Genomic DNA, 57671 nt, shown 5'->3' with positions numbered 1-57671 from the left:
TGACCGTTTCGTATTCGGTTGACGTGTTCGGCTTGAATCGCCGCATGATCGAAACGACAGCCGCGCAAGCCGACAATCAGCGTTTCGAGCTGGAAGCGGCTTATCTGACCTTGAGCAGCAATCTCGCGCTTGCAGCGTTCAATGTTGCTTCGCTGCGCGGGCAGATCGCTGCGCAGCAGCAGGTGATCAAGGCCAATGTCGAACTTCTCGACATCCTTCGGCGTGAAAGCATGCTCGGTGAAATTGCCGGGGCGGACGTCGTGCAACAGCAAGCGGTGCTTGCGCAGTCGCAGGTCGCGATACCGCCGCTCGAGAAACAACTGGCGCTGCAGCGCGACGCGTTGCTCGCACTCATGGGCGGCTTTCCGAACGAGAATATCGCGGCCGATTTCGACCTGTCTTCCTTACACCTGCCTGATGATCTTCCCGTCAGCCTGCCATCGACGCTCGTGGAGCGCCGGCCCGACATTCTTGCCGCGTCGGCGGCATTGCATGCGGCTAGCGCGCAGGTGGGTGTGGCAATCGCCAATCGGCTGCCGCAAATATCGTTGACAGCCGCGTTGGGAACTTCGCCCAGTGCCATTGCGAATGCATTTACGCCGTACAACCAGTTCTTCACCATTGTCGGGAAGATCGCCCAGCCGATCTTCCAGGGTGGAGCGCTGCTACATCGCCAGCGCGCGGCGCAGGCGGCATTCGATCAGGCCAGCGCCCAGTACCGCTCGACGGTGATCAACGCATTTCAGAACGTTGCGGATGTATTGCAGAGCGTGCAGGCGGACGCGAAGACGTTGCAGGCGGCCGTCAATGCGGAGCAGGCTGCCTCGCGCAGCGTGGCTATCGAACGTGAAAAACTGCGCTCCGGCGAAGCGTCTTATCTCTCTGTGCTGACCGCGCAGCAAACATGGCAAATGGCACGCATTGCGTCGATACAGGCAAGGGCCGCCAGACTGGCGGATACGGCAGCCTTGTTCCAGGCCGTAGGCGGCGGTTGGTGGAATCGGTCCGATTCAATGGTCGCGACGTTCGCGTCAAACCAACCGCGATGAGACAGGTCATGAAACGACTTCCTGCAATTCTTGCGCTTGTGATTGCGCTAACCGGTTGCGCGACACAGGCGCAATCGGGCGATCCCACCCGAAACCGACAGACATCGAGTGGCACAGTAGTCGACTACGCTGGCGTGCCGTGCGGCAACCAGAATATGCATGTGAAATCGCCCATCTGCATTTTTCCGCGGACTCTGGCGGCGTCACACGGAGCCCCATAAGGCTTTGCGGCTGGAACGTAGGCTCGTGCCCGTTTTCCGACCGGTTGTTCTGTACCTTGTGCTGGCGATGTTCGACGTCGGTCCGCAGATCGCTCCCGGATCTCACGCCCTTGTCGGCAAACAGGCCGGCTTCGCCGGTTTCAGTTGGTCGAGCAAAGGCGGCGCTGCCGGGCTGTTACCAGACTGGCCACCCCCCGCTTCAGGTAATTGTAAAGCGCAATTAATTCGATATACGGAACAATTAAAAATTGCTTTCCAGAACCTTTATAAATGAATAGATTCCTCATAAGTAGATACGCGAAAATACTCAATGAAACCGTAATGTTTTGATCTGCGTGTGAGGCGTACAGCACCGGCCCCACGTGCAGCATTTATGCTGCCTACATGACTGCATTGCTCAATCGCTCTGCAGAGCATGTTCACTGCTCCTTCCCCTTCTCTAATGCCTTTCATCTTCCGAATTAATGCGGTCGCTATTGTAATGATAGGAAAAAGAGATTGGATAATAGAACGACTGAGTCATACGATTCCTCGGCCCCCCCTTGAATCAGGAATACAAAGTGAAAGTACAGAAGACACAGATTGCTGCAAGCATTTTCTCGATCGTCTCAGCAATTGCGCTCGCTCAAACGGCGCATGCGGCGGATATGACCCAGGATAGCGGGTCGCCGGTCGGCGACAACCAGAACTCCCAAACCGCGGGCCCTGAAGGTCCGGTCCTGTTGCAGGACTCTCATCTCATCGAGAAACTGCAGCGCTTCGACCGGGAGCGCATACCCGAGCGCGTCGTGCATGCGCGTGGCACAGGTATCTTTGGCGAGTTCGTGCCGACTACGGACATCAGTTCCCTGACCTCTGCGCAGGTGTTCACGCCAGGATCGAAGATCCCCGTCTTCGTTCGGTTCTCGACGGTGATGGGCTATCGCGGCTCGCCCGAGCAGGCGCGAGACCCGCGCGGTTTCGCTATCAAGTTCTATACGCGGCAAGGGAACTGGGACATGGTCGGCATCAACTGGCCGGTCTTTTTCATCCGGGACGCCATCAAGTTTCCTGACTTCGTGCACGCGAACAAACCATCGGCAGTGACCGGCGTTCAAGATCCGAATCTGGCATTCGACTTTTTCGCCCATTCGCCCGAAGCAACCAACATGCTCACGCATCTTTACACGGACGAGGGCATGCCGGATTCGTATCGCCACATGGACGGCTACGGTGTGCACGCCTTCAAGTTCGTCAATGCGAAAGGCGAAGTTCACTACGTGAAGTTTCACTGGAAGAGCCGCCAGGGTATCCAAGGCATTCGCCCGCAGGATATCCCGCATTCGATCGGCGCGGACTGGAATCTGATGACCAATGACTTGTATAACTCGGTCAAGGCGCATGCGTATCCGCAGTGGGACCTTTACATCCAGGTGCTCTCGCCTAAGGATCTGGACAAGTTCGATTTCGATCCGCTGGATGACACTAAGGTATGGCCGTCCTCCATCCCCGAGCAGAAGGTTGGCACGATGACGCTCAACCGCATTCCGGATAATTATTTCGAGTCCACGGAAGAATCGGCATTCGCACCCTCGCGCCTCGTGCCGGGGATTGAACCTTCAGAGGACCGGATGTTGCAGGGCCGCCTGTTCGCCTATGCCGACACGCAGATGTATCGCCTTGGCCCGAACTACAACCAGTTGCCGATCAACCGTCCGGTCGTCCCGGTTTACAACAACAACCAGGACGGGCTCATGAATGAGGAAGATCGAAAGGGCGAAGTGAACTACGAGCCATCCGGCACCGGAGAAATCGCGCAACAGGACAAGTACAAGTCCGTGCAGACGCCGCTGAATGGGACGACCCAGCAAAGAGCGATTCACAAAACACTCGACTTCCGTCAGGCCGGCGAGTACTACCGGACGCTGTCCGATACCGACAAGACAGACCTCATCACAGCGTTGTCGGGCGACCTGGGCCGCGTAACCAACGACGCCAACAAGTACTCGATGCTCTCGTACTTCTATAAGGCTGATGCCGACTACGGTACCCGCCTTGCGCGCGCCACCCATGCGGATCTCACGCGCGTGAAAGATGCGGCGGCACACCTGAGCGACAACTAAATTCAATGGGGGAGCCTGTGCAAGCAGGTTTCCCCACTGAATAGATATGCTTTCTCACGGAGGACAGGATGCGATGCTCTCTTGCTGCCCGGCGCCTTGTTCGGACCGCGGCGGCCATCACCCTAACCGCACTGTTGACAGCGAGTTGCGCGCAGCATGTGTATCAGTCGGGAACGTACTCGGCTGTGACCGACACGCCGCGTTACACCGAAGACTGGTTTGCAGCCGCGCGTGCGGGACGCACGGATATTGTCCAGGCGTTGATCGCGGCCCATTTCCCGCTCGAGACAACGACGCCCGAAGGCTATACCGCGCTGATCCTCAGCGCGTACGACAATCATCCCGAGACCTTGACGGCCCTCATGGCTGCGGGCGCCAACGCTTGCGCGGCCGACCGGCACGGTAATACTGCCCTGATGGGAGCGCTCTTCAAAGGCGAGACGAACATTGCCACGATGCTGCTCGACAAGCATTGCGACATCGATCAAACCAACAACGCGGGGGAAACGGCATTGTCGTTTGCGGCGCTATTCGGCCGGCTCGATATGATTCCGGTGCTCGTCGCACACGGCGCCAACGTGAATCATGTCGACGCGCGTGGCGGCACCGCATTGCAAATGGCGATCGCTCAACGCAATCCGGCCGTAGAGGATGCGCTACGCCACGTCGGCGCGACACAATGAGACGTCGCCGATGAGCCGCGTTTCATGCAGCGTCGACCATCGGCAGGTCAAGTGTTCGGGATGCCTGCACAGCGTGGCCGTTACCCCTGTGCGGCTCACGCCCGCTTCAACAGCGCGTTATCTACCGGCAAGGCCCGAATCCGCGTACCTGTTGCATTGAAGATCGCGTTGCAGATCGCCGCCGTTGTCGGCGGCACACCCGGTTCGCCAACCCCGCCGGGCGGCGCAGCGCTCGGCAGGATGTAGACATGGGTTTCCGGCACCGAGTCGATGCGGGCGACCCGATAGTCGGTGAAGTTCGACTGCTCGGCCGCCCCCTCACTAAACGTCAGTTCGCTGTATAGCGTATTGCCGAGAGCCATGACCACCGCGCCCTCGAACTGCGCGATCACGCGGTCGGGATTGACGATACGTCCGCAGTCGACCGCCAGATCGACACGCGTCACCCGCACCGAGCCATCCTCGGCCACCTGCACCTGCGCGACCGCGGCAACGTACGTCAAAAAGCTGCGATGGACAGCGATCCCGCGCCCGTGCCGAGCGGGCAACGCCGCAGCCCAGTTCGAACGCACCGCCGCCGCGCGGACCACTGCGGCGTAGCGCGCGGTATCGATCGGATACTCGTCGATCGACGCGCCGTAATTCGGATAGTCGACGCCCAGCGCATGCAGATCGACATGGCGCGGAGTGCCCAGCAGCGCGAGCAGATGCTGCACCGGATCCTGTCGCGCTGCAACGGCGAGTTCGTCGACGAACGAGCCCAGTGCGAAGCCGTGCGGAATGTTGTACACCGACCGATACCAGCCGATACGCGTATGCGCCGGCGCCGCTCCGTTCTCGCACTGCACATTGGCGACTTCATATGGCATATCGGTCACGCCCTGACCGAGTTCTCCCGCCGAGCCATAAATCACGTTCGGCGTGAACGTCGAACCGATGGACGGAAACACGCTCCGGTGCAACCACGCAATCGTCTTGCCATGCGCATCGAGGGCACCTTCCATGTGCTGCGCGCACACGGCGTGAAAATAGTCGTTACGTATGTCGTCTTCGCGGGTCCACGTGAGCTTGACAGGTGCGCCGACCTCGCGCGCCAGGTATGCGGCTTCGGCCACGTAGTCCGGCTTCGACTTGCGGCCGAAGCCGCCGCCGAGCAACGTGACATTGATTGTCACGGCCTGTTCCTGCACACCGAGTACTTGCGCGACAGTCGTGCGGGCTTGCTGCGGATTTTGCGTGGCGGTCCAGACCTCGACTGCGCCGTTCGCAAACGATGCAGTCGCAGCCAACGGCTCCATCGCCGCGTGCGCCAGATGCGGCACGTAATAGTCCGCCGATACGTGCTGTGCGGCGTTCTTCAACGCTGCCGCGGTATCGCCGTTGTTGCGCACGACCTTGCCAGGTTGACGCGCAGTGTCTTCAAGCGCTTTGCGATACGCCTGGCTATCGTACGAGCCGTTGGGTCCCAGGTCCCATTCGAGCTTGAGTTTCCGGCGCCCTTGCAGCGCGGCCCAGGTGCTGGTCGCGACCACCGCGACGCCGCCCAGTGGCCGGAAGCCGGCGGGCAGCGGCGCAGAAGCAATGCGCACCACGTGCAGCACGCCGGGCACCTTCATCGCTTCCGTCGAGTCGACGCTTTTGAGCGTTGCGCCGTATACGGGCGAACGTTCGACTGACGCGTACCTCATGCCGGGCAACACGACATCGATGCCGTACGTCGCGCGGCCATGAACGATGTCGTCGAGATCGACGATCGGCAGCGACTTGCCGATGTAGCGCCACGTGTCCTCGTTTTTCAGCTGCAGCGTGTCGCGGCGAGGCACCGGCTGGCGTGCCGCAGCCTGCGCCACCGCGCCGTATGAAATACGCCGCCCGCTCGCCGCATGCACCACGTGGCCCGGTTCCGTCCGGCAGCTGGCCGGGCTCACGCGCCACTGCGCAGCGGCCGCCGCGATCAGCATTTGCCGCGCGGAGCCGCCTGCCTCGCGCAAGGGCTGGAAGAACTGACGGATGCTACGCGAGCCATCGGTATTCTGGTCGCCGTACTTTGCATCGCCTTGCGCCTGGACAACCTTGACCGTGTTCCAGTCGGCATCGAGTTCATCCGCGAGAATCATCGCGAGGCTGGTACGGATGCCGGTGCCCATCTCGGAGCGATGCACGACCAGCACGATCTCCCCAGACGGGGCGACCGACACATAGACGTTCGGCTCAAACACTGTTTTGATTTCGTTTGCCGAGGCGAGCGGGGCCGCCGCAAATGCCAGGCGCGCGCCGCCGACCTGTAGACCCAGCACTACGCCACCCGCCAGAGTGCCCGTGAGCACCCGGCGTCGGCTCAAATTGACGATATCGCTCATGACGCGTCCTCCGCCGCAGCCTTGATAGCAATCTTGATGCGTTGATAGGTGCCGCAGCGGCAGACATTCCCGGACATCGCTTCGACGATCTGCTCGTCGCTCGGCTTCGGCGTCTGTTTGAGCAGCGACGCGGCCTGCATCATCTGGCCTGGCTGACAGTAGCCGCACTGCGGCACATTTGCGGCTTTCCACGCTCGCTGCACGGGATGTTCGCCGCCTCTGCCCAGACCTTCGATCGTCGTCACGGACTTGCCCTGTACATCCGCAAGCGACGTGACGCACGAGCGCACTGCCACGCCATCCACATGGACGGTGCACGCGCCGCACGCGCCCACGCCGCAACCGAACTTGGTGCCATGCAGTCCCAACAGGTCCCGCACCGCCCACAGCAGCGGCATGTTCGCGTCGGCTTCGAGCTTGCGATGCACGCCATTCACGATCAGTTCCATCCGTTCACTCCTTGTTGTCGACGCACGCCACGGCTGCCCGCGCTGCCTGGTGATCGCCTCACCTGCGCACGCCGTCTATGCTCTTGCCTGATAGGCCTTGCACCATCCGGCGCCGCTCACCTGCTTTGCGCCGAACAGCGCACAGAGCGCGTTGGCGTCGGCAGGCTTACCTTGGTAGAACTGGCAGTTCGCGCAGCGCTGGTTGTTGCTGAAATGCGGATATTTCGTATGGTCGACCTGGGTTGCATCGGCCTTGTACCCGAGCGCCTGCGCAGCGGGATCGCTTTCCTGAAGCTGCGGGGCTGCCGCCCAGACGGAGCGTCCGGTGATCGCAAGCGCAGCGGCGCCGATGGAATGGATCATGAAGGTGCGTCGAAGGGTTCTCATATTCAATGCTTCCTCTCACGCTACGAGCACGCGTTGCGGCGGCGCCATGAACTCCGGCCCCACGGGATCCGTGACGAAGTTCGCGACAATCGTGTCGATCTGTTTGAACGCCTTCTCGTCGAGGCGCCAGCCGAACACCTCTTCGATCCCGTCCAGTTGCGCCGGACGACGTGCGCCCCACAGCGCGATCGTCGGGCCGCGATCGAGCACCCAGCGCACCGCCAGCGCGAGCACCGACTTGTCGAAGTTATCGCGCGCGAACACGTTCAGCGCTTTCACGGCCGCCACATATTGCTCGCGGCGCGGCTCGCGAAACTTCGGATCGCGCTGGCGCAGATCGTCGCCCTCGAAGCGCGTCTCGACGCCGATTCGCCCCGCCAGCAGTCCGCGGCACAGCGCCCCATAGGCAAGCGCGACGAGCCCGTGCTGTTTTGCGTACGGCAGCACGTCACGGTCGATATCGCGCTCGAACAGGTTATACGGCGGCTGAGTGGTGGACAGCGGCGCCACGCGCCGGAATGCATCCATTTGCGCGGGCGAAAAGTTGCTGACGCCGAGCGCCCGCACCTTGCCTTCTTTGCGCAGGTCGTCGAGCACCGCAGCGGTCTCTTCGATCGGCACCAGCGGGTCGGGCCAGTGGACCTGATACAGGTCGATGTAATCTGTTCGCAAGCGCCTCAGGGTGTCCTCTACTTCTTGACGAATGCGCTCCGGTGACGAATTGCGAAACACCGCGCCGTCGTGCCATTCCAGTGCGACCTTGGTTGCGATGACCGCCTTGTGCCGATACCCGTCGGCGAGCGCCTTGCCGACGATCTCCTCCGAAGCGCCGAAACCGTACACCGGCGCTGTATCGATCAGGTTGACACCGCTGTCGAGCGCCCGGCGGATCACCGCAATCGACTCTTTCTCGTCGGTGCCACCCCACATCCATCCGCCAATGGCCCAGGTGCCGAGACCGACGCGTGAGACGGGGGTCGTTAAGCCTTCAATTGCGATTGTTTCAATAGTCATGTGAAGCTCTCAAATCAAAGCACTACATCAAGCAGCGCGTCCGGGTGGAATGCGATCTGACAAATGGCAATGTGCCCATCGGACAGGCAGGCGAGCCAATTATTTCAGCGGCATCCGCCGATCACAAGAAGGCACCTGAAGGTTTCATACTTTCCCCATGGAAACTAATTGCTACCACGGCGCTTACGCGCACGGCAACTTTGCAAAGGAGAACCGAAGATATGGCGCGTGCGACCATCCGCTCGCACCACAGGGGCGTCGCGCATCGCCTGGGGTAGCCGCCGTCACGTTCGGCAGACGCTGACCGCTATCGTCGGGCGCTCAGCAAAGCCGTGAGAAATTGCCCATAATTGCGAGCAGTCTTCGAGCAACCGTTGGGACATTTATGAAAGCAGTTTCTGGCGCACCGCAATCCCCGCTCGCATTTCTGGCTGTCGCGTTGGCGTTCGCGATCAACATGATCGGTACAACGCTGCCGACGGCAATCTATCGGTACTACCAGCAGCAGTATGGCTTTACACCGACCGTCATCACCGTGATCTACGCCTCCTATGCAATCGGGGTGCTGGGTGCGCTGCTGCTGGTCGGCAACTGGTCCGATCAGCTAGGCCGTCGTCGGATGCTGCTGGCGGGCTTGTTTGCGTCGGCCGCATCGGCGGTCACGTTCCTGTTCAGTGACGGGTTGGCGCTTCTGATGCTCGGCCGCCTGCTGTCGGGAGTCTCAGCCGGCATCTTCACCGGAACCGCCACCGTGGCCGTGATCGAACTCGCGCCGCCCGCGTGGCGCGGCAAAGCCATGCTCGCGGCTACCGCCAGCAATATGCTCGGACTGGGTTGCGGTCCTTTGCTAAGCGGCATCCTCGTCGAACTATTTCCCTGGCCGATGCAGTTGCCTTATATGGTGCATCTGGCGCTCGTCGGCATCGCCGCACTCGCCGTGCTCGGTGTCCCGGAGACCGCCGCGATTCCCGCGCGGGTGAAGCTCGGCATCCAGAGAATTTCGCTTCCTATCGAGGTGCGCGGTGCGTTCATTCCTGCCGCCCTCGCGGGGTTTGCCGGTTTCGTCGTAGTGGGCTTCTTTGCGGCGGTCGCCCCGCAACTGATTCGGGTCGTGCTCGGCTTTCACAGTGGCATCGTGACCGGCTCGATTGTGTTCCTGCTGTTCGCGTCCTCCGCTCTCGGGCAGAGCGTGCAGACAATCATTGCTGCCCGCTGGCGGCAAGCGGCCGGGTGCATTGGACTCGTCGTGGGACTGGTGTGTGTCGGCCTGTGCGTGCCCGAACGCTCGCTGGGCGCGCTTTTGCTCGGCACTGCTCTGGCAGGCATCGGGCAAGGCATCAGCTTCCGCGCCGGATTGGGCGAGATCGCGTCGGCGGCGCCCGCGCACCGCCGAGCGGAAGTCACGTCGAGCTTTTTCGTTGTACTTTATGTGGCAATCTCACTACCTGTGATTGGTTTGGGCATCGCCGTGCAGCTCGCCGGCATCGAACGCGCGACGCTGCTCTTTGTCGGCTTGACGATAGTCCTTGTGCTTATCGCACTGCTACTGCTGATGCGCGGGCAAGCGAACCAGCGGCCAGACGCCCATGCAATCGGTGACTGAAGACGAAACCCCTTGCAGTTCGAGCGGAGCACCCGCTTGAAGAAGCGTCGGCGACGACCGCATGGAACGCAGCTTGTGGATTGCGGGCGACTCACGTCGATTCGCAGCGTGCGGGGAAGCGGTCGGGGACGCGCGCGTTCGCGCGTCGCTTGTTGACTATTTTCCGCGCTGGGCGACGCGGCCAGCGCGTCACCCTCAGGAACCTTCCCGCGCCGGAAGCAGCGCTGGCACGCTCGTGAGGAAGGCGCGCACGTGCATCGCAATCACCGCGTCGCTCGGCGTGGTGTTGTCGTTCGAATAAATGCGGCGGCGAATCGCAAGGTGGGATACCGCGCCATGCAGCAGCCAGCCCACCTCGGTCAGATGCGCCGGATCGGCCGGTACGCCGCATCCCAATTCGTGCGCCGTCTCAGTGACAATGATCTCGAGCGCATGCGTGACGACGGCATTCGTGTACGTCGGCGCCATTTGCAAATCTTCAAGCGAAGAGTAGAGAAACAGCCGAAGCCACTGCCGCGTCAGCAGGGTATCGTAGTAGTCGCGATAAAAAGTATTGAGCCTGCTTTCAATGGGCACACTGCGGTCTTTCAGTTGAACAAACCACATCGCCTTGAAGGTTCCGACAATTTCGCGCTTGTAGACTTCGTCGATCAATGCAGCCTTGCTAGGAAACAGGCTATACAGCAAACGTTGCGACACCCCGCAGGCGTCGGCAATCGCGCGAGTCTGCGCGTTCAAACCGTGCTCGGCGAAATATTCGGCGGCCTTTTCCAGCACGCGTGCCTGACGTTCGGCGCGCGGCAAACGCTGCGGTGCTTTCTTCATCGGCCGCTTGACCGGCGCGCGAGCCGCTCTGGTCTTGCTGCCAGGCTCTGCAACATCCTTGGGTTTGGCCTTCATGACGCTCCTGTGTCCATCGTTTTTGAAAAATAAGTCTTCACCTGACGACTTATGATTTGGTAGAGTATATCGTCCGGATACGAGGAAGAGTCTCGCCAGGCACCCGGCGCGGCCATGCATTATCTCAGGCTGCCGCGCAGACAGTCCCATCGTTGAGTGCCATCAATGCAAAGGCTCCAACCTGATGCGTTTGAGGGCCTGCCGCACAACCTGAATTCCGTTCTCCGTCCATGTCTTTGTCAAGCCGCCAGTCAGTCACCATTGCGCTGATCGTCGCGAGTGCCTATTTCATGGAGAATCCGGACGCGCCGGTGATCGCGACCGCCCTGCCCCACATGGGCGCCACGTTCGGCGTCACGTCCGTGAACCTGAGTCTCGGCATGACTGCCTATCTGCTCGCGGTCTTCATTCCCATCAGCGGATGGGTGGCCGACCGCTTTGGGCAACGTTCGGTGTTCGGTGGTCAGTGGCCATACGCAGACCGCATCGCGATAGAGCCGAATTGACGAGCGAATTCGCATGTCCTGATGCGCTTAATGGTAGAAGTTGAACAGAGAGATAGCCAGTGCAGGAAACAAGCGGTACCCCGTCCGCAGCACGACCGGCCGGCCCGGCCGGTGCCGCACCAGCAGTGGACGTAGCAGCCCCCCGCAGCGCGTCGCAACAGATGTTGATCCTCGTAGGCATTTGCATCGCAGTGCTCGTACTGCCGCTGAATTTCGGCGGTGCGGCCGTGTCCGCGCCGGCCATGGGCATCGCTTTGGGCGGCAGCCCAGTGGCGGTCAACTGGATTCTCAACGCTTTTATGCTGAGCTTCGGAAGCACCCTGATGGCCTCGGGAGCGCTTGCCGATCTATTCGGACGAAAGCGTGTATTCGCCATAGGCGTGGTGCTCTTCGCGTTGACCTCACTCGGAATCGCCGCGTCGCCGACTCTGTTGTGGGTCGATTTTATGCGCGCGCTACAGGGCATTGCCGCCGCATTGGTACTGGCGGGCGCGTCGGCAGCGCTCGCCCAGGAGTTCGACGGACAGGCGCGCGCCCGCGCGTTCAGCATGCTCGGTACCACCTTTGGCCTGGGCTTGGCACTTGGCCCGCTACTCGCCGGGTTTCTCACGCAGACGTTCGGATGGCGCTCATTCTTCCTGGCGGACGCCGCAATCGGCTTGACCGGATTTGCACTCGGAGTTCCGAAGCTCAGAGAATCGTACGACCCCAATGCCATGGATCTCGATTGGCCCGGCGCCGCAAGCTTTACCGCCGCGCTGACACTCTTCACATTCGGGCTGTTGCAAGCGCCGGAAAGCGGCTGGAGCAGCCCACTCATCATTGGACTATTCTCGGGTGCCGTGGCGATGTTCATCGTGTTCGTCTCGATCGAAAAGCGTGCTGCCCGGCCAATGCTCGACCTGTCGCTGTTTCGCTACCCGCGCTTCGTGGGTGTGCAGATTCTCCCGCTAGCGACGGCATTTTGTTACGTCACCCTGCTTCTCGTGTTGCCGACGCGGCTCATCGGAATTGAAGGACATTCTGCGATCGGCGCCGGCGTGATGATGGTCTCGCTATCGGCGCCGATGCTCTTTGTGCCCATCACGGCTGCATTTCTCACGCGATGGATGTCGGCCGGTGTCATTTCAGCGGTCGGCCTCGTCATAGCGGCAGTCGGTATGCTTTGGTTCAGCGACATCTCGCCTGACGCGCCATCCGATGCCTTGACGCTTCCACTGTTCATCATCGGAGTCGGAGCCGGCCTGCCGTGGGGCCTGATGGATGGCTTGTCGGTCAGCGTCGTTCCAAAGGAACGCGCGGGCATGGCAACCGGCATTTTCAGCACGACACGTGTAGCGGGAGAGGGCATGACGCTCGCCATCGCCGGCGCGATATTGGCGGTCCTCACCCGTCTAAGACTATCCGATGCACTCGCAGCGTTGCCGCCCGTTTCGCGCGATGCCGCCGCGCAAGCCGCCCAACGCGTGGCAACCGGCGATCTGCCCCATGCCGCCGCTCTTCTGCCCGCGCTGGGGCAACCTGTTCTCGCGCAGGCGTACGATGGCGCGTTCCGCATCCTGCTCCATATTCTCGTGGCAATCACGCTGGCCTCCGCGTTCGTCGTATTGGGATTTCTCGGTCGCACACCATCCACTGCTAACCCGACGGATACGGGCCGCGCACTTTTGAGAGACGAAGGCGTGGCTGACTGAGAGCGCGTTCGGGGCGAACGGGTTATCGTTAAGGCGCCCCGCTCGACCTATGAAGATGGCTCATAAAGTCAGTATTTTCGTGCATTGCCGCGCCCTCGGTAAGGCAACCTGATCATCCTCGAGAGCATTCAGCGACGCGCAAATCGGGAGCAAGCTTTGGGTTTCTGGCCGCGCAAACTTTCCGGCATCGTCCGTTTGCTCCATTTCCTGCCGCCAGTCACCAAAACGTTTGAAAGCACTTTAAAAATTCAATCGCAAGTGTCTCAATACTCATGCGATACTTGTCGTTTGACAAACCGCATGCGTGTCGGATGCTGTCCGAGGAATTGAGGCATGCTGGCTAAGCCAACACGCTTACGATCATGTCAGCCACATCAGCCGACCACACTACACCTCGCAGCCCCATAACTTCCCCATGGACACACATTGCGACGATGCGCTTTGCGCCGACGACAAGGCGCAAAAGAAGACCGATGATCTTGCGCGCGACATCATTGAGCAGATCGCCGATAAGTGGAGCATTCTGGTGATCGATGCACTTGGGACTCATGGCGAGATGCGTTTTTCGCGCCTGCGCGAACACATCGGTGGCGTCAGTCAGAAGATGCTCACGAAGACGTTGCGCCAACTCGAGCGCGACGGCCTGGTTTCGCGCCACGTGCATCCAGTAATACCGCCGCGCGTCGACTATCGGCTGACACCGCTCGGAAACAGCCTTCTGTGCAAGATCTGCGGGATCTGGGATTGGGCCGAAAGCCACATGACCGAAATGGAAGCGGCGCGGCTGCAGTTCGATCGTAGAGAAAAGCGCACCGACACTTCGCGCTCACCCGACGGGGCGACCCTTTAGGCTGCGCGGTGAGCGCTTGCGAGTTGCAAATGCAGGCGGCAGTTCGATGCCTGCAACGGTGACGAGACTTTACACGAGCGGTTCAATGACGCTCGGTTGGCAACGAACCGCGTATCCGGAAAGCGCCGACCGCGCTGCGCAACGCAAGCGCCTGCTCTTCCAGTGATCGCGTAGCCGCCGACGCTTCTTCCACCAGCGCGGCATTTTGTTGCGTCGCTTCGTCCATTTGCACGATTGTCTGTCCGACCTGCTCGATGCCGATGCTCTGCTCTTCCGACGCCGCGGCGATCTCGGCCATGATCTCGTTGACCTGCCGTACCGATTGCAAAATCTCGGCCATCGTCGCACCGGCGTCGCGCACCCTGAACGACCCCGCCTGGACACGCTGGACCGATTCATCAATCAGCGCCTTGATTTCCTTTGCCGCCGTCGCCGCGCGCTGCGCGAGCGAGCGGACCTCGCTCGCGACAACCGCGAAGCCGCGCCCTTGCTCGCCCGCGCGAGCCGCTTCCACAGCCGCATTGAGCGCGAGGATATTAGTCTGGAACGCTATAGCCTCGATGACCGAAATGATCTGTGCCATCCGCTCCGACGATGCCGAAATTCCGTCCATCGTTTCAACGACGCTTTGCACGGTTTGACTGCCGCGCGTGGCTATCTCTTCGGCCGCCGTGGCTACCGCGCTGGCTTGCCTGGCGCTGTCCGAATTCTGTTTGACAGTGCCGGTGAGTTGATCCATCGACGCTGAAGTCTGCTGCAGCGACGCAGCTTGCGATTCCGTGCGCGTCGACAAATCCGCATTGCCCTGGCTGATTTGAATACTTGTCGTCGAGACACCGTCGGCATGCTGCCGCACCCTTTCGACCACCTCGTGCAGTGCGTTGCGCATCCGCTCCATGGTCGCAAGTATGCTGTCGCTGTCGCCTGGTCGCACCCGCACCGCCTGCAGCAGGTCGCCGCTGCGGATCGCGTCAGCCAGATGCTTCACCTGACCCGGTTCGCCGCCAAGCGCGCGCGTGATGTCATGCGTGATCCAATAGGCAATCGCACCGCCTATCGAGATTGCCAGCGCGGTGAGCACGAGCATCAGCACCTGAAATGTGCGCCCGACTTCCCGCGCCGCGTTGCCCTGTGCGCCGTTCAATTGTTCTTCGAGATCAATGAAACGATCGATGGCATTCAGCCAGTCGACGAATGCCGGCCGCGCCTGTTCAAGCAGCACGCGCTGCGCACCGGCGTCGTCCCCCGCCTGCTGCCTTGCAATCACGTCGGCCATCAAGGGCAGTGTGCGAGCCTCGTCGGCCTTGATGGCCGTCAGCGCGGGCTGCTCCTCGTTAGACGCCGCACTGGGAGTAGCGACCATTTTGTCCAGCGGACCGGCTGCTTGCTGGTACGCTTCGTTCAATTCCCTGATACGCGAGAGCACCGAAGGAAGTTCTGCCGGCGGCACGAGCACCGCGTCGCGCAACGCGATTGCGCGGTTGTGCACACTTCCGCGAAATGCAATCGCGTAGGTTTCCTTGACACTGTTAATGTCGTTGATCGTGGTGAGGCTCGCATTGATCTTGTCGACTCGCGTGATCCCTACAATCGTTAGCGCGATGAGCGCAAACAGAATCAACCCAAAACCCGCAGCGACGCGCGTCCCCGTGCGAATATCCTGAAGTTTCAACCCCGCTCCCTTTGCGATCACTCGCAATAACCTATGTACCTGCGTGCTGATATCCGATGTGGCTGGGCTTTGCGATCAGCCGACTCACGGCTTTATCGCCCGCCAAAGAAGTCGCGCACGACGGTGAGGGCAGCCTTGACGGCGTCGGCGGGGACGTCGAGATGCGTCACCCAGCGCTGCTGCGTCGTGCCATACACAGACGTGACGCCAATCCCGTGTGCAGCCAGGTGAGCGGAAAACGCCCCCGCTATCTCTTCGGCGACATTTACGAAAACGATATTCGTGTCGGGTGCTGACACCGTCAAGCCAGCAAACGCTGACAACCCGTGCGCAAGGATCCTGGCATTGGCGTGATCAACCTCTAACCGATCGACGTTGTGCTCGAGCGCATACAGTCCGGCTGCCGCGATGATGCCCGCCTGCCGCATGCCTCCGCCCAGCATCTTGCGCAGCCGCCGGGCCCGTGAGATAAAAGCGGACGACCCGACGAGCACGGACCCGATCGGCGCTCCCAATCCCTTTGACAGACAAACGGATGCGGAGTCGAAAGGTGCGACCAGCGTCGCCACCGGGACGCCCAGCATGACGGCCGCATTGAACACACGCGCACCATCGAGATGGCATGAAAGCCCATGCCGGCGTGCAAGCGAAGTGGCGGCGTCGACGTAAGCCAAGGACAGGGCCTTCCCGCCGATTGTGTTCTCGAGCGCGAGCAGACGCGTGCGAGCGAAGTGTGGATCGTCAGGTTTAACGGCCAGCTCGATATCGGCGAGCGACAGTGTCCCATCGGGCTGATTCGTCAACGGTTGTGGCTGAATACTCCCGAGCACTGCGGCCCCACCGGCTTCCCAGCGATAGCAATGAGCTTTTTGACCGACGATATACTCGTCGCCGCGCTCGCAATGCGACATGAGTGCGATAAGATTGGCCTGCGTGCCCGACGACACAAACAGCGCAGATTCCTTCCCGAGCATGTCGCAGAGAGTTGCTTCCAGCCGATTTACGGTCGGATCGTCTCCGTAAACGTCGTCGCCTACTTCGGCGGCTGCCATGGCGGCACGCATTGCGGGGCCGGGTCGGGTAACAGTGTCGCTGCGAAAGTCGTACTGGAGTGCAGGGCTCATCGGATTTCCCCCAAAGAGCGGCGATCTTGGCATTCGGATCGTGTCAAGCCAATACACAGCAAAGGTGAATCTGTTAGATAACAGATTCACAGCGTTGAATTGAACCCCATGCAGGCAGCTGAATCCGTTTTGCCACGATACAAACGTCTCGCTCAGCAATTGTGGGAGGGAATCGTCCACGCGGGACTGTGCGAAGGCAGTCGCATACCATCCGTGCGTATGCTGGCAGTCCAACATGACGTGAGCCTCACTACCGCAATGCAGGCCCTGCGCTGGCTGGAAACACAGGGGCGCGTCGAGGCTCGCCCCAGATCCGGCTATTTCGTCGCCAGGCGACCGGAGCACGCCAGCCGCGCGCGAGCAACAGCGTGGCCCAACCCGCTGCCAGAACTCGATGCCCAGGCCCGTGATCATCTTGCGATGGTAGGTGCGCCATGCGCGGTTCGTTTAGACCTCGCTGTCGCGGAGCCGTCGCTGTATCCCGTCGACAGGCTGAACGTCCTGCTACGCCGCCGCGCGTACCAGCAGCCGGACCTGGTCGGTGCGCATGCGCGGGGGGCGGGACACCCGGACCTGCTGCGAGAGATCGCTCGTCAGGCGATGCAGTATCGTTGCGAACTTGCCCCGGACGAACTGGTTGTTACGAACGGCTGCATAGAAGCGCTGAATCTTGCACTCAGGGCCGTAACGCGCCCAGGCGATGTCGTGGCAGTCGAGTCGCCGACTTATTTCGTGTTGCTGCAAATGTTGGGCGCGCTCGCACTTCGGGTCCTGCCGATCCCGTGCCGAACCGGCACCGGTATGGATCTCGGCGCGCTAAAAGATGCGCTCGATGGAACGCGTATCAATGCGGTCGTCACGATCGCAAACGCCAATAACCCGGTCGGCAGCATTGCGTCAGACGCGGATAAGGCAGCACTCGTGAAGCTGCTACAAGCGCGCAACATCCCTTTGATCGAGGACGACATTTTCGGAGACGTCTGCTATGACGAGCTGCGGCCGCGTCCCGCACGGGCCTTCGATACGTCCGGCAACGTGCTTCTGTGCGGCGGCTTCTCGAAGAGTCTGTGTCCCGGCTTGCGCCTTGGATGGGTTGCGGCGGGAAAATTCGGCGATAAAGTTCGGGCATTGAAGTACACCACCAGCATGGCCACGGCCGAATTGCAGCAGACCGTGGTTGCCGGGATGCTCTCCAGTGGTGGTTTCGCTTTGCACCTAAGACGGCTCAAAGGTGCGCTGCGGGATCAGCAGCGCGCACTGCGCGATGCTGTCCTCCGTCACTTTCCCGAAGGCACCGAAATAAGCGACCCACGCGGCGGATTCGTTCTCTGGCTGAAGTTGCCCGCCACCGGCCCGCTTCGCGTCAGCACGCGCGGTATGTTCGAGCAGGCACGCGCCGAGGATATCGGTTTTGCCCCAGGACATCTGTTCGGCCAAGGCGGCGCTTACGACGATTGCCTGCGATTGAACGCCGGTTACCGGTGGACGGACAACGTGGAAAAGGCCGTCGAGCGTCTTGGCGCGCTGGCACGCAATGCCGTCGCCGCGTCGCAATAGCAATGGGCGACAGACAACTCTGGCAGCCGGCTCTAGATCCGCACAGCAGACTGTGTCACAGTAGCGTTTTGAATGCTACCGACGCGGGATAGCCATGCTGCCGATTGCCGACCGATGGTTCGACTCAAAACAGATCAGCGACGATATCACCCTGCTATGGGAGCCTCATGTCGTGCCGCTGATGCGCTGCAATATCTGGCACGTACGCGGTCGCGACCGCGACCTGATGATAGACACCGGGATGGGCATCGCCAGCCTGCGTGAGGCGGCCCGGCATCTTTTGCAGAACAACGTGACAGCCGTTGCGACGCATACGCACTCGGATCATGTCGGCGGACATCATGAGTTTGGGCATACGCTGGTGCACGAGTTGGAGGCCGATAACCTGCGTTCGCCGCGCGAGCGCGGCACGCTGCTCGCATCGGTATTGGGCGAGAACGCGATACGCCGGTACCGTGAAGCGGGCTATCCGTTCGACGGCGATTTGATCACGGCCCTTCCCAGCGCGGAGTACGTGATGTCCGACTACAAGGTACGTGCGGCGACAGTCACGGAAATCGTCAAAGAAGGCAATATCGTCGACCTCGGCAACCGGCACTTCGAGGTACTGCATCTGCCTGGCCATTCACCGGGCAGCATCGGCCTATGGGAAGCGGCATCCGGCACCCTGTTCTCCGGCGATGCGATCTACGATGGCCCGCTTCTCGATGAAATCGGTGGCGCCGATATCGCAACCTATGTGCGCACGATGAAGCGCTTGCGCGAATTGCCCGTGCAGGTCGTGCACGCGGGACACGACGGCAGCTTCGGGCGAGAGCGGCTCGTCGCGTTGGCCGATGCCTATTTGGCCAAACGCGCATGAGCGTCGTTTGGCGCGTGGAACGACTGCGGCGTGGTCGCAATAGATAACAAAATTGATTCAGGCTGTGCGCTTGCGTCGTGCTGGCGGGACCGTCCATTCACCGCCCTCCTCGACGTGTTCCGTCAGCTTGTCCACGCAGCGAAAAAACACTCGCTTTTCCTCCGCTGACAGAACGGACATGAGTTGCTCGTCGAAAAGCTTGCCGATCCGATCGCACTTACGGACAATTGTCTTACCCTTGCTAGTCAAGTTCAGGTTGATGACACGTGCGTCAGTCGTGCCGGTAGAGCGCGTCAGCAAGCCGCGATTGGCTAGCGTGGTGACCAGCTTTGAAACCAGCGTCTTTTCAAGGTATGTCAGCTCGATGAGCGGACCGAGGGAGATACCCGGCTGCATACCGACAAAACGCAGCACCCGCAGGTCGCGCAGGGTGACATCGCATTCGGCTTCGTAGAGACCAGACGCCACGCCCTTGGCCAACTCGCTGAGGACGTCGAGACGGAAATTCAAATGCTCCAGTCTTGGATACGGCGCCTTCGACATGCTGTTCTCCCATTCAGCTATTCTCATTCAGTTGCACACTACAACATTTGAGTTTTACGCGTTTCGTGCACGAAACATACCATCGTATCGTAACTCCCATACCTAAGGATATGTTGGGTGCTTGCCACCCGGCAGCCGTCGCCGACACGGCGACTCATCCAACTGGCAAGGCGCCGTATTCAGCGCGCACACAAGCCGCAACGTAGACGTTTGGATGCCGTTGCGCTGGCACGGCACCTCAATTACGGCGGCGACCTGGGCACCGGTTCCGGTTCTGAATGTCTTGCAGTGGTCTTTCGCCGCCCAACGTCGGTGTTTAGCACAGAGGCGGTGCGTCGGCGATTTTGTTGTGTCCCATGCACCTTCCTTGCGCGGACGTGCACACTTCCAGATCCTGCAGACGGCTTCTTTTCCATCCGCAAGTACGCGATTCGCACTTATATAGGCGTTTCCGCGCGATGGCACGCTTCGTGCAAACAAAATAACTGCGGACATCTCAAATATTGCTTTTTGCACATATTTTTCGCCGACAGCCGACGAAACGCGCAACCTGGTGCCCCGACCACACGCGCTCCACAAGCGCCAACCAACCGTGTGACGAAGCTGCGTGGAGCGCACCCGTCAAGGCGCGGGGCGAAGCGATCCAAAGTTCAGCACGAGAACCAGCATGTCAGTACAACTAGCGTTGCGAAACATTCGAAAATCGTTTTCCGGGAAGCACGGCTCGGTCGATGTGCTGGGTGGGTTGTCGTTCGACATCAATGAACGCGATTTCGTCAGCATCATCGGCCCGTCGGGCTGTGGGAAAACGACCGTGTTCAACGTGATCGCCGGCCTGCTCGAACCCGACAGCGGCGAGATCTCCTATCGAGGTCAAACGGTTACCGGCTTGCGCGGCAAAGTGGGATACATGATGCAGCGCGACCTGCTGTTGCCGTGGCGCACCGTGTTGCAGAACGTCCTGATCGGGCCCGAGTTGTCACGCATGCCGGTGCCCCAAGCACGCGAAATGGCGATGGAATACCTGAATACCTACGGTCTTGCGGGTTTCGAAAACGCTTATCCCCGCATGCTGTCTGGTGGCATGCGCCAGCGTGTTGCGCTGATCCGCACGTTGATCAACGATCCCGACATCATCCTGCTCGACGAGCCGTTTTCAGCACTCGACTATCAGACCCGCCTGTATCTGGAGGGCGTGCTGATGGAAGCGGTCGACACATTCCACAAGACGGTGGTACTGGTCACGCACGACATCGACGAAGCAGTCGCGTTGTCCAAGCGTGTGGTGGTGCTAGGCGGCCGGCCTTCGCAAGTCAAAAAGGTCTATGACATCGAAATCGGCGCGCGTTCTCCAATCGGTGCGCGCAGCGATCCGAACTTTGCCGGGTACTTTCACGCGCTGTGTGCGGAACTCGACATCCAGACCGAGGTAAAAGCAGCATGAGCCGTTCAGCATCCATCAATAGCGTGAAAGTCTCTGCGATGCGCAGTCCGACGCGTGCAAGCCCCGTGCTGAACACCGGGTGGGGGCGCACGGTTCTGCAACTGATCGCAGTGATCGCATTCTTTGCGATATGGGAAGGCGCTGCGCGGCTTGGCTGGGTATCGAACTTCCTGGTCGGCTCGCCGACGAAAATTTTCGAGGCCCTGGCGCGCTCCGCCGGGTCAGGCGACCTCTTCGTCGATATCGGCTACACCATGTTCGAAGCCCTGCTCGGCTTTGTGTTCGGCACGGCGGTCGGCTCGGTCTGCGGCCTGTCACTGTGGTATTCGCCATTCGTCGCGCGACTGATCGAGCCGTTTATCGTCGCGATCAACAGCGTCCCGAAGATCGCTTTCGCCCCGATCGTGATTCTCTGGTTCGGCACCGGGCTGGTTTCGAAAGTTGCGCTGGCGATTTCGCTGACGGCGATTGTCGCGCTCATAGCCGCCTACGAGGCAGCGAAAGAGGCCGATCCTGATCTTCAGGCACTCCTCGTCACGCTTGGCGCGAACAAGAACGATGTGTTCCTGAAAGTTGTGATTCCGTTCACGCTGCCTTACGTAATCTCGACGTTCCGCATCAACATCGGCTTCGGTCTGGTGGGCGCCGTGGTGGGTGAATTCATTTCTTCAGAGAAAGGACTCGGTCACATGATCTTTACCGCTTCAAGTCTTTACGATCTGAATACCGTGTGGGCAGGCCTCTTCGTGCTGATGGCGATTGGCTTCGTGTTGTATTTCCTGATCGACCTCGTCGAACGCAAGCTGCTGCCGTGGCGACAGGTATCGAATGCACCGACGCTGCGGGTTTGACGCCCTCGCCACACAAAGTCGAAGTTGTTTGCTTTCCGCCCGTCAATCCAACCTTTCTCTGGACCTGAAAAATGGCAATCATCGCACGAAAAATGCTGGCTGCTCTGACAACAGCGGTCGCTGTTGCGGTTGCCAGCAGTGCAACGCCCGCCGTGGCCGCCGACAAAAAAGCTGTTATCTCGCAGGCTTTCCAGTCGATGCTGTATCTGCCACTCTACGTCGCCATCGACGGCGGCTTCTTCGGGAAGCAAGGGCTAGATGTGACAAAGCAGACCGCGGGCAGCCCAAGCGCGGCGTTGTCCGCGGTGTTGTCGGGAAGTGCGGATTTCTCGCTGCACGGTCCCGAATGGACCGCGGTCGCCGCTGAAAAAGGCGCGGATGTGGATGTCATCGCCAATGTTGTGAACGGTGCGGCGGTGTGGATCGTCGCCTCGCCGGACAGCAAATTCACCGGCATCAAGGACGTGAAGGGACAGACGGTCGTGTCGGGTCAGATGCCGACTACCAGCACGTCGCTGTTCTTCAAGTTGCTGAAAGAGAACGGCATGTCACCCGCCGACGTAAAACTGTCCCAGGTACCGCTCGGCTCCGAGATCGGCCCACTGGTTGCAGGCCAGTCCAAGGTTGCGGTGATGTATGAGCCCGGCGTCGATCAGGCCGTTGCCAAGGGCATGAAAGTGGTGCTGGGCTTTCCGAAGTTGTACGGCGAATACGCATTCTCGTCGATCTCGGCGAAAAGGAGCGTGGACGCCGATGTCGCTGCACGGTTCGTGAAAGGTATGGAGCAGGCGCTCGCATTCATGCGCAACAATCCCACGGAAACCTTGGCGATCGCCCGCAAGGAATTTCCAAACCTTGATCCAGACGTTGTGAACGCTGCGGTCAAGCGCATGCTGGACGAAGGCGTGTATCCCAGGAACGTCGACATCACCCCGAAAGCGCTGACGGTTGCAATGGATACGCAGATAGCGCTCGGCAACTTGAAGCAGCAGCCGAAATACAGCACCTTCATCGTGCAGAACTTCATTCATCAAGCACTTGCCGCAAAATGAGCCGTTCTTCTCCCTCTCCTAGTATCCGCGAAATCCGTGACGCGATTCGCGCGGGAACGTCCACGGTCGAGCAGACTGTCCAACAGGCATTCGATGCCGCGCAGCGGCTGCAGCCTGAATTGCGAGCGTTCATCCATCTGCCTATGTCGCCGATAGTCAATCGTGCCGATCCCGACGCGCCGCTTGCGGGCGTGCCTGTCGGCATCAAGGACCTGATGGATACGGCCGATATGCCCACGGCCTACGGATCGCCGGCCTACGAAGGGCACCGGCCCGACAAGGACGCATGGGTGGTCGCCCGCTTGCGCGAAGCCGGTGCCACGATACTCGGCAAAACGGTCACCACCGAGTTCGCCTGGCGTCAGCCGGGTGCCACGACCAACCCCTGGAATAAGGCTCATACGCCTGGCGGGTCGTCGAGCGGCTCGGCTGCCGCCGTTGCAGCAGGCATCGTGCCGCTCGCGCTCGGCACGCAGACGTTCGGATCCGTCATCCGTCCTGCCGCGTATTGCGGTGTCGTCGGCGTGAAGCCGAGTTACGGCACGATTGCGCGAACCGGCGTGTTGCCCTTGTCAGGGTCGCTCGATCATGTTGGCGTTTTCACCAACAATGTCGCGGACGCAGTTCGTGCGCTCTCCATTCTGGCGGGGAGCGATACGGACGATCCACACGCCTCGTATAACCGTCGCCCCGGGAAAAGTTCGGGCGATGCGGAAAAGCGTCCTGCGCGCATCGGCGTGTTGCGCGAGCAGATAGGCGGACCGATCGACAAAGCGCAGCAACACGTGCTCGATCAACTTGCCTTACGTTTGCGCGCTGATGGCGTAGAAATCGTCGACGCCGACTTGCCTGCCGAACTGGTCGATGCTGCACGGCATGCTTCGGTTCTGGTCGCAGTGGAAGCGGCGTTGACGCATGGCGAACTGGTGGACCGTTCGCCGGCTCTAGTCAGCGCACCGATGACGGCTTTGGTCGAGGAAGGCCGGGCTTTGCCCGCGACCGAGTATGCGAAATCGAAGGCATTGCAGGTAAGAATGGCGCTTCGCTTCGACCGGTGGTTCACCGAAGTCGCGGGACTGGACGCGCTGCTCGTAGCGCCCGCATCGGGCGAGGCGCCCCTCGGGCTCGACTATACGGGCGATGCGGCGTTCTGCACGCCCTGGACCTTCCTCGGCGTGCCGGCGGTGACGTTACCGGTTGGCTTCGGTCCGCTTGGGCTGCCGCTTGGCGTCCAACTGATCGGTGCTAATCAGCACGATGCGGCATTGCTGTCGCTTGCCGAGTGGGTGGAAGGTAGAACCGGCTGGAACATCGCGGTTGCTTCTCGCTGATGCGAGCTTCGTTGTGTGCAGCCAGTATCACGTGATCATGCGAACCGTAGCGGTTGGGTGGTGAGCAATGATCGATCGATTTTCGAGGAAACATGTCAGCAGAATCTCTAAATCCTGTGCGGGGCATCCGCGGGATGGCAGTCACACCCCATGCGCTGGCGTCGCAAAGCGCACTCGCGATCCTGCGCGACGGAGGCAATGCCGTCGAGGCCATGATCTCCGCGGCGGCAACCATCGCAGCGGTGTATCCGCATATGAACAGCATCGGCGGCGACGGCTTCTGGTTGATTTCGCGGCCGGGCGAAGAGCCCATCGGCATCGAGGCGTGTGGAGCGGCGGCATCGGCGGCGACGATCGACGCCTACCGCGCACGCGGCCTCCAATCCATCCCGTTTCGCGGCCCGCTGGCGGCGAATACGGTGGCCGGAACGGTGTCGGGCTGGTCGCTGGCGCATCGCTGGTCGACTGACACACTCGGCGGAAAGCTGCCGATCGCGCGCCTGCTCGAAGATGCAATCGCCTACACCGGAAGCGGTATTCCGGTGACGCGCAGTCAGTCCGAATGCATCGCGCTCAAGCAGCAGGAACTCCATTTAGTCCCGGGGTTCGCCCAGACGTTTCTGACGAGCGACAACCCTTTGGGCGTGCCCGCCGTCGGCGAGCGCTTTGTGCAGCCACGCCTCGCCGCGACGCTCGAGCGTCTCGCCCACGCGGGTCTCGACGACTTCTACCGGGGCGACCTCGCCCGCAGCATCGCGGCGGACCTGCATGCTCTTGAAAGTCCACTGTCGCTAGCGGACCTGGAACAGCATCAGGCACGGCTGCGCAAGCCACTGGCACTCACGCATTCGCTCGGCACGATCTACAACATGCCGCCGCCCACACAAGGACTCGTATCGCTGCAGATTCTCGGGGTGCTCGACCGTGTCTTGCGCGACGACATGGATCCGCTCGGGCCCGAGTACGTCCACGCGTGCGTGGAGGCGACCAAGCTCGCGTTCGCCATACGCGACAAGCACATCACCGACCCCGATCACATGGAGATCGATCCACAGGCGCTGCTTGCACCGCGAGTGCTCGACGCGATGGCCGAGCGGATTTCGATGTCGGCTGCAGCTCCGTGGGGTCGTGGTCTCGGACCGGCCGACACGGTATGGCTCGGCGTGATCGACGCCGATGGCGTGGCGGTCAGCTTCATACAGAGCATCTATCACGAGTTCGGCAGCGGCCTGGTGCTTCCCGATTCCGGCATCAACTGGCAAAACCGCGGCTGTAGCTTCTCGCTCGATCCATCCGCGCGCAATCCACTTTCTCCGGGGCGACGGCCATTTCACACGCTGAATCCGGCACTCGCGCGCTTTACCGATGGACGCACGATGGTGTACGGAAACATGGGCGGGGACGGCCAGCCGCAATCGCAAAGCGCCGTGTTTTCGCGGATCGCGCACTTCGGCTGGAATCCGCAAGCCGCTATCGATGCGCCTCGCTGGCTGCTGGGTCGAACCTGGGGGCAAACCAATGAATCGCTCAAGCTGGAGGCGCGGTTTCCCGTCGAGACATTCAATGCGCTGCGTCGTCTCGGCCATGACGTCGAGCAGATGCGGTCGTACGACGAAGCAATGGGCCACGCCGGCGCGATCGTCCGGCACAGCAACGGATGTCTGGAAGCAGGCTACGACCCCCGCAGCGACGGGGCCGCGGCCGGCTGGTAGGCGCGCCGGCTAGAGCGCGGGCGGCCGCTGCGCCCGCACCTTTTTGAATCAACGACCCGCGAGCGTTCGTGCCGACGGCAAGGACGGCGCACGTCCGTCCATCTGTCGATACTTCAATCCGAAACGGAGAAACACATTGAACACCCGCACGCAATCACTGAATGGCGCCGCCTCGCCCAGTGCGCAAATAGCCGCGCATACTCGCTGGATCCAGCTTGGACTCGGTCTTGTTTGCATGATGACGATTTCCAGTCCGCAATATGTATGGACGCTGATGACGAAGCCGCTTATGGCCAAGCTCGGCATCGCACTGCCGGAACTGCAAGTGACATTCTCACTGCTGGTGCTGCTGCAGGCGTTTTTTTCACCCTTCCAAGGCGCGCTGATTGATCGCTTCGGGCCGCGTATGCTGATCTCGATCGGTACGTTGCTGGCAGGCGTGAGCTGGGTGTTGGCTTCGTATGCGCACACTACGTCGATGCTGTACCTCACTTACGGCGTCATTGGCGGTCTCGGTACCGGCATCGTCTATGTCGGTGTCGTCGGGTTCGTGGTTCGCTGGTTTCCCGATCGACGCGGCTTCGCCGCTGGTGTAGCGGCCGCAGGCTACGGCATGGGCGCCATTGTCACCACCTTTCCGATCTCTGCATCGCTGGCGACGCGCGGCGTCGAATCCACGCTGTGGCTGTATGGCATCATCTTCGCAGTGATCGGCCTGCTCGCCTCGCAGGGCCTGCGCGTACCGCCCGCGGCGGACAGTATAGGCTCGGCCGTTTCGCGCACAGCGGTCGGCAAGCGCGACTACCGGCCGTCCGAGATGCTGAAGACGCCGCTGTTCTGGATGATGTTCGTGATGATGACGATGATGTCCACTTCAGGCCTCATGGTCACGTCGCAGATGGCAAGCTTCGCCGCTGATTTCGGCGTCAGCAAGGTACTCGTCTTCGGACTCGCCGCGTTGCCGCTGGCACTGACCATCGACCGCTTCACGAACGGTCTGACCCGTCCGCTGTTCGGCTGGATATCGGATCGCCTGGGTCGCGAATACACGATGTGTTTCGCGTTCGCACTAGAAGGCGTGGCGATGGCGCTCTGGCTAATGACGCGCGACAACGCGGTTCTGTTCGTGCTGCTCTCCGGCGTGGTGTTCTTTGGTTGGGGGGAGATTTTTTCGCTGTTCCCTTCGACCCTGACCGACACGTTCGGTACCCGTTATGCCACCGCGAACTATGGCTGGCTTTATATCTCGTTCGGAATCGGCTCGATCTTCGGCGGCCCGCTGGCCGCGCTGCTGCATCAACACACCGGAAGCTGGGTGCCGGTATTCGGATGCGCGATCGTGCTCGATCTGAGCACCGCTGTGCTCGCGCTGTTCATGTTGAAGCCGGCGCGCGCGCGTTTTGCAGGAGCGCAGGGATAGCACGTCTATTCGCGGGCGACATCTCGTCGGCAAGCGAGGCTTTTCCCAACACCTGAACACAGGGTCGCTGTCGAAGCGACCCTTGCGTCTACTGATGCCGCGCGGAAGGAACCAGCACCGAGCCGTAGCACACCTGATCACCGATTTCTATCGACAGCGCGGGTCACTTTCGATTATCTCCACTCAGGTCCGCGCACCTATACTCGAATACACCAGCATGAAACGGCCATCTGCAGCGTGGCAGACGGCCATTGCATACATCGCCGAGGCGCAACCCGCGCGGCGCGTATCTGACTTTCCAACAGCGAATCAGGAGAACAGGCATGAGTGGAGTACCTGCAGCGGTCGTGGCGTACGCCCAGCCGAAGACATCGGTTCGCTGGAAAATTTTCTTCATCATGTTGCTGCTGGTTACCGTCAACTACATCGATCGTGCGTCGCTGTCCGTCGCGATGCCAATGATCGCAAGCGAGTTCACGCTTACGCCGGTGATGCAGGGCCTCATCATGAGTTCGTTCTTCTGGTCATACACGCTGATGCAGATTCCAGGCGGCATGGCAGTCGACCGCTTCAAGCCGCGACTGGTCCTCGCGCTGTGCACTTTGCTTTGGGGCGCCTTCCAGGGACTTGGGGCGTTGACGACCAATGCGATGTCCTTGCTCGCGACGAGGCTCGGACTCGGGGTGGCAGAAGCGCCCGTGGCGTCGGCCGGAGGTGCGCTCAACGCCATGTGGCTCACGCAGCATGAGCGGGTCCGTGGCGCATCGCTGATGGACGGCGGCTCGCCGCTCGGCGCAGCGATCGGATCGGTACTGATCACGTGGCTGATCGTGGTCGCGCACTCATGGCGCACAGCGTTCGCGATCGCCGGCGTCGGTACGATCCTGTGCGGCATCGGCGCCTGGTACTACATCAAGAATCAACCGCGCGATCACGCCGGGGTGAATGAAGCCGAAGCCGAACACATCGAACAGGCCCGGCGCACGGAAGATGAAAAGGAAGGCAAGGACCTGTCGGGCAACACGCTCGATTTCTTCAGGTATCGCTCAGTGTGGCTGATGTTCGTCGGATTCATGTGTTGCACGACGCTTTACTACGGACTGTTGACCTGGATGCCCACCTATCTGCAGAAAGTACAGGGCTTCAACATTCAGCAAATGGGCGGCGCCAGCTTCGTGATCTTCTTCTGCGGCTTCATCGGCGAACTTTCCGGTGCCTACGTCGCTGACAAATGGCTCGCCAGCGGTGCCGCGCCGAACCGCGTTATGCGCACTTTCTTCGGTATCGCCGGCGTGGTTGCCACGATCGCGGTGTTTTCGGTGGCGCATGCGACGAGCCCCACCATGGTCGTGATCCTGCTATCCGTCACGCTCTTTTTTCTGCGGTGGGGCGGTCTGTACTGGTCGATCCCCGCGATGCTCGCCTCGCGCAACAAGGTAGGCACGCTCGGCGGTCTGCTCAACTTCGGCGGGAATATCGGCGGCATGGTGATTCCGATTGCGATCGGCGCAATCGTTCAATTCACGGGCTCGTATTTCCTCGCGCTGATGTGTTTCGCCGCAATGGGCGTCGGCCTGCTGCTCTGCTCAATCGGAATCGATTACGAAACGAAGATTCCGGTCTGACCGATCGCCGCGCCTCACCTCAGCATCATTGCCACTGAGACTGGAAATGGGAATAGCAAAAGTCGAAGACATCATTGGCCAAACCGTCCGGCGTGACATTGGCCGCATGAAGCGGTTCGTTGAAGGTCAGCTGGAAGCGGCTGCGCGTTCGATCATGAGCACGCCGAACGCCCACGTCGGAATCGTGACGGGCTTCTTCATACGCAATGCCGTCCCGCCCTCGCCGGAGACGGACGGGCTGGGGGGCATGGCCCATCTGGCCGCCGCACTTTCGAACCTCGGCATCCCGGTGACGGTGATCTCGGACGCGCCATGCTGCAAGGCGGTGTGGGCAGTCACCACGGAATTGCCGAAAGATGTGGCGTTCGAGATCACCTCGGTGAGCGCGGCATCGGTCAAGTCGCTCAGAGCCCGGCTAAGCGAGGCTGAACGCCCGGTCACGCATATGATCGCTATCGAGCGGGTGTCGCCCGCGAGCGACGGCAAGCCGCACCGCGAGTACGGTGCGGACATGTCCGACGATACCGCTCCGCTGCATCTTCTGTTCGAAGATCCCGAGTGGTCGCGTCCGTGGGTCACGATCGGCATCGGCGACGGCGGCAATGAAATCGGCATGGGCGTGCTGCCCGAGCAAATTGTCCACGATGACATTCCCAACGGCCCGTTGATCAGCGCGGCCATTCCCGCGGACTATCTGATCGTTTCCAGCGTCTCGAACTGGGGCGGCTGGGGATTGGTATCCGCGATGGCGATGGTCGCGCCGCGAGACGCAGCGGCGCGTCTGCTCGCCGATTTCACGCCGGAACGCGACCGGGCGTATCTCGTGGCGGCCGTCGACGTCGGGCAGGCGGTTGACGATAGCCGCGTCGACCGCCCCGCGACGCCGAAGATGAGCGTGGACCGGCTCTCGTGGGAGCAGCATGCAGAAGTGCTGAGTCAACTTAGGGCGCACGTCGACGGATACCTCGCAGCGCCGTCGCACGCGTGAGCGCGCTGCCCTCTTAATTTCTTGACGTACCACTCATGTCCGACCTTTCGAGTATCACGCTCAAACGAGCGCCGTCGTGGGCTGCCAGCTTGCCAGAAGAGCTGAAGACACCGTGTTTCATCGTATCCGAGCGCGGCATCGTCGATAACTTGCATGCGACCGCCCGTGCGTGTGGAGGGGTGGAGCGGCTCATGCCGCATGTGAAGACGCATCGCGCCGGATGGGTCGTCGAGAGACTGATTCGCGAAGGCGTGACAGCCTTCAAGGCCGCTACCGTGGCCGAAGTGGCGATGGTGCTCGAGGCCGGGGCGAAACACGTTGTATGGGCGTATCCGACGGTCAACCGCGCGCATATCCGTACCTTGCTAGCGCTGGCGCATGCTCATCCTGCCGCACGGGTCGACGCGCTCGTCGATTCGGCGGCGGGCGCAGCCGCGTGGCGACTGGCGACCAACGGGGCGCAATTGCCCAATCTCGCGCTGCTTGTCGATCTGGATGCCGGCATGGGCAGAACCGGAGCGCCGATAGCAACGGCAACGCTGCAATTGGCCCGTGAACTGGCCGCAATCGGCTGCTTTGGAGGATGGCATGTCTACGACGGTCACATTCATGATCTCGACACTGCCACACGCCGCACGCGGGTGGCTGCCATCGTGGAGAAAGTCACGGCGCTGACGCGCGCCGCCGATGCCGAGGGACTGTCGACAAGGCTCATCGCCGGGGGCAGTTATACGTTCGATTTGTGGCCACGCACACTCGCCGACTTCGTATCGCCGGGCAGTTGGACCTATTCAAGCGCTCAGCACGACCTGGATCTGCCCGAACTCGGCTGGACGCCAAGCGCGTATGTCCTGGCAACGGTGATTGCACGCAACGGCTCGACCGTCACGCTCGATGCGGGCTCGAAGGCCATCTCGCCCGACAAGCCGCTGGCCGAGCGCTTTCGCTGGGACGGCAAGATCGTCATGATGAGCGAAGAGCACGTCGTTGTTGAAAACACCGATCTGGCAGTCGGCAACCGGGTGATGTTATTGCCGCGCCACGCTTGCACGACTGCCTATCTCTACCCCCGCGCGATGGTGCTTAACACCGAAGGGTGGTGGGAAGTGCGAGAGCAACTCGGGAGCCGTCGATAGGCCGCGAGCCCGGCAGCGGCTAAATGTCGCTTGAAGCAACGCAACGCGATGCAGCTACGCACGTCGTGCGGCAACTCGTAACAACACCGCATCTACGCGAAGGGAAAACATGAACGACAGTGCCACGGGCCGCGCATTGCGCAGCGTCAATCCAACCGCCTTCAATCCAGGCGGGCACTATTCTTCCGCGATGATCGCGGGCGACTTCGTCTTCCTGTCCGGCCAGACGCCGCGCGACGCCGACCGGAAGGTGATCGGCGACTCGATCGAAGAGCAGACCCGTGCAACGCTCGCCAATGTCGAGCGGGTGCTGGCCGCCGCCGGCGCGGGACGGGAGGACGTCGTCAAGGTTACGGTCTATCTGACCGACTTGACGCTCTTTAGCCGCTTCAACGCGCTCTATGCGAGTTGGTTTGGCCAGCACAAGCCGGCGCGAACAACCTTGCAAGCCGGTCTGCAGGGTGTGTTGGTGGAGATCGACATGGTTGCCTACATCGGCAAACGCTGAACAGCCCGCGCGCCGCACCCCCGCTAAAAGCCGTAAAGCCTCGCAGGATTCTCAACGAGAATTCGATGCCGCGTCGATTCATCGGGTATCCACAGCGTCAGATCGTCCAGCAAGCATGCAGCGTCCGGCTTGTTGTCGGCCGCTTGCGTCGGATGAGGCCAGTCCGATCCCCACAGCATCCGGTCCGCGGCAAGTTGGGTTAACCTGAGTGCGACCATCCCGGCGTCGGCGTAGACCGGCGCTCCGCTTCGCGACGCAAGATAGGGACCACTCAGTTTGACCCAGGTACGGCCGCCGGCTAACAGCGCCTCGATCATCCGGAATGCGGCATGCTCCACCCCGCCCGGTTGCGGGATCTGCCCCATATGATCGATCACGAGCGGCGACGACAGACTCGCAAGCAACTGCCGATGCGCGAGTAGCTGCGCAGCGGTGGCATTGACCTGAATGTGCCAGCCAAACGGTTCGATCCGCTTCGAGAGCGAGTGCATCATCGATACTTCGACGCCGACCAGGTATTCGAGGTTGAAGCGCAAGCCGCGTACACCCATATCGTGAAGACCGGCCAGCTCACCATCCGTCACGGTGTCGGGCACGGTCGCAATGCCGCGGGCCGTCTTTCCAAACTGCGACAGGGCGTCGAGCAGGCAACGGTTGTCGGTTCCATATGTCGACGGTTGAACGACCACGTGTCGTTCGACGCCCAGCGTGCGCTGCAGGGCGCAATAGTCGCCGACCGTCGCGTCGGGCGGCAGCAATTGCGCTGACGGATCGACCGGATACCGCGCATCGTAGATGTGGTGATGACTGTCGGTTGTCTTCGGTGGAACGGAAAAGCGCGGCTGCCCGGTGCGCCAAACGCATGCCGGCTCCTCGGGAGAAGCAGATTCGCCGCATGCGGGCGGCGTTGTCGCGAGGCCTGGCGTCCAGTTGTCGCGGCGCGGGTCATCGCCGCGTTGGGATAGATCACGGTGGCCTTGCTTGTTTGGCTTCAATCGTCATCTCCTTTGGCAGGTGGGTCAATGGGAACGACGGACCGGTCTGCTGCAAAATGACCAATCCTGTACGATGTTCTGACGCGACGAAAAGAGTGCCTCAGTATACGAACGCAATTTGTCCGGGAGATAATCAAAGTTAGCGACGCCATCTGATAGCAACCCTCGATCATGCGTATTACTCTTCAGCAAATTGAAACGTTTTATTGGGTGGCGCGATTAGGCGGATTTCATGCGGCAGCGCGTCATCAGCACCTCACGCAGCCGACTATTTCGGCACGCATCCAGGAGTTCGAAGACCATCTCGGCGTGCAGCTCTTCACCCGCAGCCGGACGCACTCCGAACTCACTCTTGCAGGCCGCGACGCGCTCGCCAATGCGGAGCAGGTGCTACAGCTCGCCGAAAAGCTCGAACGGATTGCGAAGCGTCCCGACCCCATGTACGGGCTGCTACGTCTTGGCGCGATCGAATCCATTGCCCACGCGGGGCTTGCGGATCTACTGACGCAACTCAAGACGCGATATCCGCAGATGAAGATCGAACTCACGATCGATGTGGGCGTCGCACTCGGACGCAAGCTCGGTGCGCACGAACTGGACATAGCGATCCTCAACGATTCAACCAATGCGCCCCACGTGGTCGAGACCGCCATCGGCCACACCGATCTGCACTGGGTCGCGTCGCCGGGACTCGTGCCCAACTGCAATGTCGCGCCCCATGAGCTTGCGTCGGTGCCGATCATCACCGTGTCGCAACCGTCATCGAACCATTCGCTGGTGATGAACTGGTTCCGCAGCGCCGGTTGCAATCCGGACAACATCAGCTCATGCAATTCGCTGTCCATGATGTCGCGGCTGGTCGCGGCGGGACATGCGGCGGCCGTATTGTCGCCCGCGATAATGCGCATGGAAATCGACACCGGGCTGATTCACGTGCTGAACACTGAACGGCCGATCACCCAGCAAGGATTCTTTGTCGCCTACCAGGAAGAGTGCCTGAGCGGCGCCGATACCATTGTAGAGCTGGCAAAAGAGGTGCTCGCGCGCAGTCGCGTGCTGATTCCGACGTAGTCGGCGGTAGCGCGCGGACGATTGCGCGCGGTGAAGCAACACTGGAATGGCCAGTTGCGGCACCCCGAGCCGCTTGAACGAACGCCTCGTCATGGACGCCACGCTTCGCGCCGGCGACCTAGACGTTGCGAGGACGCGCCGTCGTGCCACGCACGATCAGGTCGGTCGGCACGATGTACTGCGAACTCACGGGCCGTCCTTCGATCCGTGCGAGCAGATACTCGGCGCTGCGTGCGCCGATTTCATCGGCGGCGAGCCGCATGGTCGTCAGCGGCGGCGACGTGAAGCTGGAAAATTCGATGTCGTTGATGCCCGCGATCGACAGGTCGCCCGGCACGTCGATACCCGATTCGCGCGCCTCGGCCAGCGCGCCGATTGCGAGCAGATCGGTGCCGCAGATTACGGCTGTCGGACGTTCGGGGCCGCTCATCAGCGCCTTCATCGCCATCTGGCCTTCGATGATCTTGTGCGGCATCTCGATCAAATGCTCGTGGCGCAACTGCAGCCCGCGCGACTGTAGCGCTGCGCGCACGCCGATGATGCGATCCGCCGCGCGATCGCTATGCTGTGTCATCTGCGTAATCATGCCGAAGCGCGTGTGCCCGAGATCGAGAAGATAGTCGGCGAGGCGACGGCCGACCGCCACGTTGTCGAATCCGACATACGGATAATCGTGGTCGACCGTCCAGCCGTTGACGAGCGGAATCCGTTCCTTCTCGATCAGTTCGTAGAGCGCGGGCGAGTGACTACGGCCCACGAGCATCAGCCCGGCGATGCCATCCGCGATAAGCGCGCGGACCTGTTTCAACTCATCTTCCTGGTCGTAGTACGAGCATCCAAGCAGCAATGTATAACCGGCTTCTCCGATGCGCTTTTGCAGCGCGAACACGCCGATGGCGAAGTTCTGGTTTTCCAGCGACGGGATCACCGCGCCGATCGTTTTGGACCGTTGCGAAGCCAGCGCTCGCGCCGCGGCGTGCGGTGTGTAGCCGAGTTCCTGCGCGATGGCGCGCACCCGGTTCTGCAGTTCTGCCGCTACCTTTGCATTACCGTTCAGCACGCGCGAAACGGTCGCAGTCGATACCCCTGCCGCTCGCGCTACATCGACCACGGAAATCGCGTTCGATTTGCGACGCGGTGCTCTTTTCTTTGTCTCGTTGATCAACTTGCACCCTGCCCGATATCGAGGCGCATCATCGCGCCTGCCCTGTCCGGCATACTATAACGCGGCACTTCGAGAAATGGCCACCGCCGGGCGCCGGCCCTCGCCTGATTGGTCCGTTCGTGCGCGCGTCGAACTTCATCTTCCGGCGCATAGCCGAGCTGGCGCAGGTTTTGTTGCAGCGGTTTTGCGCATTGTCAGACACGCCGTGCAAGATCGCGAAGTTGTAGTCGGGTTGATCGATGCAGCGCTTCGCCAGGTTGAGCCGTACGAACAGGTGGCGCGGCGCGCATTGAGATCATCTGATCTGTCGATGAACTCCCGCCGTGATTGAAGCTCGCGATCATCACGCGTTTGACGCCAGCATGCGGTGAGGTTTTGAAAAAAAGGAGTCATAGGTACGCGCCCCAGCCCGCGTCCGCTCAAGCGCGCAAGTGAAGTAATCGCTTTCTACGCGCTTTCATCTTCCCGCCGCTCGACTCAATTCGGGTCGATTTTTAAAGAGTAACACGTATACGCCATCAAGAAAACGCTTACTTAGGTACCCCCTACGCTGTGACTTCGCGAGCGGCAATACCCGCGACGGCCGTGGAGCACCTTATGGCCTGCAAATACGCCCGGCATGTAACATCCGCCGAGCCCGACGGCAGCGTCATCCCGTTCATGAATTCGCAGGAAGGGGCCGATTGAGCGAGATATTCCGCCTCCGCCCCACAGATTCAACTGTCGGCAGCTCACTCATAGTGAGCCGGCAGTTGAGCGGGCAAGTTCCCGCCCCCTTCCATTCCGGCACCCGTCGTGCCGGGTCGCAAGACTCACCGTATCTTTCGGTGCACGTTGTCGTCAAACAGTCCAGATGGCCGCAGTCATAGAGTGCTGAAGCAGTGCGGTTCTGGAGGCAGTGCATTAACTCTCTGATGGTATCTGTGCCCGGAAAGACTGGCCACCTTGGCGCGGCATCGCATCCGGATCTGCTCGGTGGCGCGCTGCCTCTTGGTCCGTCGGCAGTCGGCCTCGAACAGCAGGTGTTCACCCCCCTGGTTTTCAGACATCGCCAACGCCGAAGGCGATGACGCTCGGCGACATCGCGCGCACTATCAGCGACTACGCGCGTGGGACACGGTTCGCGCGGGACGCAGGCTTCGACGGAGTCGAGTTGCACGGAATTGCCACCTATCTGCTTCCGGAATTTTTGCACAACGACCCGGCGCGTTTGCCAACCGGGTCACTTTCAAGGCCTATTTTCTGTTCCTCACAACGTGGCTCGTCCTGGTTTACTTCCCATTTGTGCACATGGTTTGGAGTTCGGACGGCATCCTTGCCAAGTGCGGAGTATTGGGACTTCGCCGGCGGCATCGTTGTTCACAATACGGCCGGCTTCGCCGCCCTCGCCTCCGTGCTATTCGTGGAGCAACGACAAGTCCTTGAGAACCGGCCTCCTAATGTTCCGCATCTGGCTGGACGATCAGCGCATGCTGCTCGTTCAAACGGGCTCATAGCTCGGCATCAGCTCACGCACCTCAGACGGAATCGGTGTAGTTGGAGATGAATGCATGAAATGCAGTTGGATGCTGCAATACATTCGCTTCATCTAGCAGTTCCAATGTGGCATCTTGAAGCCCGTCAAGCAACACCTCCCGCACACATGTAGCCACGGTCGTGTGCAAGGCTTCAAATCAAGGAGAAAGCGAATGTCCGACATCATCACTTTGAGCTCCAAAGAGCAACTCATCGCGCGTTGTCTGCCGTTTCTGAAAGAAGTAAAGGATATGACGGCGGGTGCAGAGGCCGAACAATGGCTCAACACTCGCTACGGTGTCGATACCGAGTTGTACAAGGACCTCGCGCGCCTGATTACATTGGGCGTTAAAGAGGGCTGGGCCGCCGACGTCGAAATAGCCGGCCCGAAGTATCGGCGTGCGCGACTTGTCGCGCCAACTGCGGAAACATTCTTTTTCAGCATCACCGCCGTGTTGATGGACAGCACAGATAACACGCAGGACAACCCGGAAGGTGCGTTCCGAGGCGATTACCATGCGCATCCTTATGGCGAGTTCAATCTGGTCGTGCCGCTCAACGAGGGCGCAGCGCTGGCCGGGCCGAACGGTTGGTGTTTCGGTGGCTGGACCGCGCCTGCGCCGGGAAGTCATCACTTCCCGGAGGCGAAAGGCGGCGCGGTGATTGCCTTGTTTTTTCTGCCCGCCGGGCGAATCGCATACGACGTCAAGCCGTCCAATCGCTGACTATACGAGTGCTGCGGGTTTCACAAGAGGCCTGCGGCAATCCACGCATAGGCAAAACACGTCTCCGAAACAGTTGCCCCTCGGCATCTGCGAATTCTTTTCGGCATGTTGGTGCTGGTTGCCGGCCAACTGAACGACCTTGACTGTGTGGCCTGCCTTGGCCACGTCATCGCTCGTATCGCCGAGCATTCCGTCGATTACATCACTCTGATGCTGCCAGCGGTGGGACGACGGCCATCGCATCGGGATCGCCTCGAAGTCAACGCGGCAAACCCGACTGGCCACCCCCATGGTATGCGCAACTGCGCAAGCCCTGCTCAGAGTCAGAATCCGTGGAACGACGCGAACGCTTCAACAGGGGCCTTCGGCATTTGCGGCCGTCGCCGGGCCCATTCCGGATCGCCGTAACCCATCGCCATCGTGCAGACCACCAACTCCTCTGGACCGAGGGGGAGATTGGCGCGAATGACTGCGTGGTAGCGCGAAAGGAACTCCTGCGTACACGTGTCCAGCCCGCGCGCCTTCGCCGCGAGCATGATGTTCTGAATGAACATGCCAAGATCCAGCCAGCTGCCTTTCTCGAGGCGTCGATCGATCGTAAAGATCAGTGCGACTGGCGCGTCAAAGAATCGGCAATTCCGCGCGGTGTTAGCTGCGCGAGCTGCATCGTCGTTTTTGCCGATACCAAGAGAAGCGAAGAAGACCGCGCCGAATTCGCGTCGACGGGACGCCAACGGTTCGGGCAAATCCGATGGAAGGTAGCGATACTCGGACGAGTAATCGTCTGGCGAGGCCTCGTGCGCTGCACTGACCGCATCGATCAGTCGTTGTTTTGCGTTGCCGGCGGTGACGTGTACGCGCCAGGGTTGCACGTTGGCACCTGTGCCCGCAAACCGTGCCGAATTAAGAATTCCGTGAACGATTGCAAGATCGACTTCGCGTTTTGAATAAAATCGATTGGCAAATCGACTCATCATGATTTGCTCGAGTTCGGTCAATTCATGGGTCGTTTCGATATCGTCGGTGAACATTTAGGTAGCCCTTCAGCGAAAGTTTCGCTAAAGGCTACATCCGGACTTCGTCTTGCGGAAGTGCATTTTTGCGAAGAGCAAAATGCATGAGATGCATTTCAGTGCGCCCGCACGCTACGGGCCCACTCGGCGCTTGCTGTCTCTACGTTGCGCGCGACTTCCGCCAACATGGTACGGAGCCATGTATGACCTTGATCCGGGGTGTGCCGTTCGTGCCAGATCATCTGCAGGGCGCGGGCCGTCGCCTGCCATGGCAATTCCGACGCGTACACCGTGCCCGACTGACTGAAAAGCCTTGCGAGAGACGCCGGCACGATCGCAGCCATTTGAGTCCCGACTAACAGACTCGGGATTGCCAGGAAGTGAGGTTGGACGATCCTGAACTTCGGCCTTCTGCCAATGGATTCGAACGCAGTTATCAGAGCAGGACGGTCGAACATCTCGGTCCTGCGCGTCAGTCCTCGCTCGGATACGAAGCCATCCTCGGTCCCGCCTGTGGAGACAACCAGCAACGGCAAACTGGCGAATTCCTTCAAGCTGATTTCTCGTCCCGCGAGTGGATGATCGGAGGCGATTACCATCATGTCCCGCTCTTCGAACAACGTCTGCTCGTGGATACGGGGCGGCACGTTGGAAAACGATCCAAGGGCAATCTCGACGCGGCCGACATCGATCTGCGCGGTCAAGTCGATCCTGCTCGCGGGCAACAGCATCACGCTAGCCTGCGGCGCCGCGATCGACGTCGCACTGAAAAACTGTGGCAACACCGCCGCAGTCATGTAATCCGTCGCCGCGATACAGAATTGTCTCTCCGAGCTGCCAGGGTCGAATCGCTTCGGTCCGACTGCACGGTCGATGACGACGAGCGCGTCGCGTACGAGCGGCGCCATCTCCAGCGCCCGGGTCGTCGGCTCCATGCCGGTGACCGTTCGCACGAACAGGTCATCGTTGAGATAAGCTCGCAGTCGCGACAGCGCGTGACTGACTGCCGAGGGGCTTAGATTGATGGCCTCGCTTGCACGAAGAATGTTCCGCTCTCGAAGGATCGCGTCGAACACACGCAGCAAATTCAAATCGAGATTATTCATCGCAGTTGCTCTGCTTTTACCTCGGCAAGCCTATCCACGGCGCAATGCGAATGCCGTCAGGTCCACCGCTGAAATTCGCTCTGATCAAACATCGGCCCGTCAATGTATATCATTTGTTGACCGGCAAACACAAACCTCCAACTGCGCGTATCCAGGATGCGAGCTTCAGTCGTCCGGCGGTGCGGCATCCACACGTATTGGATCGCCGATGTCAGCAAGATCAACCAAACGCTCGCCAGTCTCAATCAGCTTCGCTGACCTGTCGAGAGAATCGGAAAGTGAGATCGCGACAAGTCAGGCCGCCTCGCACGTAACGCTCGTTTGTCGACTCTAATGGGCGTCTGACAGCTCTTTCGCCATCATGTCAGGTAACTCTGGAGTCTTCGGCGCCAGCATGGACGTCTCGGCAGCGGGAATCGCGTCAGTCCCGTGGCGATGAACATCATGCGTAACGAAGCCGAGGTCATGACTTGGTATCTCGAACCATTCAGGGTTGCCGAACGAGCGTCGAATGTCCTCCAGGCCGCTCGCCCAATGTTCTGCCATCGTGTCGTTGCTGAATTCGTAGTCCTTGTAGTGGCCTTCAAAAAACTTGTTCTTGTAGATGAGGTGAACCACATTGAGCGCACCACCGTCTGCCACTTTCTGTGCCTGTTTGACTAGCGGGTGTGTCCGCCGCACTTTCTCTGGAATGTGTTCAAGCAGTTCCTTGATCAGGCGAGCATGCCTTTGGCTTTGCGACACGAAGGCCGTGATGGCGCGGGTTCGGCTTGAGTATTGAATGTCCTTGGTCCTCTCGGCGACATCGAGAAAATCGCCAGGCTGCGTTCCTCCTGCGCTCCACAAGTCAACCTGGAAGACCAGCGCATCCTTGTCCTGGCATTCCCTAACGATTTCAGTAAGCGGCGTATTTGAAACCAGACCTCCGTCCCAGTAATATTCTCCGTCGATTTCTACCGCCGGAAAGCCTGGCGGCAGCGCGCCAGACGCCATGAAGTGCTCCGGTTCGAGGCGAGTCTGCGCGTTGTCGAAGTACACCAGATTGCCCGTGCGAACATTGACCGCTCCAACGGAGACGCGAACGCCGCCGTCGTTGATACGGTCGAAATTGGCGTACTTGAGGAGCGTCGCACGCAAGGCCGTCGTATCGTAAAAGCTCACCTCGGTGGGCGGCTTCTTTGTCATGCTGGCGATGTGTGCGGACAGGCGTGGTGCGAAAAAGCCCTTCTGGCCTTCTGTCAAAGCGCGAGCAGCAGCCCACATGCTCGACCATTTTCGAGCCACGTCCGGAAATCCTAACGCTGTTGGCACCAGAGCACCGACGTGTCCGAGCAAGTCCGCTGGTTGACAGATGGTGTTCCAGAAGCCGCGCAATGCTTCTACGCGGTCCTCGGGCGCATTGCCGGCGATGATGGCGGTGTTCAGGGCGCCAATCGAGATGCCCGAAATCCAGGTGGGTTCGACACCCACTTCAGCAAGCCCTTCGTAGACGCCGGCCTGATAGGAACCCAATGCGCCACCGCCCTGCAGGACCAGACCGATTTGGTCGTAGGCAGGTAGCTTCAGGCGATTCGATTGCTTTAACGTATTTCGTTGACTGCGGCGCATCGTCGGCTCCTCACTGCATGAACCAACCGTGGCTGACCACAATCGATTGCCCGGTCAGTGCTGCCGATTCAAACCCGGCCAGAAAAGCGACCGTTCTGGCAACGTCGGCTACGGTAGTAAATTCGCCGTCGACAGTTTCCTTTAGCATCACGTCCTTAACGACCTCGGCTTCCGAAATGCCAAGCGCTTTCGCCTGCTCCGGAATCTGCCTGTCTACCAATGGAGTACGGACAAAGCCCGGACATACGACGTTCGCTCTCACCCCACGAGAGCCGCCTTCCTTCGCGACCACGCGCGCAAGCCCCAGCAGACCGTGCTTGGCGGTGACGTAAGCCGACTTCAGCTTCGAGGCTTCATGTGAATGGACCGAGCCCATGTAGATGATGGAGCCGCCCTTACCCGATGCGTACATGTGCCGGATAGCGGCCTTGGTGGTCAGAAATGCGCCATCCAGATGAATGGCGAGCATCTTCTTCCAGTCCGAGTATGCGTAGTCTTCAATCGGGTTGACAATCTGAATACCGGCGTTCGAAACCAGCACGTCGATACTGCCGAGCTTGTCCACTGCTTCTTCGATACCAGCATTGACCGCTTCTTCGCTTGTAACGTCCATTGGCACCGCCAGTGCTTTCCCACCTGCGGCCACGATACTGTCCGCGACCTGCTGCGCGCTTGCCAGATTCAGGTCCGCAATGACGACGGCCGCACCGTCCAAAGCGAGTTTGCGTGCGCATTCTTCACCGATACCGCTTGCGGCGCCCGTCACGAGCGCGACTTTTCCTTGCAACGACATAGTGGCTCCTTCGAATTATTGGTTGACTGCGAGCTTCAGTGCTTCCGCGGGGGCCAGGTAGTCGTACGCGACTTCGCCGACATCGAGGGTGAGGTTTGCAATGACGTGCCTGGCGGCCACTACCCTTTTGACAGGCAGGTCGGCGACCGGCGCCAACGCATGTGCGTGCAGTTCGAGCGCGGCGGGGCCTTCCCATGCACCGAGTACGGAAACGTCGCGCAAGTAGAAACGCACGAGTTCACAAATCCGCGCTGAGCCATCGACATGGGGGATGACCTTCAACAGATAATTGGGTGTGTCCGCGAGTTTCTTGCGTTCAGATTCAATATCGAGCGCGCGGTACTTGTAGCCCATCGTGCCAGTCGCGACCCGCTGTGTCCCATAGTCGAGCGTGCCCAGCAGCGTGTCCTTTCCGTCAACGGATAAACGGGGTGAAGCGAGTTTTTTGGGGAAACCCCAAATCTCCCGGCCGCCAGCAATTGGACCTTCGTCATCGAGATACATTGCGTGCGTGTAGCTGGCTTTCCGGCCGTCTTCATCCACGACCGAAATGACCTGGCCACTCTCTGTGTAGTCGCCAAAGCCGGAGGAATCCGGCATGCGGATGAACTCGTAGTGGACCAGCGCATTGTCGACCGTCAAAGGCTCCGGCACGACCGCGCGAACCGCATCGATGTCGGTCTCATACGAAATGATGAAGTATTCGCGGTTGAGGAATCGAAACGGTGGACGCGGATAAGCCGGATTGTGCACAGGCATTGCGAACGCATTCTTGCGGATTTCATCGAGTGTCACAACAATTTTTCCGTTGGATAGCGAAGGCAGCATGATAGAGGTAAGTCACCAAGGGTCTCGGTGAAACGCACATGGCGGGTGGCGAATCAATGACTGGGACATCAGGCGTCAAGTGCCCGTTCCGCCTGCGTTTGCGGTGCGTTTAAGCGTGTCTGGACGCCATACGTTCCAGCTTCGCAATACATTATTGCAGGACGGATTTAGGCGTCGAAGGGAACCCGCGAGGACGACTGGGAGTCCTAAGCCTGCGCGCGGGGTGCTCAGGTGGCTGTCAGGTCACTGCTTTGCCGATGCCCGGCGCGCCGTCGAATGGTTTCTCCGGCCCGAGCCTCGGCGCGCGACCACGGATCCGATCGGTCGACATCATTCTTTCTCCGGCATGACCGATGAATGATGGCTTGTAATCAACCATTGCGTCCCGTCCCAGCGATAGGTGTACGTGTAGCGCGCCTTAACGACCGCTCCCGTTCGGGCGAAGGTGAATGTGTAAAGCCCAGCGTCTACAGCGGAGTTGCACCCCAGTTCAATGTAGCGGAAATCGATTTTCCCCGACGGGCGATCTTGAAGAAAGTGACTGAAGTAGTCCTCCTTTTCAGCGACCGTGAGGCGTGGCTTGTTCGATACGGTCGGAAGAAGAATGGAACGCTCCGCATAATTGGCGACCACCTTGTGCGTATCGCCGGTTTGCAGCGACTGATTCCATCGATCGAACAGCGCCGCTATCTCCTGATCCGACGTGGCCTTGCAGCTTTCGGTGCGCGACACCGGCGCGTTGCTGGACAGGCCCTGGTTCGCGGCGCATCCGGCGAGCACGGCCGCCAGGAGAGCAAGGGTAAAGAGCTTCATGGCGGCACTTCTCCAGTCGGGCGTGGGAGGAAGGGGCAGCGCTTGAAGTATGGCCCTTCGCGCACGAAAAGGACAAATACCCTAATGCTCTCATGGTCGAGAACGACGTCGTGCGCGGCGCAGCGGAGATCCGCTCAGACCTTCGCGAAAGGCGACTTTCTCCTGAGCGCGAAGCAGCCAGCTCGCCAATACCGGTGCAAATCATTCGACCAGCCGAAAGCGGCGCTCGCCGAATGGCGCGCGCCGCAATCCGGCACCAGGTCACGCAGGCTCGCCCTGCAGCCGGAACATCTTCACGACGTCGCGCAGCGTCTGCGCCTGTTCCTGCATCGATTGCGCGGCGGCAGCGGCTTGTTCGACCATCGCTGCGTTTTGCTGCGTGGTCTCGTCCATCTGCGCAATCGCGACGTTGACCTGTTCGATGCCACGGCTTTGTTCTTCAGACGCCGCCGAGATTTCGCTGATGATGTCCGTGACGCGCTTGACTGCGTCGACGAGCGAATGCATCGTGCCGCCCGCTTTTTCAACCAGCGCCTTGCCGTCGTCGACTCGTTCGACCGAGTCCTCGATCAGGCTCTTGATCTCCTTGGCGGCATCCGAGCTGCGGCGCGCAAGGTTGCGCACTTCGCCGGCGACCACTGCAAAACCGCGGCCTTCTTCGCCCGCACGCGCTGCTTCCACTGCCGCGTTCAACGCGAGAATGTTCGTCTGAAACGCAATGCCTTCGATAACGGAAATGATGTCCACCACGCGCGCGGAACTCGCTGCAATGTTCTGCATGTTGGCGACCACCTGCTCAACGACCTCGCCGCCTTCGCCCGCGAGCTTCGATGCGCTGAGCGCCATCTGGTTCGCCTGCAACGCGTTGTCGGCGTTCTGCTTCACGGTCGCGGTGAGCTGCTCCATGCTGGCCGCCGTCTCGCCGAGAGACGACGCCTGCTCCTCGGTACGCGCCGACAGATCGATGTTGCCCGCGGCGATCTGTTCTGCCGCGACCGTGATCGTTTCAGTGCCGCCGCGAATGCGCCGGATCGCGTCGGCCAACCGGCTCTGCATGCGCTGCATCGCGAACAGCATGCTTTGCCGGTCGTCGCCATCCAGCGCAACGGGTCGCGACAGATCGCCGTCCGCAATGGTTTCCGCCACATGCGCGGCATACGCCGGCTCGCCGCCAAGACTGCGCTTCACGTTGCGGATGATCAGCACGAGTGCGATCGTGCTGAAGCTGCCTATCGCAAGAATGGTGATGAGATAACGCAGCAGATCGGCGCGGAACGCCTCGTCGATGTCGTTCACGTAGACGCCTGAAATCAGATACCAATCCCAGCCGTCGAAGCGTTTGACAAAGCTGATTTTCGGCACATGTTCAGTTTTGCCGGGCAATCTCGCCATATAGTCGACGAAGCCCTGCCCTTGCGACTGCGCCAGCTTGACCATGTCGACGAACAGCAGCTTGCCCTCCGTGTCGGCGTACTGCCTGACGTCCTTGTTGCGCAGATCCGCGAGTGTCGGATGCATGATGACGACCGGTGTCGCCGTGGTGACGATCATGTAGCCGTTGCCCGGATAGCGCATCACCGACAGTCGCGCCATCGCCTGTTGCTTGGCCTCGTCGAGCGTCAATTCGTGCCGATCGACGAGCTTCGCATAGTCGGCCACGATGCCGTACGCACATTCGACCACGTTTTGCACGGCCGCCTTGCGCTCCGACAGCATCGTCGTGCGCGACTGCCATCCTGCCCAGCCGCCCAGTCCCAGCAGACCAAGCCAGGTAATCAACAATGCGAGCCATAATTTGGTGTTCAAGCTGAATCGATTCACGCCGTTTTCTCCATAGCCAACCCTCGCCGAATCAATCGCCGGCTCACTGTCCGACCACACTGGCGTCGCGTCGAGCGCACGAGTTGTCAGCGGGTTGTCACTGATTACGGCACGGCGGTGCGTTTCCTGAATCAGGGGACACCCGAACTGGACCCGGTGACGCGACCCTTCGGGCAAGCGTGCGGGCTGCTGATCGGCGGTTGCGACAAGACGGTGCCGGCGCAATTGATGGGCGCCGCAGCGGCGAACGTGCCCGCTATCCAGCTTGTGACAGGGGCGAGCTGACCGGCTCGCATCGTGGAGCGCACCGCCCAGCAGGCGGTCGCGATGATCGGCGCGCAGCTCACGCCGCAAAAAATCCTCACGCCGCAAGCAATCGAGAATGCGCTGCGCGTTCTGCTCGCCATCGGCGACTCGACCAACGGCATATGAACGCCGACGACATTCTCGTGCTCAAGCGTATCGGGCCGGTTGGCGCGCCCGGCATGCCGGAAGCAGGCTATATTCCGATTCCGAAAAAGCTCGGCCGGCAACGCGTAAAAGACATGATGCGCATTTCCGATGGCCGTATGAGCGGCACGGCTGCGGGCACCATCGTGCTGCACGTCACGCCGGAAGCCGCCGTTGGCGGTCCGCTCGCGATCGTGCAGAATGGCGACCGGATTTGCCTGAGCGTCCCCAAACGCTCGATCTCGCTAGAACTCGACGACACGCGTATCGCCGAACGGCTCGCCGCCGTGCCGCCGCATGTGGTCGATGAGCACGAAAGGGGCTATCGCAAGCTATTCCTGACGACAATCACGCAAGCCGATTAAGGTTGCGAGTTCAGTCCTTCGTCTGCGGCACTGTCATCTGCATCTGCGGCGCCTGCAGAAAGTCGAAATCGCAACCCTACAGGGCACATGAATACGCTTTTCATCATCGCCTAACGGAGGTTCAAGTCCGCGCGCTCCGACCACGCAACGCAGGCCCTATAACCGTCCGGACCGGGCAGTGTGGCAACTCGAAAGCGCGCCGCATTTTCAGTTGAGCAAGAGTGCCCCCGCACGAGACCTTCCCCGTCTGGTAACACAGAAAGACGTCGAAGGTCCTCGGTCAAACCGATGCCCGCAGCCTTGACGATCGATTCCTTCATGACCCACACATCGTAGAACGCTTCCAGTTGTTGCGCAGCATTCAGTCGCTCGATGCTTGCGCGCTCGGCTGGGTCGAGTGCCAGCTCCGCGACCGCGCGCCAGTCAACATCCGTTGCGCGCATCTCGATGTCGACACCCACCCGCCTGCGCGAAGACAAGGCAATGAGTCCATAACTGCCCGAGTGCGACACGTTGAAGTCGAGAGAGTGTTGGTGCATGAGCATCGGTCGCCCGAATTCTCCCTTTGCCAGCGTCACTTGTGCTGGCATCACTCCAATTCGGTCGGCCAGCAGTTCGCGCAGTGCCGCTCGAACCGTCGCGAAGCGCAGGGCATCGCTTGTACGATGGAACGACTTAGCACGGGCACGCTCGTCTTCGGATAATTGCGCAAAGATCTCGTCATCGAGATATCCATCAAATGCGACATCGACGCGCCAGAGCGAGACGTCGGGCGGACAACCTGGCGGGAGCGGGATACCCGCGAGCAGTTTCATTGGCTGATCTTGCACATTGGAGGTCACATGAGACGATCGGGGATAAGCGCCAAGATCGGCTCGTTTTGTCGCGGTCTTCGGCGCGCTCAAACGAGGCTATGTCGCCGGGGTCGTCGTTGACGATATGGTACATGCGGTTTCGTCCGATTAACGTACGTGCTCGCACACTGTGACTTGAGATGGATCGGGCAGCCATGGTCGCCCAAACGTCCGCGCTGGCGACCGAATGCGATGGTGCTGCGGAAGGGTCTGCGGTGCCTCAGTTCAGTCCAGGCGAGGCCGCCGATGCGCCAGGTTGCTGGATGACTCCCCTCTTCTCCAGGAAGTCGCATGCTATCCATTGCGTTCGACGACGAACAGTCGCCTTCGCCAGATCCATGCTCGAATGGCCACATGCCGCCCGAGGCGGTCTCGAGGATGGCGCCGCGCCAGCGCAACGCGCTGTGCGTGAATACTTTGCACGTCTTGAGAACGGAAGCGCTGCCTGTTGCCGCTGGAATCGGCAACTGAAATCTTGGCCGGATTGTCGGCGAGCATCGGCGACGGGTCCGTTATTCGAAATGCGTCACGACGGCACCTTGACGAGCTCGCGCCGGACTACCTCGCCCTGCACGGCTGCGCTATTACGGTGGGCACTTCGCACCGCCGACAGGCTTTCAAAGCGGGATGCGCTGACAGGTACGCTTGGACACGTACTGGGCTTTTCCCATCGTTTCCGGAGATTGACATTAACAAATCGATCTGTCGACTTCAGCGAATGAAAATGAAAAAAACCACCTTGGTTGGCGTGTTCCTGATTGGTGTGTCTGTGCTTGCGATCGACCTTCCGGGCGGGATGAGACATTTCGATACCGCCTACGCTGCCTGGGACAATGGCCGTATCTGGGATCACCTCTCGGGCCGCAATTTCATGCGCTGGTTGCGCCCGGTTAGAAATGACAGCGAGAACAGTAGAGGCCACGGCGGCGGCCTCAGCAGTTCGCCGGTCCCGCACACGGCCAATTGCCCGCAGACTTCATTCACCCCGCCAACGCTGATCAACCCGCGGGACCCGAAGAATTACGGCGCCGCCGGCAATGGAAATTCCGACGACACCAAGGCCTTCCAGGCGGCGGTCAACGCTGGCGACGTGCTGGTCCCTGCCGGGACCTATCTGATCAATGGCACAGTCATAATCAAGGCCAGTCACCGGCATATCCAGTGTGAACCCGGCGTAACGTTCAGGAAGACGGTCCGCGAGGATAGCAACATGTTCAATTTCGAGGGTCCGTCGACCGGGAACAGCCTGGTTGGCTGTACCTTTGTGGGCGCCAACCCGACCCGCATCCGTGACTGGGACCGTCCCGGACACTACGATATTCCGGTGCAGACCAATGGCGCGGTGGACAACTTTGTCCTCGCCGGCAATAGCTTTCGCGACTTCTTCGGTCAATCGATGTTTCAGACCGAAGGGCAAGGGGGCGGGACCGGGGATGTTCTGGTATTCAACTCATTCGCCAACTGCCCGCTCTACGGTATCGCCCTGGTGGGTTCGATCAACGGGCATGTCGCCTATAACCTGGCCGATAACTGCCGCCTCGGTGTCGAGAACAACGACGCCGGCCAGGACACCGGCGGCAACGTTCTCGAATGTAACGCCATGATCAATGGCGGCAACATCACCGGGGGGTCCAATGGCGAAGGGGGCGTCGACTACAGCCGCAACATCGTCCGTCATAACAAGCTCGACGGCGGCTATATCCAGATGAGCCCCCCCGAGCGCGGAAAGCCGGCCCAATACATCGATAATACTTGCAATCACTGCTCGATTGAATAAGGTGGCGGCGCGCTCGTCGACGCGATCGGGCGCTGGTTGAAGCTGGCCACGCGCACACGCTTAATGGGCTTTCATGAAGGCAGTGACGTCGGCCAGAATCGTGAGGCCGTAAGCGGCGTCGCCGAAAAGCGACTCGACCATCGTATCGTGGCCGTGACTCGCATTTTTTCCAGTTCGACGGCATCGTGATGCGCACGCGATCCGTCGCGAACGCTCGCTGTTGCGTGGATCATGTCAGACCGCGGAACTCGACCATCATCGTTTGACACCGGAGCACGCGTTTGTACGCTACCGAGCAGAACGACCTAGTGAGGCCAGCTAGCATTCGAGAACCAGAACACAAGTTCAACATGTCGAATCCGCGCATGTGCGGCACTGAGATCGTCGTTGGCGTCAACCCTGTATTCGACTCAAGACCTCGTCGCATCAGTACATACATATGGGTCGCCTGGCGCCGTCTTCGCGCGCAACCGGTTGAGCATCTCCCGTTTGATCAGCTTACAAAATAACTTTGTTAGATCCTCGATACGAGGGGCGTTGTCGATCCGATCTGTCCGGCGCTCATGAGACATGATGGCGAATCACGGCTACAAAGCGTTACCGACATCTGAGCTCGCATCGCCGGCCCGGAGATGCTGCCGCGGTCTGAGCCAGATCATCGTCGCATCTCTCGCCCCTGGCAAAAACGCGTTCCCATTACTCGCTGACCTGTGACGACACAATGAAACGAACGACGGTAATTTCCAGCGGTGAAGCAGCCTTCGATCTAATCTCTGAATCCACGTTTCTGCATCAATGGCTCGATCTGTACGGGGCATGCTCCTGGGGGACCGTTTTTCAGACTCCCGACTTTGTGAAGATATGGTACGAGACCTATCGGGAACAATTTGTTCCTGTCATTCTGACGATGTCAAACCCACAGGGTGAACTACGTGGGCTACTTACAGTTGCGATCAGGAGGTCAACCGGACAACTGGTTTACGCTGGAGACATGCTCTCTGAGTATCAGGTCTGGCTTGCGCGCGATGACGCGAAAGACTCCTTCATATTCGAAGCCTTGGATCTGCTTGGAAAAACATGGCCTGGGCAGGTCTTGAAGCTCAGATATCTGCCTCCCGCGACACATCTCGGATTACTGGCGAAGTCAAGTTGGATCCGAACGAAGTGCTATTTAGCACCGTCTTCTCGCCCTTTGATAGGCCTCGACGAAGAACAACGCATCAATCGGGCGTTGAAATCCAAACAGGTCAAGCTCAACAGACTGAAGCGGCTGGGAGCGGTGTCATTCCGCAAGGTGGAACGCGATGAGTTTCCTGAAGTCTTCGAGCACGCGTGGCCCTTATACGAGTTCCGACAGATCGGTCGATATAACTCTAGCCCCTTTCTGAGCGATGCCGATCTGAAGCGATTTTACCTTGCAGTGGCAAAGTATTCGGACGTGTTGCACATGACCGTTTTGCGCGTCGATGAAACGATTGTTGCGTGGTTCCTGGGCATACAAAGCAGCGGGTACTTGCACCTGATTTCGACTGGCTATTCTCCGTTCCACGCACGTCACAGCCCTGCAATGCTGCATATGCTGATGCTAGCGAAGCAATTGATCCGCGATGAGCGCCGGGTGTTCGACCTCACACCCGGAGGCGACAAATATAAGGACCAGTTGGCGACCTCCTACGAGAGAACTCATACGCTGTATTTTTTTCCGCGTCTAAGAACGGCGATTGAATACCAGCAAACGCGTGATTTGGCAAAAAAAGCCGTAAAAAAGCTGGTAAGGATCGCCGCACAGGAGCCTGCACGCAGTTTAGCGGCGATGTTCGGGAAAAGCCGCAATGCTCCCGTTCCAGAGAATTCGAATCCGCTCGAACCGGAGATTACCTTTCGCATTTGCAAGCTCAACGCCGTTCATGGCGGAAAAATGAATGAACGACTGGACGCAGTCGGAAAGAACAAGCTCGTCGACCTTATAAGATATGAGTCGACGACGCAGGCGAAATCGCGCCGCGATTTTATGAACGAGGCACAACGCTTCATCGATCAGGGAGCGGACGTTTACACGGTCGTGCGAGACGGCCGGCTAATCGCTAGTTGCTGGATAGTTTCTGGGGAGAGGGCGTCTTCCAGCGATGTATCGATTTCCCGAGTGCCTGCAGGAACCCCACTCCTGGTCGGCTTTTACGCACATCCCAGTGAGAACGGGGCGAAAATGCTCAGTATATGCATGGAGAAATGGTTAAACGAGGCGACATCGGTGAGAAGAGTAGCGCAGTTAAACATAGGGATACCTGAAAACGACTTGTTTTTAAACGCCCATGTTGCCGGTGAAAGCACCTCGCAAACACTGATGCCGTCCAGTTAAGGTCTTTGGATGGCGCGCCGCAGCGCGACGGCGTCGACTTCACCCATAGGTGATGGGCCGCGTGCGAATACTTTGCACGTCTCGAGAACGGAAGCACTTGTTGCCGCTGGAATCGGCAACTGAATTCTTGGCCGGATGTTGGCGAGCATCAGCGACGGATGCGTCATTCGAAATGCGTCACGAGGGCACCTTGACGACCTCGCGCCAGAATACCTCGCCTTACGCTGCTCCCCTACTACGGTGGGCACTTCGCACCGCCGACAGGCTTTCAAAGCGGGATGCGCTGATCGATACGCTTGGGCACGTACTGGCTTTTTCCCATCGTTTCCGGAGATTGACATTAACAAATCGATCTGTCGACTTTTACGGCTCACGTTCGCCGCAGCAATTGCATTGCAATATTCACTGTCCGATTTCGCGCAAGTCGTCCCTTCTTCCGTGTCCTGGACCGGCACCTGGTCGGTGGCTTCATCGATTACGAATGATGAGGGCTTTGACAACCAGACGGTGCGGCAAATCGTGCATACCAGCATCGGCGGCAATGCAGCCCGATTGCATTTCTCTAACGTATTCGGAACCGAACCCATCGTGATCCGCAACGTGCGCATCGCGAAGCGTAAGGCCAGTCAGCGCACGCTGGCCGAGACCGACCGCGTCGTCACCTTCAATGGGAAGCCTTATGTCAAGATTGCACCAGGCGAAGCGGTCGCAAGCGACCCCGTCGCTTTCCAGGTGCCGGCACTCGCCGATGTGGCCATCAGCTTCCATTTGCCCCAACGGACTCCGCCGCGCTCAACCGGTCACGTCGATGGCTTGCAAGACGCGTACATTGCGCCCGGCGATGTGAGTGCCGATCCGGCATTCACTGGGGGCAGAATCGTGGACGGTCAATCGTATTACTTTCTCACCAACCTCGACGTTCGTAACCCGGCTGCACTAGGCGCACTCGTCGCGTTTGGCGCTTCCATTACGGATGGCATGGCGTCAAACGGCAACGCCAACCGGCGCTGGACCAATGATCTTGCTTTGCGGCTGAGCAAAGCCGGCAAGGTGGTCGGGGTATTGAACGAAGGCATTGCCGGAAACGATTTTTTCAACAACGCGGCAGGTCAGGCAGGCCTTGCGCGCTTCGAGCGTGACGTTCTGCAACAGGCTAACGTCAAGTGGGTGGTCATTTCCGATAACGCCGTCAACGATCTCAACAACCGTACGCCGTCGACGTCCTCCCAGCTCATTCGGGCCTTTCGACAATTGATCCGGCGTGCGCACGATGCGGATGTCAAAGTGATCTGCTCGACGCTCACGCCCTTTCAGGGTACGCCGGACTGGACTCCGGCCGTCGAAATCGAGCGTAAGAGGGTGAACGCCTTCATTCTTTATCCGAAGAGCGGCTGCGACGCAGTGCTCGATCAAGCCGCAGCGGTGAGCGATCCCGCCAATCCCGCGGCTTATCTGCCGGCCTATGACAGCGGCGACCACCTGCATCCCAACGAGGCGGGCTTGCAGGCCATTGCCAATGCGCTCGATCTTGACGTGCTGCACGACTCTTCCGCGGCGCAGAACAACACGTCTGCACGGTGACAACGACATCACGTCGCCGAAGTTCGGGCATTGCCAGCGATGAATTTCCGGTCAATCGCGGTTATATGTTCCATTTCGCACCGATCGCATCGCCAGGAAATAATAGTCTAAGGTTGATTCTCGCCTTCGTCTCGCGGATGCTGTACCTAACAGATAAGGTGTCGAATTCCGGACCGAAGTGGCAAAAGAATTTGAATGGACCACGCAGAGCCACGAAATGAAAACTTTTGACCTCGTCAAAAGCGATCTCTATCGCTACACCGGCCCCTTCGGCCCTGCAACGTTCGTGAAGCAATTCCTGGTGAATGAAGGATTCAATTTCATGTTCTGGTTCCGTCTTGCGAACGCAGCAAAATCGCGACCGGCGTGCCTTGTTCTCAATCATATCGTTCGCATGAAGCAGCGACGCTTCGGGTTCGTGATCAGTCCGCGCACGCAAATCGGGCCGGGTTTCTACATCGGTCATGTGGGCAGCCTTGCCATTAATCCGACGGCTATCATTGGCGCTAATTGCAACATATCGCGGGGCGTTTCGATCGGATCGAACAAAGGCAAGGCCGCAACGATCGGCGACAACGTCTACATCGGTCCTAATGTCTGCATTATCGAAGACGTCGTTATTGGCGACAACGTAACGATCGGCGCCGGCAGTGTCGTGACAAAAAACATTCCGCCGAACGTGACCGTTGCGGGATGTCCGGCGAGGATCATCTCGGACGACGCATTGCTCAATCGGGCCGGACGCTACATCCTGCACAGATGGACCACGACCGACCCGGCTCTCCAGCAGGGAGAGTAAGGGGGCGGCCCGCTGTTCTCCGGATTCATTGCAACGGCGTTGCTCCGATAGAAAATGGTTTTGCGCGGGGCACTTCTTACCTGGGATTTTTGTCTTTTCCCTGCGAGCATCGATCCCTGCCGGGTCGGCATCGCTATCCGCGGGTTCCTTAGCGAACATTCGTCCAATTGGTTTTAAGTCACGCTCCCTGAGTACGCAAAGAGCCGTCAATGGTGCGCGGCGGCGCTTGGGCACGATGACCCTGTCCGTCCCCGCAGCCGTTGGGCGTGCCGGATGCGGCGGGTGCTCTATGCGGCAGCGTGTAATTCAATGCATAACAATGCGTGCCTGACGTCGAGCACCACGACGGAAGCGCCATGCTGGAGAGGATAGTGCTGACCACAACGGTGGAATCGGTAAAGAGACGTCTGCTTGGCGTTCATCAGGACCATAAGCGAATCGCGAGGAGCGCTCTCGTCCTGCTGGTGTTCGTTATTGCCGGAAAGTGCATTGGCGCCTCCAAGGAAATGGCAATCGCGTACCGTTATGGGATCAGCGGCACGGTCGACGCCTATCAACTTGCGCTCACGCTGATCACCTGGCTGCCTGCGATGCTCACGAGCGAACTGAGCGTCGTGCTGGTGCCCGCCCTCGTGGCGCTCCGAAAGGACAAGGCCCAGCAGAACCGGTTCCTTAGCGAACTGGAAGGACTAGGTCTTGTCATCGGCATCGTATTTTCACTTCTGCTGTATTTTTGCTGGCCTCACATGGTGGGATTTTTCTCGGGAAACCTCTCCGACTCGACCCGCGAAATGTGCCGGCAGATGGTCCTCGGCATGACGCCGATTGGCGTACTGACCTTTATGATCTGCATCTCGGCGGCCCGGCTGCAGGCTTCGGAAAAGCACATCAATACACTGCTGGAGTGCGTCCCTGCCCTTGGTTTGCTGGTTTTCGTGCTGGGTGCGCGGGACAACACGTCGATCATGCCGCTCGTGCTGGGCACGACGATCGGCTTCGTAGTCCAGGCCACCTGGCTGAGAATGCTGGCACGAAAAGCGGATAGCGGCCCTGCGTTTCCACGTATTTCGATGCAGGCCAGCCAGTGGCCCGGCACGATTCGCTCTATGGGAACGCTGATGGTCGGCTCCGTGGTCGCGAGCCTTTGGCTTCCCGCAGATCAGTACTTCATGGCGCAACTCGGTGATGGCGCCATTGCCACGCTGGGATACGCAAACAGGCTGCTCTCCCTGCTTCTGAGCATGGGGGCGCTTGCGATCAGCCGCGCGGCTTTGCCCATCCTCTCGGAAATGCTTTTTCTCGGCGATCATGCAAGAGCCCGCAGCACCGCACTGAAATGGTCAGTCCTGATGCTGGCGGTCGGAATCGTCGGTGCTTGCATCGCATACGTGCTCGCGCCGTATGCGATTGCGCTGCTGTTCCAGAAGGGTGCGTTCACGACCGAAGACACGATCGCGGTCACGAGTCTGTTTCGCGTTGGACTTGTGCAGGTGCCGTTTTCCTTCGGGATGTGCGCGCTTGTCCAGCTGTTCGCGAGCGAGACACGCTATAAGGCGATCTCCGTCATATCCGTGCTCGGCTTTGCGATTAAACTCACGGCCAATGTGATTCTGGTTCGCCTTTATGGCACCAAGGGCGTGCTGCTCGCAACGGGATTAGGGGCGGCCGGCATACTCGCGTGCTACGTTTTCTGGACGCGCTTCGCGCCGCCTTACTCCGGCACCGGCCAGCAAGGCCATGCGAGCATTGAATGATGCCGGCATCGCCTCGCCAGGCCGGGCAGATTCGAGGCATGGGAGCGGCTCCCCTCTTCGCGCACGGCGCTTCGATCCGAAACCCGGCGCGACGGAAATCACACCGATCGCATCCTCACTGGAACTCAAAGGAAACAGAAAATAGCATCACGCCGCAGGCAGCCGGCGCGCGAGCGCATCGGCGACGACGGCGAGGTGCGGCTCCACCACGAGATCCGTATGCAGGCCGTGCACCGGCAAAACCGTCAGGCCCCGTTTGGCTACCCGCTTCCAGGTCGCCAGCGAGTCGCCTTCGGTCTCATCCCTGATAGTCGCACGCATGTACAGAATCGGTCCCCCTGAATAGGGTCGCGGCTGATACATCGTCATGGCGATGTTCATCGACTTGCGTACCCGCTGCAGCGTCGGCGGCATGCCCTCGGTATCGAATGTGCGCCTGCGTGAGGGCCGGCCAAGACGCTCGCCGATCCGGTCGACAACCGCAAAGGTCTTGCGCTTCACATAAGTGATGCGATAGCGGCCGCTCAGCGAAAGGAATTCATCCCAGCGTCGTGCAAAGACCCGCAGCTGAAGGCCCATCCAGGCACGCAGCGGCAGAAAGCGTTCATCCACAAGGGTATCCAGCAGACCTAGCAGCTCGATCTTCTCCCCCGTCGCGATGAGCTGCTGGGCGATCTCGAATGCGACCAGTCCGCCGAACGAATAGCCGACGAGCGCGTAAGGGCCTTGCGGCTGCACCGCGCGCATCTGCTCGATATATAGGCTCGCCATCTCCTCGACACGCCGCTGCGGCGCTTCATCGCCATCGAGTCCTCGCGCCTGAAGACCATACACCGGCCGCTCGCTCTGCAGAGTACCCGCGAGCGTAAGACATTCCATCACCGAGCCGGTGATGGTGTGCAGTATGAAAATGGGCCGCCCGCGGCCCGCGCGCATCGGCACGAGATTAGGATGCGCCTCCTGGCTTCGCTCGTCGGCGATCACCTCGGCGAGCCGGGTGATGGTCGGCGCGACGATGAGTGTTGCGATCGGCAGCGTGCGCCCGGTTGCTCGCTTGATATCGGCGAGCATCTGTGCCGCGAGCAGCGAATGGCCGCCAAGTTCGAAAAAGTTGTCGTCTTCACCGATCGGTGAAAAGCTAAAGAGCTGTTCCCACAGCGCACGCAAGTACCGCTGTATCCGGGCGGCCGATTTGCCGGGCTCGGGCAGCTCGCGGCGCTCACGCGACAGCGCGGGATGTCGGCTGATTTGCTCGACGCACCCCGGGTTGGCGAGCGAAGCCAGATTGCGCACCGGCAGGCCGTTGACGGCATCGCGCGCGGCCGCCTCCGAGGGCTTTCCGTTGTGCGTGACGGGCAGCGCATCGACCTGGATGATCACATCGGGCACCAGGGCCGCCGCCCCCTGCCGTGTCAGTTCGCGCCGCACCCGCGAGGCGAGCGCGCCGGTCAGCCTCATGCCCCGTCGCAACGTGAGCAGCAGCACCACGCGCTGCGCTGTCCCGCTCGCTTCGTCGGGGGCCTGAGAGACCACCATCGCCTGATGAATCTCGCTGATGCCGCCGAGGATGCGGTAAATCTCGCCGGGACTCACGTTGATGCCGCGCACGTTGAGCACGCCGTCGCTGCGGCCATGCAGGCGCGCCGATCCTTGCACCGAGAACTCGATCACGTCGCCGTGCGTCCATACGCCCGGGTTCGACGTGAAATACGCGGCATGAAAGCGCGCGCCGTCTTTATCGCCGAAGAATCCGAGCGGGCGCGACGGAAACGGATTGACGCACACGAGCTCGCCGGTCATGGAAGTCGACGCACCCTGGTCCCAGGCCTGCACGTCCAGACCGAGACTCTTGCACTGCGCTTCGCCCGCATACACCGGCAGGTTCGGATTGCCGAGCACGAAGCAGCCGATGATGTCGGTGCCGCCCGAGATCGACTGGAGCTGCAGCGGCTTCACATGTTGCATGACCCAACTGAACTGCGAGTCGTACAGCACTGCGCCCGTCGACATCATCGCACGCAGCGCGTCGAGCTGGAATTGCTGGCCGGGTTCGAGCTCGGCATCTTCACTCATCTTCAGATACGCGGGGCTCGTGCCGAATACGGTCACACGCTCGTCGGCCACGAGCCTCCAGAGCGTGTCCACCTCCGCGACCGGTCCGTCGTAGGTGACGATCTCGACGCCGGAAGCCAGCACGGAGAGCTGCCAGTTCCACATCATCCACGAGCAGCTTGTATGGAAATAGAGCTTGTCGCCGGGACCGAAGTCGCTGTGCAACTGATGTTCCTTCAGATGCTCGATGAGCGTACCGCCGGCACCGTGGATGATGCATTTCGGCTTGCCCGTCGTCCCCGACGAGAACATGATGAAAAGCGGGTGGTTGAATGCAAAGCGCTTCCAGTCGAACCGTGCGGCGTCGCCGCGCACGATCAGATCGCGCAGCACGTGCTGCGGCGTGGTGACCCCGCTGGGCAACGGCGTTTCATCGAGGCCGATGAAGTCGGTCAGCGTTGGCAGTGCGGCGACCACGGCGGCGACGTGTGCGGCGATCGAGCCCGCGGTGTCGAAGGAGCACTGCGCGGTATGCGCGAACAGGATGCGTGGCTCGAGCGGCACGAACCGATCCAGGATTGCCT

50 protein-coding genes and 3 pseudogenes (2 of these 53 running past the window's edge) are annotated in these 57671 nt (G+C 60.3%); 33 read left to right on the top strand and 20 right to left on the bottom strand.

The features are described from left to right. The 4 genes from ABQJ48_RS08130 to ABQJ48_RS08115 all read left to right on the top strand — a co-directional run. Nucleotides 1-1049, top strand: partial view of an efflux transporter outer membrane subunit gene (locus ABQJ48_RS08130; RefSeq protein WP_367837187.1) — the 3' portion only. The gene continues 448 nt to the left of window position 1, outside the view; 1049 of the gene's 1497 nt are visible here — the last part of the coding sequence; its start codon lies beyond the left edge, outside the window; it ends in the stop codon at nucleotides 1047-1049. A 288-nt stretch (nucleotides 1050-1337) separates the two neighbouring features. Continuing rightward, the gene (locus ABQJ48_RS08125) at nucleotides 1338-1544 is read left to right on the top strand and encodes a BPTI domain-containing protein (RefSeq protein WP_367837186.1); all 207 of its coding nucleotides are present in this window, start codon (nucleotides 1338-1340) and stop codon (nucleotides 1542-1544) included. A 373-nt stretch (nucleotides 1545-1917) separates the two neighbouring features. Beyond that, entirely contained in the window at nucleotides 1918-3372 is a 1455-nt protein-coding gene (locus ABQJ48_RS08120) for a catalase (protein WP_367837429.1), read from the top strand. Nucleotides 3373-3440: 68 nt separating this feature from the next. Beyond that, nucleotides 3441-4055 (top strand): ankyrin repeat domain-containing protein, encoded by a 615-nt coding sequence (locus ABQJ48_RS08115; RefSeq protein WP_367837184.1) that lies wholly within the window; start codon nucleotides 3441-3443, stop codon nucleotides 4053-4055. Between the two features lie 95 nt (nucleotides 4056-4150). On the opposite strand, the gene ABQJ48_RS08110 is transcribed toward ABQJ48_RS08115, so the two are convergent. From ABQJ48_RS08110 to ABQJ48_RS08095, 4 genes are all read right to left on the bottom strand, one after another. Then, entirely contained in the window at nucleotides 4151-6415 is a 2265-nt protein-coding gene (locus ABQJ48_RS08110; protein ID WP_367837183.1) for a xanthine dehydrogenase family protein molybdopterin-binding subunit, read from the bottom strand. Beyond that, nucleotides 6412-6864: a (2Fe-2S)-binding protein gene (locus tag ABQJ48_RS08105; RefSeq protein WP_367837182.1), complete on the bottom strand. Its 453-nt coding sequence runs from the start codon at nucleotides 6862-6864 to the stop codon at nucleotides 6412-6414. Before ABQJ48_RS08105 ends, ABQJ48_RS08110 begins: the two co-directional genes overlap by 4 nt. A 75-nt stretch (nucleotides 6865-6939) precedes the next feature. After that, nucleotides 6940-7251, bottom strand: coding sequence for a high-potential iron-sulfur protein (locus ABQJ48_RS08100; protein WP_367837181.1), 312 nt, complete (start codon nucleotides 7249-7251; stop codon nucleotides 6940-6942). Between the two features lie 15 nt (nucleotides 7252-7266). Next, nucleotides 7267-8265, bottom strand: coding sequence for an aldo/keto reductase (locus tag ABQJ48_RS08095; protein ID WP_367837180.1), 999 nt, complete (start codon nucleotides 8263-8265; stop codon nucleotides 7267-7269). A 385-nt stretch (nucleotides 8266-8650) separates the two neighbouring features. On the opposite strand from ABQJ48_RS08095, the gene ABQJ48_RS08090 reads away from it, so the two are divergent. Then, nucleotides 8651-9868, top strand: coding sequence for an MFS transporter (locus ABQJ48_RS08090; protein WP_367837179.1), 1218 nt, complete (start codon nucleotides 8651-8653; stop codon nucleotides 9866-9868). Nucleotides 9869-10063: 195 nt separating this feature from the next. On the opposite strand, the gene ABQJ48_RS08085 is transcribed toward ABQJ48_RS08090, so the two are convergent. After that, nucleotides 10064-10918, bottom strand: a complete 855-nt coding sequence (locus ABQJ48_RS08085) for a TetR/AcrR family transcriptional regulator (protein ID WP_367837178.1) — start codon at nucleotides 10916-10918, stop codon at nucleotides 10064-10066. A gap of 80 nt (nucleotides 10919-10998) precedes the next feature. Here ABQJ48_RS08085 and ABQJ48_RS08080 point away from each other — a divergent pair. From ABQJ48_RS08080 to ABQJ48_RS08070, 3 genes and pseudogenes are all read left to right on the top strand, one after another. Then, nucleotides 10999-11229 (top strand): annotated as a pseudogene (locus ABQJ48_RS08080) (MFS transporter); the annotation flags it as partial. 206 nt (nucleotides 11230-11435) lie between these two features. Next, nucleotides 11436-12968, top strand: a complete 1533-nt coding sequence (locus tag ABQJ48_RS08075) for an MFS transporter (RefSeq protein ID WP_367837177.1) — start codon at nucleotides 11436-11438, stop codon at nucleotides 12966-12968. A 304-nt stretch (nucleotides 12969-13272) separates the two neighbouring features. Beyond that, nucleotides 13273-13818, top strand: a complete 546-nt coding sequence (locus ABQJ48_RS08070; RefSeq protein WP_367837175.1) for a winged helix-turn-helix transcriptional regulator — start codon at nucleotides 13273-13275, stop codon at nucleotides 13816-13818. An 82-nt stretch (nucleotides 13819-13900) separates the two neighbouring features. On the opposite strand, the gene ABQJ48_RS08065 is transcribed toward ABQJ48_RS08070, so the two are convergent. Both ABQJ48_RS08065 and ltaE read right to left on the bottom strand, forming a co-directional pair. Next, nucleotides 13901-15490, bottom strand: a complete 1590-nt coding sequence (locus tag ABQJ48_RS08065) for a methyl-accepting chemotaxis protein (protein WP_367837174.1) — start codon at nucleotides 15488-15490, stop codon at nucleotides 13901-13903. A 92-nt stretch (nucleotides 15491-15582) separates the two neighbouring features. Continuing rightward, nucleotides 15583-16614: a low-specificity L-threonine aldolase gene (gene ltaE / locus ABQJ48_RS08060; RefSeq protein WP_367837173.1), complete on the bottom strand. Its 1032-nt coding sequence runs from the start codon at nucleotides 16612-16614 to the stop codon at nucleotides 15583-15585. Nucleotides 16615-16722: 108 nt separating this feature from the next. On the opposite strand from ltaE, the gene ABQJ48_RS08055 reads away from it, so the two are divergent. After that, nucleotides 16723-18171 carry an aminotransferase-like domain-containing protein gene (locus ABQJ48_RS08055; RefSeq protein WP_367837171.1) on the top strand — a complete coding sequence of 483 codons (1449 nt, stop codon included), beginning with the start codon at nucleotides 16723-16725 and terminating at the stop codon, nucleotides 18169-18171. 94 nt (nucleotides 18172-18265) lie between these two features. Then, nucleotides 18266-19033 carry an MBL fold metallo-hydrolase gene (locus ABQJ48_RS08050; RefSeq protein WP_367837170.1) on the top strand — a complete coding sequence of 256 codons (768 nt, stop codon included), beginning with the start codon at nucleotides 18266-18268 and terminating at the stop codon, nucleotides 19031-19033. A gap of 57 nt (nucleotides 19034-19090) precedes the next feature. Here ABQJ48_RS08050 and ABQJ48_RS08045 read toward each other — a convergent pair whose 3' ends face one another. Beyond that, the gene (locus ABQJ48_RS08045) at nucleotides 19091-19576 is read right to left on the bottom strand and encodes a MarR family winged helix-turn-helix transcriptional regulator (protein ID WP_367837169.1); all 486 of its coding nucleotides are present in this window, start codon (nucleotides 19574-19576) and stop codon (nucleotides 19091-19093) included. A 667-nt stretch (nucleotides 19577-20243) separates the two neighbouring features. Between ABQJ48_RS08045 and ABQJ48_RS08040 the strand changes: the two genes are divergently transcribed. From ABQJ48_RS08040 to ABQJ48_RS07995, 10 genes are all read left to right on the top strand, one after another. Then, entirely contained in the window at nucleotides 20244-21020 is a 777-nt protein-coding gene (locus ABQJ48_RS08040) for an ABC transporter ATP-binding protein (RefSeq protein ID WP_367837168.1), read from the top strand. Further along, nucleotides 21017-21871, top strand: a complete 855-nt coding sequence (locus ABQJ48_RS08035) for an ABC transporter permease (protein WP_367837167.1) — start codon at nucleotides 21017-21019, stop codon at nucleotides 21869-21871. Before ABQJ48_RS08040 ends, ABQJ48_RS08035 begins: the two co-directional genes overlap by 4 nt. A 71-nt stretch (nucleotides 21872-21942) precedes the next feature. Further along, nucleotides 21943-22923, top strand: coding sequence for an ABC transporter substrate-binding protein (locus ABQJ48_RS08030; protein ID WP_367837166.1), 981 nt, complete (start codon nucleotides 21943-21945; stop codon nucleotides 22921-22923). Continuing rightward, nucleotides 22920-24254 carry an amidase gene (locus ABQJ48_RS08025; protein ID WP_367837165.1) on the top strand — a complete coding sequence of 445 codons (1335 nt, stop codon included), beginning with the start codon at nucleotides 22920-22922 and terminating at the stop codon, nucleotides 24252-24254. The genes ABQJ48_RS08030 and ABQJ48_RS08025 overlap by 4 nt, the downstream gene beginning before the upstream one ends. Before the next feature lie 92 nt (nucleotides 24255-24346). After that, complete coding sequence (locus tag ABQJ48_RS08020) at nucleotides 24347-25966, top strand: gamma-glutamyltransferase family protein (protein ID WP_367837164.1); 1620 nt, start codon at nucleotides 24347-24349, stop codon at nucleotides 25964-25966. Between the two features lie 136 nt (nucleotides 25967-26102). Next, nucleotides 26103-27386 carry an oxalate/formate MFS antiporter gene (gene oxlT / locus ABQJ48_RS08015; RefSeq protein ID WP_473094111.1) on the top strand — a complete coding sequence of 428 codons (1284 nt, stop codon included), beginning with the start codon at nucleotides 26103-26105 and terminating at the stop codon, nucleotides 27384-27386. 323 nt (nucleotides 27387-27709) lie between these two features. Next, complete coding sequence (locus ABQJ48_RS08010) at nucleotides 27710-29011, top strand: MFS transporter (RefSeq protein WP_367837163.1); 1302 nt, start codon at nucleotides 27710-27712, stop codon at nucleotides 29009-29011. Between the two features lie 46 nt (nucleotides 29012-29057). Then, the gene (locus ABQJ48_RS08005) at nucleotides 29058-29999 is read left to right on the top strand and encodes a glutamate cyclase domain-containing protein (protein ID WP_367837162.1); all 942 of its coding nucleotides are present in this window, start codon (nucleotides 29058-29060) and stop codon (nucleotides 29997-29999) included. 35 nt (nucleotides 30000-30034) lie between these two features. Further along, nucleotides 30035-31135, top strand: a complete 1101-nt coding sequence (locus ABQJ48_RS08000) for an alanine racemase (protein ID WP_367837161.1) — start codon at nucleotides 30035-30037, stop codon at nucleotides 31133-31135. A 109-nt stretch (nucleotides 31136-31244) separates the two neighbouring features. Continuing rightward, nucleotides 31245-31643, top strand: a complete 399-nt coding sequence (locus tag ABQJ48_RS07995; RefSeq protein WP_367837160.1) for a RidA family protein — start codon at nucleotides 31245-31247, stop codon at nucleotides 31641-31643. Nucleotides 31644-31666: 23 nt separating this feature from the next. Here ABQJ48_RS07995 and ABQJ48_RS07990 read toward each other — a convergent pair whose 3' ends face one another. After that, nucleotides 31667-32638, bottom strand: a complete 972-nt coding sequence (locus ABQJ48_RS07990) for an amidohydrolase family protein (protein WP_367837158.1) — start codon at nucleotides 32636-32638, stop codon at nucleotides 31667-31669. Between the two features lie 171 nt (nucleotides 32639-32809). Between ABQJ48_RS07990 and ABQJ48_RS07985 the strand changes: the two genes are divergently transcribed. Continuing rightward, complete coding sequence (locus tag ABQJ48_RS07985; RefSeq protein ID WP_367837156.1) at nucleotides 32810-33709, top strand: LysR family transcriptional regulator; 900 nt, start codon at nucleotides 32810-32812, stop codon at nucleotides 33707-33709. Between the two features lie 118 nt (nucleotides 33710-33827). Here ABQJ48_RS07985 and ABQJ48_RS07980 read toward each other — a convergent pair whose 3' ends face one another. After that, the gene (locus ABQJ48_RS07980) at nucleotides 33828-34820 is read right to left on the bottom strand and encodes a LacI family DNA-binding transcriptional regulator (protein ID WP_367837154.1); all 993 of its coding nucleotides are present in this window, start codon (nucleotides 34818-34820) and stop codon (nucleotides 33828-33830) included. A gap of 973 nt (nucleotides 34821-35793) precedes the next feature. On the opposite strand from ABQJ48_RS07980, the pseudogene ABQJ48_RS07975 reads away from it, so the two are divergent. The 4 genes and pseudogenes from ABQJ48_RS07975 to ABQJ48_RS07960 form a co-directional block, all read left to right on the top strand. Continuing rightward, nucleotides 35794-36060: pseudogene (locus ABQJ48_RS07975) on the top strand (oxidoreductase); the annotation flags it as partial. Continuing rightward, nucleotides 36060-36299 carry a hypothetical protein gene (locus tag ABQJ48_RS07970; RefSeq protein WP_367837427.1) on the top strand — a complete coding sequence of 80 codons (240 nt, stop codon included), beginning with the start codon at nucleotides 36060-36062 and terminating at the stop codon, nucleotides 36297-36299. The pseudogene ABQJ48_RS07975 and the gene ABQJ48_RS07970, both read left to right, overlap by 1 nt. Then, nucleotides 36190-36420: a hypothetical protein gene (locus ABQJ48_RS07965; RefSeq protein WP_367837153.1), complete on the top strand. Its 231-nt coding sequence runs from the start codon at nucleotides 36190-36192 to the stop codon at nucleotides 36418-36420. Before ABQJ48_RS07970 ends, ABQJ48_RS07965 begins: the two co-directional genes overlap by 110 nt. 142 nt (nucleotides 36421-36562) lie before the next feature. Then, nucleotides 36563-37114, top strand: a complete 552-nt coding sequence (locus ABQJ48_RS07960; RefSeq protein WP_367837425.1) for a 4-hydroxylaminobenzoate lyase — start codon at nucleotides 36563-36565, stop codon at nucleotides 37112-37114. Between the two features lie 323 nt (nucleotides 37115-37437). On the opposite strand, the gene ABQJ48_RS07955 is transcribed toward ABQJ48_RS07960, so the two are convergent. The 7 genes from ABQJ48_RS07955 to ABQJ48_RS07925 form a co-directional block, all read right to left on the bottom strand. Next, a complete protein-coding gene (locus tag ABQJ48_RS07955; RefSeq protein ID WP_367837151.1) occupies nucleotides 37438-38145 on the bottom strand; it encodes a nitroreductase in 708 nt (235 codons plus the stop codon). Between the two features lie 98 nt (nucleotides 38146-38243). Then, the gene (locus tag ABQJ48_RS07950; protein ID WP_367837150.1) at nucleotides 38244-39233 is read right to left on the bottom strand and encodes a LysR family transcriptional regulator; all 990 of its coding nucleotides are present in this window, start codon (nucleotides 39231-39233) and stop codon (nucleotides 38244-38246) included. A 330-nt stretch (nucleotides 39234-39563) separates the two neighbouring features. Next, nucleotides 39564-40841, bottom strand: coding sequence for a DUF3734 domain-containing protein (locus ABQJ48_RS07945; RefSeq protein ID WP_367837148.1), 1278 nt, complete (start codon nucleotides 40839-40841; stop codon nucleotides 39564-39566). Between the two features lie 10 nt (nucleotides 40842-40851). Then, complete coding sequence (locus ABQJ48_RS07940) at nucleotides 40852-41634, bottom strand: 3-hydroxybutyrate dehydrogenase (protein ID WP_367837147.1); 783 nt, start codon at nucleotides 41632-41634, stop codon at nucleotides 40852-40854. Between the two features lie 15 nt (nucleotides 41635-41649). After that, nucleotides 41650-42429, bottom strand: coding sequence for an acetoacetate decarboxylase (locus ABQJ48_RS07935; RefSeq protein WP_367837145.1), 780 nt, complete (start codon nucleotides 42427-42429; stop codon nucleotides 41650-41652). A gap of 363 nt (nucleotides 42430-42792) precedes the next feature. Beyond that, entirely contained in the window at nucleotides 42793-43275 is a 483-nt protein-coding gene (locus ABQJ48_RS07930) for a DUF4440 domain-containing protein (RefSeq protein WP_367837144.1), read from the bottom strand. 261 nt (nucleotides 43276-43536) lie between these two features. After that, nucleotides 43537-45096 (bottom strand): methyl-accepting chemotaxis protein, encoded by a 1560-nt coding sequence (locus ABQJ48_RS07925; RefSeq protein WP_367837143.1) that lies wholly within the window; start codon nucleotides 45094-45096, stop codon nucleotides 43537-43539. A gap of 117 nt (nucleotides 45097-45213) precedes the next feature. On the opposite strand from ABQJ48_RS07925, the gene ABQJ48_RS37805 reads away from it, so the two are divergent. From ABQJ48_RS37805 to ABQJ48_RS37795, 3 genes and pseudogenes are all read left to right on the top strand, one after another. Further along, a complete protein-coding gene (locus ABQJ48_RS37805; protein WP_473094110.1) occupies nucleotides 45214-45381 on the top strand; it encodes a dihydroxy-acid dehydratase domain-containing protein in 168 nt (55 codons plus the stop codon). Between the two features lie 42 nt (nucleotides 45382-45423). Continuing rightward, nucleotides 45424-45528 (top strand): dihydroxy-acid dehydratase domain-containing protein, encoded by a 105-nt coding sequence (locus ABQJ48_RS37800; RefSeq protein WP_473094116.1) that lies wholly within the window; start codon nucleotides 45424-45426, stop codon nucleotides 45526-45528. Then, nucleotides 45510-45911, top strand: a pseudogene (locus tag ABQJ48_RS37795) (dihydroxy-acid dehydratase); the annotation flags it as partial. The gene ABQJ48_RS37800 and the pseudogene ABQJ48_RS37795, both read left to right, overlap by 19 nt. Nucleotides 45912-46021: 110 nt before the next feature. Here ABQJ48_RS37795 and ABQJ48_RS07915 read toward each other — a convergent pair. Together ABQJ48_RS07915 and ABQJ48_RS07910 are read right to left on the bottom strand one after the other, a co-directional pair. Further along, entirely contained in the window at nucleotides 46022-46726 is a 705-nt protein-coding gene (locus tag ABQJ48_RS07915; RefSeq protein ID WP_367837141.1) for a 4'-phosphopantetheinyl transferase family protein, read from the bottom strand. A gap of 333 nt (nucleotides 46727-47059) precedes the next feature. Continuing rightward, nucleotides 47060-47263 carry a hypothetical protein gene (locus ABQJ48_RS07910; RefSeq protein WP_367837140.1) on the bottom strand — a complete coding sequence of 68 codons (204 nt, stop codon included), beginning with the start codon at nucleotides 47261-47263 and terminating at the stop codon, nucleotides 47060-47062. Between the two features lie 226 nt (nucleotides 47264-47489). Here ABQJ48_RS07910 and ABQJ48_RS07905 point away from each other — a divergent pair, with 226 nt between their 5' ends. The 5 genes from ABQJ48_RS07905 (at nucleotide 47490) to murJ (ending at nucleotide 55035) form a co-directional block, all read left to right on the top strand. Next, nucleotides 47490-48542: a glycosyl hydrolase family 28-related protein gene (locus ABQJ48_RS07905; protein ID WP_367837138.1), complete on the top strand. Its 1053-nt coding sequence runs from the start codon at nucleotides 47490-47492 to the stop codon at nucleotides 48540-48542. Between the two features lie 721 nt (nucleotides 48543-49263). Next, on the top strand, nucleotides 49264-50901 hold the full coding sequence (locus ABQJ48_RS07900) for a GNAT family N-acetyltransferase (RefSeq protein WP_367837136.1): 1638 nt from the start codon (nucleotides 49264-49266) through the stop codon (nucleotides 50899-50901). Between the two features lie 135 nt (nucleotides 50902-51036). Continuing rightward, nucleotides 51037-52482: a GDSL-type esterase/lipase family protein gene (locus ABQJ48_RS07895; RefSeq protein WP_367837135.1), complete on the top strand. Its 1446-nt coding sequence runs from the start codon at nucleotides 51037-51039 to the stop codon at nucleotides 52480-52482. 178 nt (nucleotides 52483-52660) lie between these two features. Then, complete coding sequence (locus tag ABQJ48_RS07890; RefSeq protein ID WP_367837134.1) at nucleotides 52661-53281, top strand: serine O-acetyltransferase; 621 nt, start codon at nucleotides 52661-52663, stop codon at nucleotides 53279-53281. A gap of 356 nt (nucleotides 53282-53637) precedes the next feature. Next, complete coding sequence (murJ, locus tag ABQJ48_RS07885) at nucleotides 53638-55035, top strand: murein biosynthesis integral membrane protein MurJ (RefSeq protein WP_473094115.1); 1398 nt, start codon at nucleotides 53638-53640, stop codon at nucleotides 55033-55035. Nucleotides 55036-55182: 147 nt separating this feature from the next. Here the strand turns inward: murJ and ABQJ48_RS07880 are convergent, their stop codons facing one another. Continuing rightward, nucleotides 55183-57671, bottom strand: partial view of an acetoacetate--CoA ligase gene (locus ABQJ48_RS07880; protein ID WP_367837131.1) — the 3' portion only. The gene runs 577 nt beyond the window's last position; the window shows 2489 of its 3066 coding nt (coding positions 578-3066); its start codon lies off the right edge, out of view; the stop codon is at nucleotides 55183-55185.

This window comes from Paraburkholderia suaedae (assembly GCF_040812055.1).
In the GTDB taxonomy this organism is placed as follows: Bacteria; Pseudomonadota; Gammaproteobacteria; order Burkholderiales; family Burkholderiaceae; genus Paraburkholderia.
Note: the sequence above shows the minus strand (reverse complement) of the source record. Positions and strands in the feature narration are given on the sequence as shown.

What these genes read in the sequence shown, in the direction of transcription:
- ABQJ48_RS07905 (WP_367837138.1), top strand. Translation starts at nt 47,490, where the DNA reads ATGAAAAAAACCACCTTGGTTGGCGTGTTCCTGATTGGTGTGTCTGTG.
- ABQJ48_RS08010 (WP_367837163.1), top strand. Translation starts at nt 27,710, where the DNA reads ATGAGTGGAGTACCTGCAGCGGTCGTGGCGTACGCCCAGCCGAAGACA.
- ABQJ48_RS08000 (WP_367837161.1), top strand. Translation starts at nt 30,035, where the DNA reads ATGTCCGACCTTTCGAGTATCACGCTCAAACGAGCGCCGTCGTGGGCT.
- ltaE (WP_367837173.1), bottom strand. Translation starts at nt 16,614, where the DNA reads ATGAGCCCTGCACTCCAGTACGACTTTCGCAGCGACACTGTTACCCGA.
- ABQJ48_RS08050 (WP_367837170.1), top strand. Translation starts at nt 18,266, where the DNA reads ATGCTGCCGATTGCCGACCGATGGTTCGACTCAAAACAGATCAGCGAC.
- ABQJ48_RS07960 (WP_367837425.1), top strand. Translation starts at nt 36,563, where the DNA reads ATGTCCGACATCATCACTTTGAGCTCCAAAGAGCAACTCATCGCGCGT.
- ABQJ48_RS08075 (WP_367837177.1), top strand. Translation starts at nt 11,436, where the DNA reads ATGTTGATCCTCGTAGGCATTTGCATCGCAGTGCTCGTACTGCCGCTG.
- ABQJ48_RS08115 (WP_367837184.1), top strand. Translation starts at nt 3,441, where the DNA reads ATGCGATGCTCTCTTGCTGCCCGGCGCCTTGTTCGGACCGCGGCGGCC.
- ABQJ48_RS37800 (WP_473094116.1), top strand. Translation starts at nt 45,424, where the DNA reads ATGATCGGCGCGCAGCTCACGCCGCAAAAAATCCTCACGCCGCAAGCA.
- ABQJ48_RS07995 (WP_367837160.1), top strand. Translation starts at nt 31,245, where the DNA reads ATGAACGACAGTGCCACGGGCCGCGCATTGCGCAGCGTCAATCCAACC.
- ABQJ48_RS08030 (WP_367837166.1), top strand. Translation starts at nt 21,943, where the DNA reads ATGGCAATCATCGCACGAAAAATGCTGGCTGCTCTGACAACAGCGGTC.
- ABQJ48_RS08025 (WP_367837165.1), top strand. Translation starts at nt 22,920, where the DNA reads ATGAGCCGTTCTTCTCCCTCTCCTAGTATCCGCGAAATCCGTGACGCG.
- ABQJ48_RS07930 (WP_367837144.1), bottom strand. Translation starts at nt 43,275, where the DNA reads ATGAAGCTCTTTACCCTTGCTCTCCTGGCGGCCGTGCTCGCCGGATGC.
- ABQJ48_RS08085 (WP_367837178.1), bottom strand. Translation starts at nt 10,918, where the DNA reads ATGGGACTGTCTGCGCGGCAGCCTGAGATAATGCATGGCCGCGCCGGG.
- ABQJ48_RS08100 (WP_367837181.1), bottom strand. Translation starts at nt 7,251, where the DNA reads ATGAGAACCCTTCGACGCACCTTCATGATCCATTCCATCGGCGCCGCT.
- ABQJ48_RS08090 (WP_367837179.1), top strand. Translation starts at nt 8,651, where the DNA reads ATGAAAGCAGTTTCTGGCGCACCGCAATCCCCGCTCGCATTTCTGGCT.
- ABQJ48_RS08105 (WP_367837182.1), bottom strand. Translation starts at nt 6,864, where the DNA reads ATGGAACTGATCGTGAATGGCGTGCATCGCAAGCTCGAAGCCGACGCG.
- ABQJ48_RS08040 (WP_367837168.1), top strand. Translation starts at nt 20,244, where the DNA reads ATGTCAGTACAACTAGCGTTGCGAAACATTCGAAAATCGTTTTCCGGG.
- ABQJ48_RS08055 (WP_367837171.1), top strand. Translation starts at nt 16,723, where the DNA reads ATGCAGGCAGCTGAATCCGTTTTGCCACGATACAAACGTCTCGCTCAG.
- ABQJ48_RS07955 (WP_367837151.1), bottom strand. Translation starts at nt 38,145, where the DNA reads ATGTTCACCGACGATATCGAAACGACCCATGAATTGACCGAACTCGAG.
- ABQJ48_RS08095 (WP_367837180.1), bottom strand. Translation starts at nt 8,265, where the DNA reads ATGACTATTGAAACAATCGCAATTGAAGGCTTAACGACCCCCGTCTCA.
- ABQJ48_RS08020 (WP_367837164.1), top strand. Translation starts at nt 24,347, where the DNA reads ATGTCAGCAGAATCTCTAAATCCTGTGCGGGGCATCCGCGGGATGGCA.
- ABQJ48_RS08045 (WP_367837169.1), bottom strand. Translation starts at nt 19,576, where the DNA reads ATGTCGAAGGCGCCGTATCCAAGACTGGAGCATTTGAATTTCCGTCTC.
- ABQJ48_RS07985 (WP_367837156.1), top strand. Translation starts at nt 32,810, where the DNA reads ATGCGTATTACTCTTCAGCAAATTGAAACGTTTTATTGGGTGGCGCGA.
- ABQJ48_RS08005 (WP_367837162.1), top strand. Translation starts at nt 29,058, where the DNA reads ATGGGAATAGCAAAAGTCGAAGACATCATTGGCCAAACCGTCCGGCGT.
- ABQJ48_RS08125 (WP_367837186.1), top strand. Translation starts at nt 1,338, where the DNA reads ATGTTCGACGTCGGTCCGCAGATCGCTCCCGGATCTCACGCCCTTGTC.
- ABQJ48_RS08035 (WP_367837167.1), top strand. Translation starts at nt 21,017, where the DNA reads ATGAGCCGTTCAGCATCCATCAATAGCGTGAAAGTCTCTGCGATGCGC.
- ABQJ48_RS08110 (WP_367837183.1), bottom strand. Translation starts at nt 6,415, where the DNA reads ATGAGCGATATCGTCAATTTGAGCCGACGCCGGGTGCTCACGGGCACT.
- murJ (WP_473094115.1), top strand. Translation starts at nt 53,638, where the DNA reads ATGCTGGAGAGGATAGTGCTGACCACAACGGTGGAATCGGTAAAGAGA.
- ABQJ48_RS07940 (WP_367837147.1), bottom strand. Translation starts at nt 41,634, where the DNA reads ATGTCGTTGCAAGGAAAAGTCGCGCTCGTGACGGGCGCCGCAAGCGGT.
- ABQJ48_RS07945 (WP_367837148.1), bottom strand. Translation starts at nt 40,841, where the DNA reads ATGCGCCGCAGTCAACGAAATACGTTAAAGCAATCGAATCGCCTGAAG.
- ABQJ48_RS07900 (WP_367837136.1), top strand. Translation starts at nt 49,264, where the DNA reads ATGAAACGAACGACGGTAATTTCCAGCGGTGAAGCAGCCTTCGATCTA.
- ABQJ48_RS07895 (WP_367837135.1), top strand. Translation starts at nt 51,037, where the DNA reads ATGTTGGCGAGCATCAGCGACGGATGCGTCATTCGAAATGCGTCACGA.
- ABQJ48_RS08120 (WP_367837429.1), top strand. Translation starts at nt 1,918, where the DNA reads ATGACCCAGGATAGCGGGTCGCCGGTCGGCGACAACCAGAACTCCCAA.
- ABQJ48_RS07950 (WP_367837150.1), bottom strand. Translation starts at nt 39,233, where the DNA reads ATGAATAATCTCGATTTGAATTTGCTGCGTGTGTTCGACGCGATCCTT.
- ABQJ48_RS07915 (WP_367837141.1), bottom strand. Translation starts at nt 46,726, where the DNA reads ATGAAACTGCTCGCGGGTATCCCGCTCCCGCCAGGTTGTCCGCCCGAC.
- ABQJ48_RS07910 (WP_367837140.1), bottom strand. Translation starts at nt 47,263, where the DNA reads ATGCTCGCCGACAATCCGGCCAAGATTTCAGTTGCCGATTCCAGCGGC.